General features: G+C 71.3%; 48 protein-coding genes and 2 tRNA genes (2 of these 50 cut by a window edge). 31 read left to right on the forward strand and 19 right to left on the reverse strand.

Translation table 11 applies throughout. From position 1 onward, the window contains the following. Together MMF93_RS16610 and MMF93_RS16615 are read left to right on the forward strand one after the other, a co-directional pair. Window positions 1-713: the 3' end of a glycosyltransferase family 87 protein gene (locus tag MMF93_RS16610; RefSeq protein ID WP_423835452.1), read on the forward strand. It extends 904 nt beyond the left edge of the window; the window shows 713 of its 1617 coding nt (coding positions 905-1617); the start codon falls outside the window, past its left edge; the stop codon is at window positions 711-713. A gap of 114 nt (window positions 714-827) precedes the next feature. Then, the gene (locus MMF93_RS16615) at window positions 828-2270 is read left to right on the forward strand and encodes an MFS transporter (protein ID WP_242752365.1); all 1443 of its coding nucleotides are present in this window, start codon (window positions 828-830) and stop codon (window positions 2268-2270) included. Here MMF93_RS16615 and MMF93_RS16620 read toward each other — a convergent pair. Then, a complete protein-coding gene (locus tag MMF93_RS16620) occupies window positions 2239-3735 on the reverse strand; it encodes a CCA tRNA nucleotidyltransferase (protein WP_423835453.1) in 1497 nt (498 codons plus the stop codon). The two genes, MMF93_RS16615 and MMF93_RS16620, sit on opposite strands and share 32 nt — an antisense overlap. Before the next feature lie 245 nt (window positions 3736-3980). On the opposite strand from MMF93_RS16620, the gene MMF93_RS16625 reads away from it, so the two are divergent. The 7 genes from MMF93_RS16625 (at window position 3981) to trxA (ending at window position 15278) form a co-directional block, all read left to right on the forward strand. After that, window positions 3981-6608, forward strand: a complete 2628-nt coding sequence (locus MMF93_RS16625) for a DUF6049 family protein (protein ID WP_423835614.1) — start codon at window positions 3981-3983, stop codon at window positions 6606-6608. 38 nt (window positions 6609-6646) lie between these two features. Further along, the gene (murJ, locus tag MMF93_RS16630; protein ID WP_242752371.1) at window positions 6647-8992 is read left to right on the forward strand and encodes a murein biosynthesis integral membrane protein MurJ; all 2346 of its coding nucleotides are present in this window, start codon (window positions 6647-6649) and stop codon (window positions 8990-8992) included. A 728-nt stretch (window positions 8993-9720) separates the two neighbouring features. Beyond that, entirely contained in the window at window positions 9721-11634 is a 1914-nt protein-coding gene (locus tag MMF93_RS16635; protein WP_423835615.1) for a hypothetical protein, read from the forward strand. A gap of 86 nt (window positions 11635-11720) precedes the next feature. Next, entirely contained in the window at window positions 11721-12608 is an 888-nt protein-coding gene (gene sigM / locus MMF93_RS16640; RefSeq protein ID WP_242752374.1) for an RNA polymerase sigma factor SigM, read from the forward strand. Next, window positions 12605-13774: a hypothetical protein gene (locus MMF93_RS16645; protein ID WP_242752377.1), complete on the forward strand. Its 1170-nt coding sequence runs from the start codon at window positions 12605-12607 to the stop codon at window positions 13772-13774. The genes sigM and MMF93_RS16645 overlap by 4 nt, the downstream gene beginning before the upstream one ends. 106 nt (window positions 13775-13880) lie before the next feature. Further along, a complete protein-coding gene (gene trxB / locus MMF93_RS16650) occupies window positions 13881-14867 on the forward strand; it encodes a thioredoxin-disulfide reductase (RefSeq protein ID WP_242752380.1) in 987 nt (328 codons plus the stop codon). 81 nt (window positions 14868-14948) lie between these two features. After that, window positions 14949-15278, forward strand: coding sequence for a thioredoxin (gene trxA, locus MMF93_RS16655; protein ID WP_242752383.1), 330 nt, complete (start codon window positions 14949-14951; stop codon window positions 15276-15278). Window positions 15279-15360: 82 nt separating this feature from the next. Here trxA and MMF93_RS16660 read toward each other — a convergent pair whose 3' ends face one another. The 9 genes from MMF93_RS16660 to rpmH form a co-directional block, all read right to left on the reverse strand. Next, the gene (locus tag MMF93_RS16660; RefSeq protein ID WP_242752386.1) at window positions 15361-15981 is read right to left on the reverse strand and encodes a GNAT family N-acetyltransferase; all 621 of its coding nucleotides are present in this window, start codon (window positions 15979-15981) and stop codon (window positions 15361-15363) included. Between the two features lie 104 nt (window positions 15982-16085). Continuing rightward, window positions 16086-17315, reverse strand: coding sequence for a ParB/RepB/Spo0J family partition protein (locus MMF93_RS16665; protein ID WP_242752388.1), 1230 nt, complete (start codon window positions 17313-17315; stop codon window positions 16086-16088). Continuing rightward, window positions 17312-18520, reverse strand: a complete 1209-nt coding sequence (locus tag MMF93_RS16670) for a ParA family protein (protein ID WP_274709468.1) — start codon at window positions 18518-18520, stop codon at window positions 17312-17314. The genes MMF93_RS16665 and MMF93_RS16670 overlap by 4 nt, the downstream gene beginning before the upstream one ends. Window positions 18521-19041: 521 nt before the next feature. Further along, the gene (gene rsmG, locus MMF93_RS16675) at window positions 19042-19797 is read right to left on the reverse strand and encodes a 16S rRNA (guanine(527)-N(7))-methyltransferase RsmG (RefSeq protein ID WP_242752394.1); all 756 of its coding nucleotides are present in this window, start codon (window positions 19795-19797) and stop codon (window positions 19042-19044) included. Further along, entirely contained in the window at window positions 19794-20258 is a 465-nt protein-coding gene (locus MMF93_RS16680; protein WP_242757609.1) for a Jag family protein, read from the reverse strand. The genes rsmG and MMF93_RS16680 overlap by 4 nt, the downstream gene beginning before the upstream one ends. 110 nt (window positions 20259-20368) lie before the next feature. Further along, window positions 20369-21625 carry a membrane protein insertase YidC gene (gene yidC / locus MMF93_RS16685; RefSeq protein ID WP_242752396.1) on the reverse strand — a complete coding sequence of 419 codons (1257 nt, stop codon included), beginning with the start codon at window positions 21623-21625 and terminating at the stop codon, window positions 20369-20371. Window positions 21626-21628: 3 nt separating this feature from the next. Next, window positions 21629-21919, reverse strand: a complete 291-nt coding sequence (gene yidD / locus MMF93_RS16690; protein ID WP_114016797.1) for a membrane protein insertion efficiency factor YidD — start codon at window positions 21917-21919, stop codon at window positions 21629-21631. Next, complete coding sequence (gene rnpA, locus MMF93_RS16695; RefSeq protein ID WP_242752400.1) at window positions 21916-22344, reverse strand: ribonuclease P protein component; 429 nt, start codon at window positions 22342-22344, stop codon at window positions 21916-21918. The genes yidD and rnpA overlap by 4 nt, the downstream gene beginning before the upstream one ends. Window positions 22345-22368: 24 nt before the next feature. Beyond that, entirely contained in the window at window positions 22369-22506 is a 138-nt protein-coding gene (rpmH, locus tag MMF93_RS16700; protein ID WP_016906158.1) for a 50S ribosomal protein L34, read from the reverse strand. Between the two features lie 802 nt (window positions 22507-23308). Here rpmH and dnaA point away from each other — a divergent pair. From dnaA to MMF93_RS16760, 12 genes are all read left to right on the forward strand, one after another. Beyond that, window positions 23309-25240 carry a chromosomal replication initiator protein DnaA gene (gene dnaA / locus MMF93_RS16705; RefSeq protein WP_242757610.1) on the forward strand — a complete coding sequence of 644 codons (1932 nt, stop codon included), beginning with the start codon at window positions 23309-23311 and terminating at the stop codon, window positions 25238-25240. Between the two features lie 827 nt (window positions 25241-26067). Continuing rightward, the gene (dnaN, locus tag MMF93_RS16710) at window positions 26068-27198 is read left to right on the forward strand and encodes a DNA polymerase III subunit beta (protein ID WP_114016800.1); all 1131 of its coding nucleotides are present in this window, start codon (window positions 26068-26070) and stop codon (window positions 27196-27198) included. A gap of 288 nt (window positions 27199-27486) precedes the next feature. After that, the gene (gene gnd, locus MMF93_RS16715) at window positions 27487-28425 is read left to right on the forward strand and encodes a phosphogluconate dehydrogenase (NAD(+)-dependent, decarboxylating) (RefSeq protein ID WP_242752404.1); all 939 of its coding nucleotides are present in this window, start codon (window positions 27487-27489) and stop codon (window positions 28423-28425) included. A 10-nt stretch (window positions 28426-28435) separates the two neighbouring features. Then, the gene (gene recF, locus MMF93_RS16720) at window positions 28436-29602 is read left to right on the forward strand and encodes a DNA replication/repair protein RecF (RefSeq protein WP_242752408.1); all 1167 of its coding nucleotides are present in this window, start codon (window positions 28436-28438) and stop codon (window positions 29600-29602) included. Further along, window positions 29599-30180 carry a DciA family protein gene (locus MMF93_RS16725; RefSeq protein ID WP_423835454.1) on the forward strand — a complete coding sequence of 194 codons (582 nt, stop codon included), beginning with the start codon at window positions 29599-29601 and terminating at the stop codon, window positions 30178-30180. Before recF ends, MMF93_RS16725 begins: the two co-directional genes overlap by 4 nt. A 353-nt stretch (window positions 30181-30533) precedes the next feature. Next, entirely contained in the window at window positions 30534-32639 is a 2106-nt protein-coding gene (gene gyrB / locus MMF93_RS16730; RefSeq protein WP_274709470.1) for a DNA topoisomerase (ATP-hydrolyzing) subunit B, read from the forward strand. A gap of 77 nt (window positions 32640-32716) precedes the next feature. Beyond that, window positions 32717-35332, forward strand: a complete 2616-nt coding sequence (gyrA, locus tag MMF93_RS16735) for a DNA gyrase subunit A (protein ID WP_242752411.1) — start codon at window positions 32717-32719, stop codon at window positions 35330-35332. Between the two features lie 43 nt (window positions 35333-35375). Next, complete coding sequence (locus MMF93_RS16740) at window positions 35376-35942, forward strand: DUF3566 domain-containing protein (RefSeq protein WP_242752412.1); 567 nt, start codon at window positions 35376-35378, stop codon at window positions 35940-35942. Window positions 35943-36014: 72 nt separating this feature from the next. After that, a tRNA-Ile gene (locus MMF93_RS16745) sits at window positions 36015-36088 on the forward strand. A gap of 185 nt (window positions 36089-36273) precedes the next feature. After that, entirely contained in the window at window positions 36274-36537 is a 264-nt protein-coding gene (locus MMF93_RS16750) for a hypothetical protein (RefSeq protein ID WP_242752414.1), read from the forward strand. A gap of 274 nt (window positions 36538-36811) precedes the next feature. Next, complete coding sequence (locus MMF93_RS16755; RefSeq protein ID WP_242752416.1) at window positions 36812-37861, forward strand: YihY/virulence factor BrkB family protein; 1050 nt, start codon at window positions 36812-36814, stop codon at window positions 37859-37861. 103 nt (window positions 37862-37964) lie between these two features. Continuing rightward, the gene (locus MMF93_RS16760) at window positions 37965-38099 is read left to right on the forward strand and encodes a DLW-39 family protein (protein WP_220182642.1); all 135 of its coding nucleotides are present in this window, start codon (window positions 37965-37967) and stop codon (window positions 38097-38099) included. 183 nt (window positions 38100-38282) lie between these two features. On the opposite strand, the gene MMF93_RS16765 is transcribed toward MMF93_RS16760, so the two are convergent. Continuing rightward, window positions 38283-38834 (reverse strand): helix-turn-helix domain-containing protein, encoded by a 552-nt coding sequence (locus tag MMF93_RS16765; protein ID WP_114025557.1) that lies wholly within the window; start codon window positions 38832-38834, stop codon window positions 38283-38285. A 128-nt stretch (window positions 38835-38962) separates the two neighbouring features. On the opposite strand from MMF93_RS16765, the gene MMF93_RS16770 reads away from it, so the two are divergent. Then, window positions 38963-39035: transfer RNA gene (locus tag MMF93_RS16770), tRNA-Ala, on the forward strand. A 100-nt stretch (window positions 39036-39135) separates the two neighbouring features. On the opposite strand, the gene MMF93_RS16775 is transcribed toward MMF93_RS16770, so the two are convergent. Further along, complete coding sequence (locus tag MMF93_RS16775) at window positions 39136-41214, reverse strand: ATP-binding protein (protein WP_242752418.1); 2079 nt, start codon at window positions 41212-41214, stop codon at window positions 39136-39138. 267 nt (window positions 41215-41481) lie between these two features. Between MMF93_RS16775 and MMF93_RS16780 the strand changes: the two genes are divergently transcribed. Beyond that, window positions 41482-42027 carry an anti-sigma factor antagonist gene (locus tag MMF93_RS16780; RefSeq protein WP_242752420.1) on the forward strand — a complete coding sequence of 182 codons (546 nt, stop codon included), beginning with the start codon at window positions 41482-41484 and terminating at the stop codon, window positions 42025-42027. Between the two features lie 54 nt (window positions 42028-42081). Here MMF93_RS16780 and MMF93_RS16785 read toward each other — a convergent pair whose 3' ends face one another. After that, window positions 42082-42816 (reverse strand): DUF5324 family protein, encoded by a 735-nt coding sequence (locus tag MMF93_RS16785; protein WP_242752421.1) that lies wholly within the window; start codon window positions 42814-42816, stop codon window positions 42082-42084. A gap of 201 nt (window positions 42817-43017) precedes the next feature. On the opposite strand from MMF93_RS16785, the gene MMF93_RS16790 reads away from it, so the two are divergent. Then, window positions 43018-43545 carry a peptidylprolyl isomerase gene (locus tag MMF93_RS16790; RefSeq protein ID WP_242752422.1) on the forward strand — a complete coding sequence of 176 codons (528 nt, stop codon included), beginning with the start codon at window positions 43018-43020 and terminating at the stop codon, window positions 43543-43545. 136 nt (window positions 43546-43681) lie between these two features. Continuing rightward, window positions 43682-44575 (forward strand): rhomboid family intramembrane serine protease, encoded by an 894-nt coding sequence (locus MMF93_RS16795; protein WP_242757612.1) that lies wholly within the window; start codon window positions 43682-43684, stop codon window positions 44573-44575. A 208-nt stretch (window positions 44576-44783) separates the two neighbouring features. Here MMF93_RS16795 and crgA read toward each other — a convergent pair whose 3' ends face one another. Then, window positions 44784-45044, reverse strand: a complete 261-nt coding sequence (gene crgA / locus MMF93_RS16800; RefSeq protein WP_242752424.1) for a cell division protein CrgA — start codon at window positions 45042-45044, stop codon at window positions 44784-44786. Between the two features lie 111 nt (window positions 45045-45155). Between crgA and MMF93_RS16805 the strand changes: the two genes are divergently transcribed. The 6 genes from MMF93_RS16805 (at window position 45156) to MMF93_RS16830 (ending at window position 50232) form a co-directional block, all read left to right on the forward strand. Continuing rightward, a complete protein-coding gene (locus tag MMF93_RS16805) occupies window positions 45156-45884 on the forward strand; it encodes a DUF881 domain-containing protein (protein ID WP_242752426.1) in 729 nt (242 codons plus the stop codon). Window positions 45885-45912: 28 nt separating this feature from the next. After that, window positions 45913-46710, forward strand: a complete 798-nt coding sequence (locus MMF93_RS16810; protein WP_242752428.1) for a class E sortase — start codon at window positions 45913-45915, stop codon at window positions 46708-46710. An 88-nt stretch (window positions 46711-46798) separates the two neighbouring features. After that, window positions 46799-46999, forward strand: coding sequence for a hypothetical protein (locus MMF93_RS16815; protein WP_242752430.1), 201 nt, complete (start codon window positions 46799-46801; stop codon window positions 46997-46999). Continuing rightward, on the forward strand, window positions 46996-47730 hold the full coding sequence (locus tag MMF93_RS16820; RefSeq protein WP_242752445.1) for an aminodeoxychorismate/anthranilate synthase component II: 735 nt from the start codon (window positions 46996-46998) through the stop codon (window positions 47728-47730). The genes MMF93_RS16815 and MMF93_RS16820 overlap by 4 nt, the downstream gene beginning before the upstream one ends. Continuing rightward, on the forward strand, window positions 47727-49220 hold the full coding sequence (locus MMF93_RS16825; RefSeq protein WP_242752446.1) for a class E sortase: 1494 nt from the start codon (window positions 47727-47729) through the stop codon (window positions 49218-49220). The genes MMF93_RS16820 and MMF93_RS16825 overlap by 4 nt, the downstream gene beginning before the upstream one ends. Before the next feature lie 352 nt (window positions 49221-49572). Further along, the gene (locus MMF93_RS16830) at window positions 49573-50232 is read left to right on the forward strand and encodes a class E sortase (protein WP_242757613.1); all 660 of its coding nucleotides are present in this window, start codon (window positions 49573-49575) and stop codon (window positions 50230-50232) included. A gap of 207 nt (window positions 50233-50439) precedes the next feature. Here the strand turns inward: MMF93_RS16830 and pknB are convergent, their stop codons facing one another. From pknB to MMF93_RS16855, 5 genes are all read right to left on the reverse strand, one after another. Next, the gene (gene pknB, locus MMF93_RS16835) at window positions 50440-52401 is read right to left on the reverse strand and encodes a Stk1 family PASTA domain-containing Ser/Thr kinase (RefSeq protein ID WP_242752447.1); all 1962 of its coding nucleotides are present in this window, start codon (window positions 52399-52401) and stop codon (window positions 50440-50442) included. A 179-nt stretch (window positions 52402-52580) separates the two neighbouring features. Beyond that, window positions 52581-54071, reverse strand: coding sequence for a peptidoglycan D,D-transpeptidase FtsI family protein (locus tag MMF93_RS16840; protein ID WP_242752448.1), 1491 nt, complete (start codon window positions 54069-54071; stop codon window positions 52581-52583). Further along, entirely contained in the window at window positions 54068-55495 is a 1428-nt protein-coding gene (locus MMF93_RS16845; protein WP_242752449.1) for an FtsW/RodA/SpoVE family cell cycle protein, read from the reverse strand. Before MMF93_RS16845 ends, MMF93_RS16840 begins: the two co-directional genes overlap by 4 nt. Window positions 55496-55509: 14 nt before the next feature. Next, entirely contained in the window at window positions 55510-57192 is a 1683-nt protein-coding gene (locus MMF93_RS16850; protein ID WP_423835455.1) for a Stp1/IreP family PP2C-type Ser/Thr phosphatase, read from the reverse strand. A 21-nt stretch (window positions 57193-57213) separates the two neighbouring features. After that, window positions 57214-57671 carry the 3' portion of an FHA domain-containing protein FhaB/FipA gene (locus MMF93_RS16855; RefSeq protein WP_114016820.1) on the reverse strand. 55 nt of this gene lie beyond the right edge of the window, so 458 of the gene's 513 nt are visible here — the last part of the coding sequence; its start codon lies off the right edge, out of view — the gene reads right to left on this strand; its stop codon occupies window positions 57214-57216.

A 57671-nucleotide genomic window follows, 5' to 3' on the forward strand; every position in this document is an offset into this window, starting at 1 on the left:
GTCAGGAGCGCCCCGTCGACTTCGGCTCGCTGTGGCTGATCCTCCAGCAGCGAACCGGACGGGAGTTCGAAGAGGCCAACCTCTACGCCATCGTCCTGATGGTGCTGGGCTGCGCCGCGATCGCCGCGCTGGCCCTGTGCGCCCCCAGGCGGCCCCGGTTCGCGCAGCTCTCCTTCCTGGTGATCGCCCTCTTCGTCCTCACCAACAAGGTCTACTCCCCGCAGTACGTCCTGTGGCTGATCCCGCTGGCCGCCCTCGCCCGCCCCAAGTGGCGGGACTTCCTCATCTGGCAGGGCTGCGAGGTCGTCTACTTCCTGGGCATCTGGATGTACCTCGCCTACACCTCCAGCGGCGACGAACGCCAGGGGCTCCCCGAGGACGGCTACCAACTCGTCATCCTGGCCCACCTGTTGGGGACGCTCTACCTGTGCGTGGTGATCGTCCGCGACGCCCTGCGGCCCGAGGTGGACCCCGTACGCAGGGACGACGGTTCCGACGACCCCGGCGGCGGCGTGCTGGACCGGGCACCCGACGTCTTCGCCCTCGGCCCGCTCGTGCCCGCCCCCTCCCGCCGCCACGCCGCCTTCGCCGACCCCTCCACCGCCGCCGCCGTCACGTCTGCCACTGGCACTGCCACTGCCACTGCCACTGCCACTGCCACTGCCACGCGGCAACGGCGCACCGTGCGGTGGGGGACGGCGCGGTGGGAGTGACGACGTGGGAGTGAGGACGTGGGAGTGAGGACGCGGGAGTGACGACGCCGCGTCCGTCGCCCGTGTTTCACGTGAAACCATCGCACTCCGGCGTTGCTGTGTGAGGCTGTCCCCATGTCCGTCGCCCGCGACCTGCGTACTCTGCTCCGCTTTCCCGACTTCCGACGGCTGTTGACGGTACGGCTGCTCTCCCAGCTCGCCGACGGCGTCTACCAGATCGCGCTGGCGGCGTACGTGGTCTTCTCCCCCGAGAAGGAGACCTCGCCCGCGGCGATCGCCTCCGCCATGGCGGTGCTGCTGCTGCCGTACTCGCTCCTGGGCCCCTTCGCCGGTGTCCTGCTGGACCGCTGGCGGCGCCGCCAGGTGCTCTTCTTCGGCAACATGCTGCGCACCGCTCTGGCGGCCCTCACGGCGGCGTTCGTCCTGGGAGCCGTACCGGACTGGCTGGTCTTCCTCTCCGCGCTCACCGTCACCGCCGTCAACCGCTTCGTACTGGCCGGGCTGTCCGCCGCGCTGCCCCGCGTGGTGGACGGAGAACGCCTCGTGATCGCCAACTCCCTCTCCCCGACCGCCGGCACACTCGCCGCCACCCTGGGCGGCGGGGTCGCCTTCGTGGTGCGCTCCCTCGCCCCCGGCACCGGGCGGGAGGCCGACAGCCTCGTCCTGCTGACCGGGGCCGCCCTCTATCTGCTGGGCGCCCTGGCCTCGCTGCGGATGGCCAGAGACCTGCTCGGCCCCGACCCGACCGCCGTGCAGCCCCGCGTCCTGGCCGCCGTCGCCAGTACGGCCCGCGGTCTGCTGGCCGGGCTCCGCCACCTCGGGGCGCGCCGGACGCCGGCCTACGCCCTCACCGTCGCCACGCTGATGCGATTCTGCTACGGCGCGCTGACGGTGACGGTGCTGATGTTGTGCCGGTACGCGTGGAGCGGTGACGGCTCCGCGGACGGTGGCCTGGGCCTGCTGGGGCTCGCGCTCGGCCTGTCCGGGCTCGGCTTCTTCGCCGCCGCCGTGCTCACGCCGACGGCCGTGGGCCGGTGGGGGGTCTTCGGCTGGATGGCACTGTGCGCGGGGGCCGCCGCGGTGCTGGAGCCCGCGCTGGGGCTGACCTTCACGCCGGGGCCGGTACTGGCCGCCGCCTTCCTGCTGGGCCTCGTCACCCAGGCCGCCAAGATCGCCACCGACACCGCGGTACAGACCTCGGTGGACGATGCCTTCCGCGGCCGGGTCTTCTCCCTCTACGACATGCTCTACAACGTCGCCTACGTCGGCGCTGCCGCGGTGGCCGCTGTGCTGCTGCCGCCCGACGGGCGCTCCGCCGTCGTCGTCCTCGGGGTGGCCGTGCTGTACGCCGCCCTCGCGCTGGCCGTCTCGCGGGTTTCACGTGAAACACCGGCGCCCGACCGCACGCGCCAGGGCGAGGAACGGGAACAGGGCGCGGGACAGGACGAAGGCGTGGGACGGGCCCTGGGCACCGGAGAAGGACCAGGGCGCCCGGAGACGGGGCAGGGCCCGGGGGGCCGGCAGGTCAGCCCTCCTGCCGGGCCCACCACTTCCTGAGCTCCGCCACAGCGTCGTCGTATCCCAGCGGCCCGTGCTCCAGGCGCAGCTCCAGCAGGTGCTTGTACGCCTTCCCCACCACGGGCCCCGGCTCCACGCCGAGCTCGCGCATGATCTCGTTGCCGTCGAGGTCGGGCCGGATCGCGTCCAGCTCCTCCTGCTCCTGGAGCCGCGCGATCCGCTCCTCCAGACCGTCGTACGCGCGCGAGAGCGCCTGGGCCTTGCGCTTGTTGCGGGTCGTGCAGTCCGAGCGCGTCAGCTTGTGCAGCCGGCTCAGCAGTGGCCCGGCGTCCCGTACGTAGCGGCGCACCGCCGAGTCCGTCCACTCCCCTGTGCCGTATCCGTGGAAGCGCAGATGCAGCTCCACCAGCCGTGAGACGTCCTTGACCAGCTCGCCGGAATACTTGAGCGCGGTCATCCGCTTCTTCGTCATCTTCGCGCCCACCACCTCGTGGTGGTGGAAGGAGACCCGGCCGTCCTTCTCGAACCTGCGCGTCTTCGGCTTGCCGATGTCGTGCAGCAGCGCCGCCAGCCGCAGCGTGAGGTCGGGCCCCTCCTCCTCCAGGTCGATCGCCTGGTCCAGCACGGTCAGCGAGTGCTCGTAGACGTCCTTGTGCCGGTGGTGCTCGTCCCGCTCCAGGCGCAGCGCGGGCAGTTCCGGCAGCACCCGCGCGGCCAGGCCGGTCTCCACCAGCAGCCGCAGCCCCTTGCGGGGCCAGCGGCCGAGCAGCAGCTTGTTCAGCTCGTCCCGCACCCGCTCCGCCGAGACGATCTCGATGCGGTCGGCCATCCCGGCCATGGCGTCCACGACCTCGGGCGCCACCTCGAAGTCGAGCTGGGCGGCGAAGCGCGCCGCGCGCATCATGCGCAGCGGGTCGTCGGAGAAGGAGGCCTGCGGCGTCCCAGGAGTCCGCAGCCTGCGGGCCGCCAGATCCTCCAGGCCGCCGTGCGGGTCGACGAACTCCTTCTCGGGCAGTGCGACCGCCATGGCGTTCACCGTGAAGTCCCGGCGGACCAGATCGTCCTCGATGGTGTCGCCGTAGGAGACCTCCGGCTTGCGGGAGGCACGGTCGTAGATCTCCGACCGATACGTCGTCACTTCGAGCACGAAGTCCGACTTCTTGATCCCCACCGTGCCGAAGGCGATGCCCACCTCCCACACCGCGTCCGCCCACGGCCGCACCAGCCGCAGCACGTCCTCGGGCCGGGCGTCCGTGGTGAAGTCCAGATCGTTGCCGAGCCGCCCCAGCAGCGCGTCGCGCACCGAGCCGCCGACGAGAGCGAGCCGGAAGCCGGCCTCGCGGAAGCGGCGCGCGAGCTCGTCCGCCACCGGTGAGACGCGCAGCAGCTCGCTGACGGCGCGCCGCTGCACCTCGCTCAGGTGCTCGGCTGCCGGGCCGTCCTGCGGGGCGTCCAGGGGCGTGGCGGGGGGCTGGTCGGGGCTGTCACTCATGGCGTTCGGCACAGCAGCACAGGGTACGTTGCCGCACCGGGTGCCCGCCCGGCGGCGGCGTCCCCGCGCCCTGCGGACACCCGGCGGACACCGTGGTGATCTTGTGGTGGACGGCGCGGCACTTCCGTCCGTGAGACATCGTTACCATCAGGGATCCAGAACGCACGACCCAGTACAGCTTCATCACCCAGCATCACCCAACATCACCCAGCACCAAGCGACGACGACGGACGACGGACGACGGGATGGACGAGCGCGTGGCCGAGGCGGCTGAGAGTCAGGCTCCCCCTGCCCGTAGGGGGACGAACCGCTGGCGGCGCCGGACGGCGGCGCTCCTCGCCGCCCTCCCCGTGCTGGCGGGGCCCCTCCTCCTCCCCGCGGGGACCGCCACCGCAGCACCCCAGGCGTCCCCGGCGAGCGGCACCCACGCGCCCGCCGTGGCGTCCGCCGCCGCGCGGCAGGCGGCCCGGACGGCCACCCCCGCGGCAGCCTCAGCGCCCCGGGCGCCCCAAGCGCCCCAGGGAAGCGGCTCCCGCAGCGCCCGCGTCTCCGTGAACGAGGTCACGCCCGCCGTCCCCGACGCCGACGACACCCTCACCGTCAGCGGCACCGTCACCAACACCAGCAGCGCCACGCTGAGCGGCCTGGAGGTCGTCCCCCGCATCGGCCCCAGCCTCGGCTCGCGCAGCGCCATCGAGCAGGCGTCCCGCCGCCAGGGGTACCTGTCGGGTGCGGACGGCACCGAGGTCCCCGGCGGGCACGGCGCCCGCATGTCAGGACTCGCCTCCGGCATCACCCGGTCGTTCACGCTGAAGATCCCCGTCAGCGATCTCCACCTGGGCTCCGACGGCGTCTACCAGCTCGGCGTCTCCCTCACCGGGCAGACCCGCTCCCGCCCCTACGAACAGATCCTGGGCATCGGCCGCACCTTCCTGCCCTGGCAGGAGAAGGCCGGCAGCCCGACCACCCGGGTCACCTACCTGTGGCCGCTGATCTCCACCCCGCACGTGACCGCGCGCACCGAGTCCGACGAACAGCAGACCCCGGTCTTCCGCGACGACAAACTGGCCGAGGAGCTGGCCCCCGGCGGGCGGCTCCAGCAGATGCTCGCACTCGGCAAGGACCTCGACGTCACCTGGGTCATCGACCCCGACCTGCTGGCCAGCGTCGACATGATGGCGGGCCGCTACCGGGTGCACAAGCCCGGCGGCGAACCGGACGACACCGTCGCGGGCAAGGGCCAGGAGGACGCCAAGCGCTGGCTGGACGAGTTGCAGAAGGCCGTCCGCGGTAAAGAGGTCGTCGCCCTCCCGTTCGCCGATCCCGACCTGGCGTCGCTGGCGCACCGCGGCCAGAAGGTACCCGGCGCGCTCAGCTCCCTGGGGCAGGCCACCAGGCTCGCCAAGGACACGGTCGAGACGGTGCTTCACGTGAAACCGAGCACCGACTTCGCCTGGCCCTACGAGGGCGCCGTCGACTCCTCCCTCGTGGACGTGGCCACCTCGGCCGGCGCCCACAACGTGATCGCCCGCAGCGACAGCGTCCGGGACGCCGGCCTCTCCTACAGCCCGACGGCGGCCCGCCCGATCGGCAGCGGCAACACCGCGCTGGTCGCCGACGAGCGGCTGTCCACCGCCTTCGAGGGCGACCTGTCCCGGGCCGGGGCCGCCTCGCGCGCCGTGCAGCAGTTCACCGCCCAGTCCCTCGCGCTGGCGAGCCAGGTGCCCTCCCGCACCCGCAGCGTCGTCGTCGCCCCCCAGCGGATGCCGAGCGTCTCCCAGGCGCAGGCGATGGCCGAGGGCGTCGAGGCGCTCAGCGACAGCGGCTGGGCGGCGCCCGGCAGCCTGTCCGACGCCGCGAAGGCCAAGCCGGACCAGGGCGCCCAGCGCCGGATGCCCGCGCCCTCCTCCTACCCTTCGACGCTCCGCAAGAGCGAGCTGCCCACCGCCGCCTTCGAGCAGGTCCGCAAGACGAAGGACGGTCTGGAGGACTTCAAGGAGATCCTCAGCGACCCCGAGCGCGTGATGCCGCCGTTCAGCACGGCCATAGACCGTGAGGTCTCCAACGCGTGGCGCGGCCGGGCGTCCGCAGGCGAGAGCTACCGCGACGCGGTGGAGGACTACCTGCTGGAGCTGCGCGGCGCGGTCAAGCTCATCAACAAGTCCGGCATCACGCTCTCGGGCCGCGAGGCCACCATCCCCGTGACCGTGCAGAACAACCTGGCGCAAGGCGTCGACGGGCTCGTGCTGGAGCTGCGGTCGAGCCGCGTCGGCCTGGACGTCGGGGACGCCAAGCGGGTCAAGGTCGACGGCGAACACACCCAGTCCCTCAAGTTCGACACCACCGCCAAGAACAACGGCCGCGCCTACGTGTACGCCCAGCTCTACACGGAGGACGGCGAGCGCTACGGCAAGGTCATGAAGTTCCAGGTGAACGTGACCTCCATCACGTCCACCGTGCTGCTGGTCATCGCGATCGGCGTGCTGCTGATCGTGCTGGCCGGGATCAGGATGTACACCCAGCGCAAGCGGTCGGGCCCGGCCCCGGACCCGGACGCCCCGCTGAAGGACCCGGGCGGCGGCAGCGACGGTGGTGACGGCGGCGGCGACGCGTCGGATGGCGCGGGAGACGGCGACGCGCCGGGTGGCTCGTCGGGTGACGCGTCGGGAGACGCTGCGGACGGCCCGACCGGCGGCCCGACAGGCGACTCGACGGGCGGCCCGGCAGACGACTTGTCGGGTGCCTCGACAGGCGACTCGACCGGCGACTCGACAGACGGCGGCAGGGACTCCGGCGCCCCGGACAGGGACACGGACGGGGACGGGAACGACACCGTCCGGGAAAACGACAACCCCCCGGCCACGGGTGAGAAAGTGGACCGTTGACTCATCCGGGCGAGCAGGGGCAGGGGTAGGTAGCGACGATGAACGCGCCGTATGGCGGCGACCGGGGCCGGACGCCCGGAGACGGCTCTGGCCAGCCGGAGGATCCGTACGCACAGGATGTGTACACCCGTGATCCGTACGCGCCCGCGGACCCCTCGGCGCAGGACGCGGACCCGCAGGCGTGGCAGCGCTACCAGGGGCAGCAGCCCCGGGACCCGTACGCGCCGCAGCCGTACGAAGGGCAGCCGCCGCACGGACAGCAGTCGCACGGACAGCAGCAGTCGCAGGGGCAACCGCCGCACGGGCAGCAGCAGTCGCAGGGGCAACCGCCGTACCAGCAGCCGTACGGGCAGCAGTCCCACCAGCAGTCACACGGGCAGTCACACGGGCAGCAGCCGTACGCGGCACAGGCGTACCAGGGCGAGCAGCCCCAGGCACCCCGGACCACAGGCCAGGGCGCCCCGCAGCCCGGCGACGCCTTCGCCCACCTCTACCGCGACCAGGGCCACCCTCAGCCGCAGCACGGACAGCACCCGCACCACACCCGCCAGGCGCAGCAGAGCCCCCAGGCGAACCAGGTGCGCTCCCCCCAGCAGGAGCCCGGACGGGCCCAGCCCACCCAGCCGCCGCAGCCGTATCCGCCGGAGCCCGGAGCGCCGGGAGCCGCCGAGGAACCGTCGGCGCAGACCGTCAACCTCAACGCCGTCGCCTCCGAGGAAGAAGCTCCCGCACCCTCCGGGGGCAAGGGCGGCGGCGGTGGCCTCCTCAAGTCCAGCGCCATCATGGCCGCCGGCACGATGGTCTCCCGGCTGACGGGCTTCATCCGCTCCGCGATGATCGTCGCCGCGCTCGGCGCCTCCGCCCTCGGCGACAGCTACCAGCTGGCCATCACCCTTCCGACGATGCTCTACATCCTCAGCGTCGGCGGCGGCCTGAACTCGGTCTTCGTGCCGCAGCTCGTGCGCGCGATGAAGGAGGACGACGACGGCGGCCAGGCGTACGCGAACCGGCTGCTGACGCTGGTCGCCGTGCTGCTGGGCATCCTGGCGGTCGTGGCCGTCTTCGCCGCGCCGCTGCTGGTGCGGCTGATGTCCGTCAAGCTGGCGGGGGACCCGGCGGCCAACGAGGTCACCGTCACCTTCGTACGCTACTGCCTGCCCTCGATCTTCTTCATGGGCATCCACGTGGTGATGGGCCAGGTGCTCAACGCGCGCGGCCGCTTCGGGGCGATGATGTGGACGCCGGTCCTCAACAACGTCGTCATCATCTCCACCATCAGCCTGTTCCTGTGGGTCTACGGGACCGCCTCGACCTCGAAGCTGACCGTCGCCAGCATCCCGCCAGAGGGCGTGCGGCTGCTGGGCATCGGCACCCTGCTGGGACTGGTCGTCCAGGCGCTGTCGATGATCCCCTACCTGCGCGCTGCGGGCTTCCGCATCCGGCCCCGCTTCGACTGGCGCGGCCACGGTCTGGGCAAGGCCGCCAAGCTGGCCAAGTGGACGATCCTGTTCGTGCTCGCCAACCAGGCCGGGGTGCTGGTCGTCTCCCAGCTGTCCACCTGGGCAGGTGACATCGCCGCCGAGGGCGGCGACTCCGGCACCGGCTACATCGCCTACTCCAACGCCCAGCTCATCTGGACGATGCCGCAGTCCATCATCACCGTCTCCGTGATGGCGGCGCTGCTGCCCCGGCTCTCCCGGGCGGCAGCCGACGGCGACCCCGGAGCGGTGCGGGACGACATCTCCCAGGGGCTGCGCAACTCGGCCGTCGCCATCGTGCCCATCGCCTTCGGATTCCTGGCGCTCGGCATCCCCATGTGCACCATGATCTACGGCTCGGCGGGTGTAGACGCAGCCCGTTCCATGGGCTACATGCTGATGGCGTTCGGAATCGGCCTGATCCCCTACTCGGTCCAGTACGTCGTGCTGCGTGCCTTCTACGCGTACGAGGACACCCGCACCCCCTTCTTCAACACGGTCATAGTGGCCGCCGTCAACGCCGCCGCCTCCGCGCTGTGCTTCCTGCTGCTGCCCGCCCGCTGGGCCGTCGTCGGCATGGCCGCTTCCTACGGGCTCGCCTACCTCACCGGTGTCGGCATCGCCTGGCGCCGCCTGCGCGACCGGCTGGGCGGCGACCTGGACGGGCGGCGCGTGGTGCGTACGTACACGCGGCTCGGCGGCGCCAGCATCCCCGCGACGCTCGCCGCAGGCGCCGCGGCCTGGGGCATCATGCGCGTCCTGGGCAGCGGCACCCTCGGTTCCATCGCCGCGCTGGCGGGCGGAGGGATCGTTTTGGGCGCGGTTTTCGTCCTAGCGGCGAAGCGCATGCGCATCGAGGAAATGACGGCGATGCTCGGGATGGTGCGCGCCAGACTCGGCCGATGAAATCCGGACGCGGAAACCGGCGTATACAACCATCATTCGCCCCCGCGTGTCGTGCATAGCGGCGAGGTGTAGGCACAATTGTTTTTGGCCGTTTCCAGCAAAACGGCGCTACGGATGGGGAGGCAGGAACGACGGTGGCGGAACGGAGCACAGCCGCTGTCGACGTGGCCGAGACCAGCGGCGAGAACGGCAAGCCGCTGGCCGCCCGGCAGGACGGGGCCACGAGCGACGGTGCGACGGACGCGACGAACGGACACAGCCGCGACGCCGTGGCTTCCCCTCTCACGGGCACCTCGGCCGCCGACGACCCGGCTCCCGAGCCGGAAGCCTCCGACACCACGCCACCCGAAAGACCCACACAGGGCGCGGAGTCCCCGAAGAAGGGCGCCACCCCCGACGAGGACGCCGACCGCGCACCGGAGGTTGCCTCCGTCGGCGGCGTGACGCCCGACGACGCGGCGGAGGGCCCGTCAGGGACCCGCTCCGACTCCGAGGACACGCCCCACCCCCGCGCCGAGGGCTCCGACCCCGGCGTCGGTGAACAGAGCACCACAGCGGACCCCCGCCCCGGGACGGAAACCCGCCCCGGCATGGAAGCGGGAACCGGCCCGGACGCCGGGACGGACGCCGAAGCGAGGACCGGGGCGGACACCCGCCCCGGCGCGGACACCCGAGCCGGCTCGGAGGCCGGCGCCAGGACGGAGGCCGAGGCCGCAGCCGGGACCGGGATGGGGGCGGAAGCCGGGGCGGAGGCCGAGGCGACAGCCGGCTCCGACGCCGTGACCGGCGCCGGAGCCGACGCCAGGACCGAGGCCGAGGCCGAGGCCGGGTCCGGGTCCGGGTCCGGGTCCGAGGCGACAACCGTGGCGGGAGCCAACGCCGAGACCGGGGCGGGAGCCGACGCCAGGACCGGGGCGGAAGCCGAGGCCGGGCCCCAGGCCGGAGCCGACGCCGAGGCCGGAGCCGAGGCTGACGCCGGAGCCGGGGCGGGCGCCGGAGTCGAGGCCGACGCCGGGCCCGGAGCCGGGATCGAGACGGGAGTCGGCTCCGACGCCGACGCCGAGGCGGGGGCCGAAGCCCCCGGAGGGTCCGCGGAGACGCGCGGACCCGACCTGCACAGTGGCCACAAGCTCGCCCGCCGCTACCGCCTGGAGGAGTGCGTCACCCGCCTCGACGGGTTCAGCAGCTGGCGCGCCGTCGATGAGAAGCTGCGCCGCGCCGTGGGCGTGCACGCGCTGCCCGCCGGTCACTCCCGGGCCCGCCAGGTGCTCGCCGCCGCACGCTCGGCCGCGCTGTTGGGCGACCCGCGCTTCGTGCAGGTCCTCGACGCGGTCGAGGAGGACGATCTCGTCTACGTCGTCCACGAGTGGCTGCCCGACGCCGTGCCGCTCAGCGAGCTGCTCAGCAGCGGTCCTCTGGAGGCGTACGAGGCGTACCAGCTCGTCGGCCAGCTCGCCCAGGGGCTGTCGGCCGCGCACCGCGAGGGGCTCGCGCACCTGCGGCTGAACCCGACGTGCGTGCTGCGCACCGGCATGGGCCAGTACCGCGTCCGGGGGCTGGCCGTGAACGCCGCGCTGCGCGGGGTCACCAGCGACCATCCGCAGCGCGACGACACCGAGGCCATCGGCGCGCTGCTGTACGCGGCGCTCACCCAGCGCTGGCCGTACGAGGACGATGCGCACGGGCTGCCCGGTGTCGGCTCGCTCGACCTGAGCACCCTCGTCGCGCCCGAGCAGGTCCGCGCGGGCGTGCACCGGGGGCTGTCGACGCTGGCCATGCGGGCGCTGGTCAACGACGGAGCGACCGCCTCGCGCCAGGAGCAGCCCTGCGCCACCCCCGAGGAGCTGGCCAAGGCCGTCTCGACGCTGCCCCGCATCCGCCCGCCGGAGCAGAGCTTCACCCCGCCCCCGCCGTACCAGCGCACCACCTACCAGCAGGGCGCGTACGCCGCTTCCGGTGCCGTGAGGGCAGCCGCGGCGCGGGTTCCGCCGCACGGGCCGGGCGCCGAGCCCCCGGCTCCGCCCGCGCTTCCCGGCCGTACCGGCAAGGTCCTCAAGTGGGGCGTCTCGGCGCTGCTGATCGCCGCGCTCGGGCTGGGCAGCTGGCAGGTCGCGGACGCGCTGCTGGAGGGCGAGCCGCCGCCGAAGAAGTCCACCAAGCAGGTACACGCGCACGACACCTCCGCGCAGACCGGCAAGCCCGTCAAGATCGAGGACGTCAAGGACTTCGACCCGCAGGGCGACGGCTCGGAGAACCCGGAGAAGGCACCGAACGCGATCGACGGCGACCCCGGGACCTCCTGGGTCACCAGCCATTACATCGGCCGCCCCGACTTCGGCAATCTCAAGTCCGGTGCCGGGCTCGTGCTCGACCTGGGCAAGGTGCGCCAGGTCAGCCGGCTCAAGGTCGACTTCGCCGGCAAGACCTCGGCGAGCTTCCTGGCCGCGCCGAGCAGCGTCTCGGCCATGCCGTCGTCGCTGGGCAGCTTCAGCAAGGTCTCCAGCGGCTCGGGGGAGCACCTCACCCTGAAGGCGAAGAAGCCGATCAAGACCCGCTACGTACTGGTGTGGCTCACCAAGCTCCCGCTCTCGGACGACGGCAACTACCGTGGTCGCGTCACGGAGGTCCAGGTCCTCAGCTGAAGGCCGGTCCGCCGTGGGCGAGACGGGTGCGGCCGAGGCCGCGGGTGCCGCCTTCCCGGGGAGGGCGACGGGTGAGGGGAGGGCCGATGGCGAGCGACGACGCGACGCGCCGTCCGCCGCGCACGGGCGGCGTCGGGCGGGGCGGCGCCGCCCCGCCCGACGCCGGGCAGCGGTACGAGGCAGCGGACGAGACAACGGGCAAGGCAGCCGGCAAGGCACCCGACAAGACAGCCGACAAGGCAGCCGACAAGGACCTCCTCGACCGGCACGTGGCGGGGGATCCCGACGCGTTCGGTGAGCTCGTCCGCCGGCACCGCGACCGCCTGTGGGCCGTGGCGCTGCGGACGCTCGGTGACCGGGAGGAGGCGGCCGACGCCGTGCAGGACGCGCTGATCTCCGCCTACCGCGCCGCACACACGTTCCGCGGCCGTTCCGCCGTCACGACCTGGCTGCACCGCATCACCGTCAACGCCTGCCTGGACCGCGCCCGCAAGGCGGCCTCGCGCCGCGCGGCGCCCACCGACGACACCGAGCGGCTGGAGCAGCTACTGGAGCCCGAGGAGTCGGCGGCCGGTCCCGTCGAGCGGGACGACGTGCACAGGGAGCTGGTCTCGGCCCTCTCGCAGCTGCCCGCCGAGCAGCGCGCCGCGCTCGTCCTGGTGGACATGCAGGGCTATCCCGTCGCGGAGGCCGCCGAGGTGCTCGAGGTGGCCGTCGGCACCGTCAAGAGCCGCTGCGCCCGAGGCCGCGCCCGCCTCCTCCCCCTCGTCTCGCACCTGCGCCCGAGCGCCGACGGAGCGGAGGACGGCGCACAGGCTGCGCGGAGCACGGAGGGTACGAACGGCACCAAGGGAGGGAACCCGGCGAGCGGGGCATCCGTCCCAGCACCGAGAGAAGGGCCGCGGAACCCACCGCGGACCACCACGCACGGCACCACAGGACCCGGGGCAGCGAAGGGAGGAGGACAGGCATGACATCCACTCCTTTCCCGTACGACGGGCACCCGGACGTCACCGAGATCTCCGCACTCAGCGAGGGCGTCCTGCCACTCGACCGCGAACCCGACCTCCGTGCCCATCTGCGGGAGTGCGATCTGTGCGCCGAGGTGCGGGACTCCCTGGAGGAGATCCGCGCCTCACTGGGTACGCTCCCCGGCCCCGCGCGGATGCCTGAGGACGTGGCCGCCCGCATCGACGCGGCACTGGCGGCAGAGGCGCGCACGGTGGCGGAACCCGACGGGGCCGAACCGGACGAGAGCGAAGCCGACGCGGCGCAAGAAGGTGCCGCGTCGGAAGGTGCCGCGACGGAAGACGCTGTTTCACGTGAAACGGCGCCGGGAGCACGTGAAACAGCGTCGGGTTCCCGTGAAACGGCGCCGGACGAGCCGTCCGCGCTGCCCCGTACCGGGAAGGCGCCGGTTTCACGTGAAACGTCGTCCGGTCGTCGCTCGGGAGACGGCCGTCCCCCCGGGCACGCCCCCGGAGCCGCGGGGCCCGGACGCGAGGCGGCCGCGGCCGGCACCCGGCGTGCCCGCCGCCGACGCAGGGCCGTGCTGGTGGTCGCGGCCTCCGCCGCCGTGCTGGCCCTCGGCGGGGTCACCCTCCAGGCGCTCTCCGACTCGTCCGGCACCAAGGTCACCTCGGACGGCGCCAAGTCCCTCCCCGAGGGCCGGGTGCCGAGCGTGCCCCCGAGCCCCACCGGCTCCCTCTCCTCCGAGACCGAGACCGGCGGCACCGGTGACGATCGCCAGTTGCGCAAGCGCGTCCAGCGGCTGCTGTCCGACCAGCCGACGTCCTCTCCCACCGAGAGCGCCCCGTCCCCCTCGGAGCCGAGCGACTCCCCCTCGCTCGACACGAAGAAGAGCCCCAGCACCGGTGAGAACACGCTCAGGGACGACCTGGGAGGCGGCGGCACGACTGTCCCCTCCTGCGTGCGGGAGGCCCTCGGCCGTACGGAGACTCCGCTGGCCGTCGACCCGGAGGCCACCTTCGCGAACCGCTCCGGCTACCTGGTCGTCCTCCCGCACCAGGGGGGTGACACGGAACAGGTGGACGCCTACCTGGTGGACCCCTCCTGCATCAGCGCCGATCCGCCGCAGCCCGGCGAGGTGCTGTTCAAGGGGACCTACCCGCGCGGGTGACACGGGGTCGCGAGCCCGGGAATGTCTGCCCCGTAGGATCCGTTGGACGGGGTGAAAGCCTCGGCGCAAGATCCCGGATAGCAGTCGGCAGACAAGGAAGACTCCCGTGAGCGACGTCCGTAACGTCATCATCATCGGCTCGGGCCCGGCCGGATACACGGCAGCGCTCTACACCGCCCGCGCGTCGCTGAAGCCGCTGGTGTTCGAGGGTTCCGTCACGGCGGGCGGCGCCCTGATGAACACCACCGAGGTCGAGAACTTCCCCGGCTTCCAGGAAGGCATCGTGGGCCCGGAGCTCATGGACAACATGCGGGCCCAGGCGGAGCGTTTCGGCGCCGAGCTGGTCCCGGACGATGTCACGGCCGTCGACCTGTCGGGGCCGGTCAAGACCGTCACGGACTCCACCGGCACCGTCCACCGCGCCCGTACGGTGATCGTCTCCACCGGTTCGCAGCACCGCACGCTGGGTCTCCCGCTGGAGGAGGAGCTGTCAGGCCGCGGCGTCTCCTACTGCGCCACCTGCGACGGCTTCTTCTTCCGTGAGCAGCACATCGTCGTGGTCGGCGGCGGCGACACGGCCATGGAGGAGGCGACCTTCCTCTCCCGCTTCGCGGCGTCGGTCACCATCGTCCACCGCCGGGACACCCTCCGGGCCTCGAAGGCGATGCAGGAGCGCGCCTTCGCCGACCCGAAGATCTCCTTCGCCTGGAACAGCGAGGTGGCCGAGATCCACAGCAAGGACGGCAAGCTGTCCGGGCTGACGCTGCGCGACACCGAGAACGGCGAGACCCGCGAGCTGGACGTGACGGGCCTGTTCGTCGCCATCGGGCACGACCCGCGCGTGGAGCTGTTCACGGACGTGCTCACCCTGGACGAGGACGGCTACCTCAAGGTGGACGCTCCCTCCACCCGCACCAACGTGCCCGGCGTCTTCGCGGCGGGCGACGTGGTGGACCACACCTACCGGCAGGCCATCACCGCGGCGGGCACCGGCTGCTCGGCCGCCTTGGACGCCGAGCGCTTCCTCGCGGCGCTCACCGACGTGGACGCCGAGGAGACCGCCGAGCCGGAGAAGACAGCCGCCGCCGTCTGACCGGGCCGGCCGCCGGCCGTCCCCTTCCGCCAGCTCCCATCCCACCCCACCAGCAGACCCCACACCCCGAGGAGAAGCACCATGGCCGGTGCCACCGTGACCGCGACCGACGCAGACTTCGACGACGTCGTCCTCAAGAGCGACAAGCCCGTGCTGGTCGACTTCTGGGCGGCCTGGTGCGGTCCGTGCCGTCAGATCGCCCCGTCCCTGGAGGCCATCGCCTCCGAGCACGCCGACAAGCTCACCGTCGTCAAGCTGAACATCGACGAGAACCCGGGCGTCGCCGCGAAGTACGGCATCATGTCGATCCCGACCATGAACGTCTACCAGGGCGGCGAGGTCGTCAAGACGATCGTCGGTGCCAAGCCGAAGGGCGCCATCGAGAAGGACCTCGCCGACTTCATCGGCTGAGGGCCACTCGCCTCCGGAGGAGACGCTGTAGGGGCGCGGTTTCACGTGAAACCGCGCCCCTGCTCGTTTCCCGGCTCGCTCCCTACAGTGGCCGGAGCGCCGGCTCCTTGCTGTGCACCTTGCCCAGCAGCTGGTCCAGCGCCCTTTCCATGTCCTGTCGCCAGGAGACCGTCGAGCGCAGCTCCAGCCGCAGCCGGGGAAAGCGCGGATGCGTCCGGACGGTCTTGAAGCCGACGGCCAGCAGGTGATCGGCGGGCAGCAGACAGGCCGGCTCCCTCCACTGCGTGTCCCCGAACGCCTCTATCGCCTTGAAGCCGCGCCGTAGCAGATCCTTCGCCACCGTCTGCACGATCACCCGGCCGATCCCCTGCCCCTGGAACTCGGGACGCAGATACGCCGTCATCAGCTGCACGGCGTCGGGGGAGACCGGACTCGTGGGGAAGGCGAAGGAGCGCGGCACGTAAGCGGGCGGCGCGTAGAGCACGTAGCCGACCGGCAGCTCGTCGACGTAGACGACCCGGCCGCAGGAGCCCCACTCCAGCAGCACCGCCGAGATCCAGGCCTCCTTCTCCCGGTCCGGGCGTCCAGAGCCGGCCGTCTCCTCGTCGCTGACCGGGCCCAGCTCCCAGAAGGCGCAGGCACGGCAGCGCTCCGGCAGGTCCGTGAGATTGTCCAGCGTGAGCGGAACGAGCTGTCGCCCCATGGCAGACATCGTAGCCATGGGGCGACAGCTCGTCGGCAGGTTTCTGCTGTTGTGACTGGTGCGATGGTCGGCCCGAAACCGACCGGCGCCGACCGGTGCGGTGCCTACACGGAATCCCCGTCGGCCCGCTCGCCGTCCTCCGGCTCCTCGTCGCCCTGGCCGCCGTCGCCCTCCTCGAGCTTCTGCTGGAGCACCCGGCCCTCCCCGGGAGCGAACTGCCCCAGGATGCGGTCCAGATCCTCCATGGAGGCGAACTCCACGACGATCTTGCCCTTCTTCTGACCCAGGTCGACCTTCACCCTGGTCTCGAAGCGGTCGGAGAGGCGGCCCGCCAGCTGGTTCAGCGCGGGGGATACCCGGGCACCGGCCCGGGGCCCCTTCGGCTTCGCCCGCCCCTTGGGCGCGCCACTCATCAGCGTGACGATCTCCTCGACCGCCCGCACCGACAGGCCCTCGGCCACGATGCGGTGAGCGAGCTTGTCCTGATCCTCACCGTCCTCCACCGACAGCAGGGCGCGTGCGTGCCCGGCGGACAGCACGCCCGCCGCCACCCGGCGCTGCACCGCCGGGGAGAGCCGCAGCAGCCGCAGCGTGTTGGTCACCTGCGAGCGGGAGCGGCCGATCCGCCCGGCGAGCTCGTCGTGGGTGCACTCGAAGTCCTTGAGGAGCTGGTCGTAGGCGGCCGCCTCTTCCAGCGGATTCAGCTGCGCCCTGTGCAGGTTCTCCAGCAGCGCGTCCAGGAGGAGCTTCTCGTCCTCGGTGGCCCGGACGATGGCCGGAATCTGCTCCAGCCCCGCCTCACGGCAGGCGCGCCAGCGGCGCTCACCCATGATGAGCTCGAAGCTGCCGGCCTCCAGCTCACGCACCACCACCGGCTGGAGAAGACCCACCTCCTTGATGGAGGTGACCAGTTCGGCGAGGGCGTCCTCGTCGAAGACCTCACGGGGCTGCCGCGGGTTGGGCGTGATCGCGTCGAGCGGCACTTCGGCGAAGAACGCACCGTCCACCGCTCCGGCCGCCGCCTGCGCCTCAGTGGAGGCTTCCTCCGCGGTGGCGGCGCCGTCCTCGGCGGAGTCAGCGGGTGGCGTTTCACGTGAAACCCACTCGTCGCTCTCCCGCTGGGAGAGCGCGGCGACCTTCGCGGCCGCCACCCCGCGCGAACCCTGCTCCGCTGAGAGCAACGGAACCGCGGTCGGAGAGGTGGAGCCACCCGTGACGCTCGGCGACTGCCGCTCGGAACCCGGTTCCGACGACTCGGCGGTCTCCGTGCTCGTCGGAGCCGCCGGAATCAGCGCACCGAGCCCCCGCCCCAGGCCCCTACGTCGCTCGCTCACTGCCCCTCCGCCATGCTGCCGTGCTGCTGTGCCTGGTGTGGTTGTGCTGGTGGCTGCCCGAGTGGTTGCTGCTGTGGCGCCTGGAACGGCACCGCGGGCTGCGCCGGTGGACCCTGGTAGGTCTGCTGGGCGTCCTGCGCCTGTTGCGCTTCCTGCGCCTGCTGGGCCTGCTCGACGTGCGGGTCCCGCAGCGCGATCTCCCGCGCCGCCTCCAGGTAGGAGAGCGAACCGCTGGAGCCCGGATCGTAGGTCAGCACCGTCTGGCCGTAGCTCGGGGCCTCCGAAATACGCACCGAACGCGGGATGTTGGTACGCAGCACCTCCTTACCGAAGTGCCCGCGCACCTCCTCCGCCACCTGGGACGCCAGCCGGGTGCGGCCGTCGTACATCGTCAGAATGATCGTGGAGATGTGCAGCCGCGGGTTCAGATGCCCCCTCACCAACTCCACGTTGCGCAGCAGTTGGCCCAACCCCTCCAGCGCGTAGTACTCGCACTGAATGGGGATCAGCACCTCCGCACCGGCCACGAGGGCGTTGACCGTCAGCAGACCGAGGGAGGGCGGACAGTCGATGAGGATGTAGTCGAGCGGCTGCTCGTACGCCTCGATGGCCCGCTGAAGGCGGCTCTCCCGCGCGACCAGCGACACGAGCTCGATCTCCGCACCGGCGAGATCGATGGTCGCCGGCGCGCAGAAGAGCCCCTCCACGTCCGGTACCGGCTGGACGACCTCGGAGAGCGGCTTGCTCTCCACCAAGACGTCGTAGATCGAGGGCACTTCGGCGTGGTGATCCACGCCCAGCGCTGTCGACGCGTTGCCCTGCGGGTCGAGGTCGACCACCAGAACGCGGGCTCCGTGCAGGGCCAGCGAGGCGGCGAGGTTCACGGTCGTCGTGGTCTTGCCGACCCCGCCCTTCTGGTTGGCGACCACCATGACCCGGGTCTGGGCCGGCCGCGGCAGACCCTCCCCGGCTCTGTTCATCGCCTCGACCGCCTGCTGGGCGGCGCGGCCAATGGGGGTGTCATCCATGGGCGGTGGCGTTTCACGTGCCGCGTCACCGCGGGGAGCGCCCCCGCCCGCGCTGGTATCCCCTGACTCTGTCCGGGGACCGGGGACCGGGTCGGCCATCGGTCCCGCGATGTTGGCGTCGGACCGCAACGGTTCACTCTCCTCACCATCAGGCTCGCTATGGACAGAGCCTCCCATGCTTTCGGTGTCGCGAACCAGCGAGCCCCACTCAGTTGTGGACGAATCCACGTCGGAGCGGGGCTGAGGAGTGGGTGCGGTCCGGCCGCGCGCACCGGCGGCGGCGCGGCCTCGGTTGATGATTCCGTGCAACAGAGAGCGGCGTTTCACGTGAAACACGATGCACGCGGCCCTGACGGGTGCCGCCGCGACACTCCGCGCCACGGTGTCGTAAGCGTTTTTATGGAGTAACCGCGTAACCGAATCAGCGTTTCAGCGCCGACCACGACCGCGGTGGCTCCCGTGGCCCGCAGGGCTCCCCGGGCCGCAGCGATTCCGGAGCCACAGTGATTTCTGAGGTCGCAGTGCGTGCTCAGAGCCGCAGTGCGTGCTCGGGGCCGCAGTGCGTGCTCGGGGCCGCATCGGCGTGCATACGGCTGTGGCGCCTTGGGAGCCCGCCACGACGGCCGGAGCACGAGGGGCCGGAGCGGCGGTGTGGCCGGACCGCGACGGCCGGGCCGTTGTGCGGCCCGGCCGGGGGCTCAGCGGCCGCGTCGGCCGCCGCGTGCCGCGCGGCGGGCCGCCTTCTCGGCCTTGGCCCGCCTGGCGGCGAAGCGGACACCGCCCGGACTCTCGCCGACCCGGGCCCGCACCACCGTCGAGAGGGGGTCCACCACACCGCGGCCGATCTGCTCCACCGTGGTCTCCACGACCCCCAGCTTGTGCAGCGCGTCGCGCGCCGTGCGGACCTCCTCCTCGGCGGTGTCGCCCTTGAGGGCCACCATCTCGCCGTAGGGGCGCAGCAGCGGCACGCCCCAGCCGGCCAGCCGGTCCAGCGGTGCGACCGCGCGCGCGGTCACCACGTGCACCGGCGTCAGCGTGCCCAGCATCTCCTCAGCCCGCCCACGCCGCACCGTCACGTGGTCCAGCCCCAGCAGTTCGACGACCTCCTGCAGGAAGGTCGTCCGCCGCAGCAGCGGTTCCAGCAGCGTGATCTCCAGGTCCGGGCGCACGAGCGCCAGCGGAATCCCCGGCAGCCCGGCGCCCGAGCCGACGTCGCAGACGGAGACGCCCTCGGGTACCGCCTCGGAGAGCACCACGCAGTTGAGCAGGTGCCGTTCCCACAGCCGCGGCACCTCGCGCGGACCGAGCAGGCCCCGCCGCACCCCGGCGTCCGCCAGCAGTTCGGCGTACCGCCGCACGGCGGGCAGGCTGTCCCCGAACGCCTTGTGCGCCGCCTCGGGAGCGGGCGGCAATTCCGCCGTGTGCTCCTGCGGCTCCCCCGCGTACCCGGTCACGGGAGGACGACCACGCAGCGCTGCGGCTCCTCGCCCTCGGACTCGCTGCGCAGCCCGGCGGCCTTCACCGCGTCGTGGACGACCTTGCGCTCGAACGGGGTCATCGGACGCAGCTTCACCGGCTCGCCCGAGCCCTTGGCCTCCTTGGCCGCCTGCTCGCCCAGCTCAGCCAGCTCCTCGCGCTTGCGGGCGCGGAAGCCGGCGACGTCCAGCATCAGCCTGCTGCGGTCGCCCGTCTCACGGTGCACGGCCAGGCGCGTCAGCTCCTGCAGGGCCTCCAGCACCTCACCGTCCTTGCCGACCAGCTTCTGCAGGTCGCGCGAGCTGCCCTCGCCGACGATCGAGACCACGGCGCGGTCGGCCTCGACGTCCATGTCGATGTCGCCGTCCAGGTCGGCGATGTCGAGCACGCCCTCGAGGTAGTCGGCCGCGATCTCACCCTCCTGTTCCAGACGGGTCAGGCTGTCGGTCTCGGCTTCGGTGCTCTCGAGGCCGGTCGCGTCCGTGCTCTCGGGAGCTTCCGTGCTCTCGGGGGCGGTCGTGTCCGTCACGGCGGGGACTCCTTCGGTGCTCACTTCTTGGAGGGGTGCTTGGGACGCTGGGGGCCCTTGCGCTGCTGCCCGGTCTTCTTCTGACCCGACTTGGCCTGGCCACCGCCCTGCTTTTGACCGCTCTGCTTGGCGCCGCCCTGCTGCTTACCCGACGCCTTCTGGCCCGAGCTCTTCTGGCCTGCGCTCTTCTGGCCTGCGCTCTTCTGGCCGCCCTTGCCGGTGGCCGAACCGCCGGCGGCGCCGGACTTCTGCGTGGAGTCGGCCTTCTCAGCGGAGTCGGACTCGTCCTTCTCCAGCGACGCGGTGGCCGAGGAGGCGCCGCCCTGCTTGGAACCCGCGGCGAGAGGGCCGCCCTGCCGCTGTGCCTTCGTCTGGCGCTTGGGCTGCTGACGGCGGGACCTGGCGGCCTCGGCGGCCTCGCGGGCCTCGACCTCCTTCGGGTCCTCCTTCAGCTTGCCGGCGGCCCGCAGCCGCTCCTGGCGCTCCGTGTAGGCGCGCGAGCCGGGCGTGGGGTTGCGCTTGATCACGAAGAGCTGCTGGCACATCGTCCACACGTTGGTGGTCAGCCAGTAGATGAGGACACCGACGGGGAAGTTGATACCGAAGACGGCGAACATGACGGGGAAGACGTACATCAGCATCTTCTGCTGCTGCATGAACGGCGTCTTCACCGTCAGGTCGACGTTCTTGGTCATCAGCTGGCGCTGCGTGTAGAACTGCGACGCCGACATCAGGACGATCATGATGACCGTGACGACGCGGACGTCGACGAGGGACGCGGCCAGGTCGCTGACCTGGTCGGCGCCGTCCATGAACTTCGCGGCGATCGGGGCACCGAAGATCTTCGCGCTACGGGCGCTGTCGACCTGCTCGGCGTTGAGCACGCCCACCGGCTTGTTGTCCGCGATGTGGCTGAGCACCCGGAAGAGGGCGATGAAGAACGGCGACTGCGCGAGGATCGGCAGGCAGCTGGAGAGCGGGTTGGTGCCCGTCTCCTTGTAGAGCTTCATCATCTCTTCGCTCTGGCGCTGCTTGTCGCTCTTGTAGCGCTCCTGGATCGCCTTCATCTTCGGCTGGAGCGCCTGCATGTTCCGGGTCGACTTGATCTGCTTCACGAAGAGCGGGATCAGACAGATCCGGATCAAAACCACCAGGAAGAAGATGGACAGACCCCAGGCCCAGCCGCTGTCCGGGTCGAAGACCAGGCCGAACAGCGAATGGAACTGGACAATGATCCAGGAGACAGCGGTATAGAGAGGACTCAGGATCGTGTCCACGAATCAGGCTCCTTGGGCGTTGGACTGGGTCCGGTGCTGCTGCCAGCGGGAGCGGATCCGCTGGTGCCATACCGGGTGCTTCCGGGCGGGGACATGGTCGACGCCACCGGGCGACCACGGGTTGCAGCGCAGGATGCGCCAGGCCGTCAGTGCCGTCCCCTTCACGGCGCCATGGCGGTGGATGGCCGTGTAGCCGTAGTGGGAGCACGACGGGTAGTACCGGCACACGGGGCCGAGCATCGGACTGATCGTCCACTGGTACAGCTTGATCAACCACAGCAGCGGGTACTTCACGGCGCTCTCCCTCCCGGTTCGCGGCCGGGATCGCGGGGGCTGTCCCCCGAGTCGGCAGAGCGAGGGGACCCTTTGAGCAGCTTCCGCAGCGCGGCGTCCAGATCACGGACCAGCTGAGCGTGGTCCGCCTCTCCCGCGCCGGGCAGCGCCCGTACGACAACCAGGCTACCTGCGGGCAGCTTGCACAGACGTTCGCGCATCAGAGGGCGCAGACGCCGCTTCACACGGTTACGAACGACGGCGTTGCCGACGGCCTTGCTCACGACGAAACCCGCACGCGTCGGAGGGACCTCCCCCTCCGACGCGTGCGGGTCCGTTCGACTGCGTAGATGGACGACGAGGAGCGGGCGTCCGGCCCGGCGTCCTCGGCGTACCGCGGTCGCGAAGTCCTCGCGCCGCCTCAGCCGGTTCTCGGTAGGCAGCACGTCATGGACCTGTGGTCAGGCTGCTCAGGCCGACAGGCGGGCGCGACCCTTGCTGCGGCGGTTCGCGACGATCGCGCGGCCGGCGCGGGTCCGCATGCGCAGCCGGAAGCCGTGGGTCTTCGCGCGGCGGCGGTTGTTCGGCTGGAAGGTGCGCTTGCTCACTCGGGGGCTCCAGGGATGCTTCGTGTCCCACGGACACCGCAGGACAGGGTGTGGGGAGTCGACTGGCTGTCACCGTGCGCCCACGAGTAGCTCGCAACGCCCGAGTGTGCACCGCTTCATGATCGGTCGGGCGAACCCTGCGATCTTGCCCATCGGAGGCAGGCGGCAGCAGCCGTCGACACTCGACCTGGTTACGGTACGCGCGCTTACGCCATCCGGTCAAACCCGCGCCGACGGGGCACCCGGGTCCCGCACGCGGACCCGCGGCCCGGCCGCGCCCTCTCCGTCCCGCACCGCGCCCGGCCCGCGCCCACTTACCCGCACGCGTACGGCACACGTACGGCACTCGTGCACAGCCTGTGGACAACGACTTGAACGGGGCAGGTCCGCGTGACTACCGTGGCCGAACTTCCTTTTCTTCCCGACCGTCCCCGGAACCACACATGCGAGGGACCTGGTCGGTCACCTGACGACGACCGTCACCCAGCGAGTGACCCGTCACCCAGCGAGTGAGAGAGCGTGCCCTGTGGCTGACCTACCTGCCGATCTTGCCGCAGTGTGGCCACGGGTGCTGGAACAGCTTCTGCGCGAGGGACGCGAAGGGAGCAGCGTCGAGGCGAAGGACCAGCGGTGGCTGCAGGACTGCCAGCCCCTCGTGCTGGTCTCGGGCACCGCACTGCTGGGCGTACCGAACGAGTACGCGAAGCAGGTCCTGGAGGGCCGGCTCGCTCCGGCGATCACCGAAGCGCTGAGCCGGGAGTGCCGGCAGCCGATCCGCCTGGCGATCACCGTGACGGGACCGATGCCGCAGGCCGCCTCTCCCGCGCCCCCTGCGGCGCCGGCAGCCGCCTCGATCCCGTCGCCCACGCCGGCCCCCGAGCAGCAGCCCCAGTCCGCGCAGCGGGAGCCCGCCTACGAACCGGCGTACGAGAGCTACCCACCGCGCGAGACGTACGAGGGCTACGACCAGCGCGACGAGCGCGGTCCCCAGCAAGGCGGGCCCCAGCAGGGCGGTCCCCAGCAGGGCGGTCCCCAGCAGGGCGGGCCCCAGCAGGGCGGGCCCCCACACGGCGGCCCGCAGCCAGGCCCCCCGTCCGCACCGGCCGCCCACGAGCCGCAGGCCCCGCAGGCCCCGCAGGACCGCTACGAGCCGCAGGACCGCTACGACCAGCAGGACCGGTTCGAGCAGACCGAGCGGTTCGATCAGACCGAGCGCTACGAGCAGCCGGAACGCTACGAGCAGTACGAGGGCCGCGAGCAGTACGAGAGCCGGGAGATCCCGGGGGCCCGTTCCGCGTACCCCGAGTACCCGCACGGCCCGGGGCACGCGCCCGGACCGTCCTCGTGGCAGCAGCGGCGCGACCCCTACCCCCCGCAGCGCCAGCGGCCCCAGCACTACGACCACCGGCAGCAGGGGTACGAGCCACAGGGCTACGAGCCGCAGACGTACGAGCAGCAGTCCTACGACCAGCCGAGCTACGACCAGCAGTCGTACGACGCCTACGAACCCCAGCACCAGCACCAGCACCAGCCGCCGCAACAGCCGCAGCCGCAGCACCAGCAGCGGCCCCGGCCGCAGGTGCCGCCGCAGGGGCGGCCGCCCGCCCCGCACTACGACAGCCCGTCCCAGCTGCCCGCGCCCAGCGGCGCCCCGGGTCCGCTGGCCGCGCAGCCCGCGCCCGCGACCGGGCCGGGGGAGCCGACGGCACGGCTGAACCCGAAGTACCTCTTCGACACCTTCGTGATCGGGGCCTCGAACCGCTTCGCACACGCCGCGGCCGTCGCCGTGGCGGAGGCTCCGGCCAAGGCCTACAACCCGCTGTTCATCTACGGCGAGTCAGGCCTCGGCAAGACGCACCTGCTGCACGCGATCGGGCACTACGCGCGCAGCCTGTACCCGGGCACGCGGGTGCGGTACGTCAGCTCGGAGGAGTTCACCAACGAGTTCATCAACTCCATCCGCGACGGCAAGGCGGACGCGTTCCGCAAGCGCTACCGCGACATGGACATCCTGCTCGTCGACGACGTCCAGTTCCTGGCGGACAAGGAGTCGACGCAGGAGGAGTTCTTCCACACCTTCAACACCCTGCACAACGCCAACAAGCAGATCGTGCTCTCCAGCGACCGGCCGCCCAAGGCGCTGGAGACACTGGAGGACCGGCTGCGCAACCGCTTCGAGTGGGGGCTGATCACCGACGTCCAGCCGCCCGAGCTGGAGACGCGCATCGCGATCCTCCGCAAGAAGGCGGTGCAGGAGCAGCTCAACGCACCGCCCGAGGTGCTGGAGTTCATCGCTTCCCGCATCTCGCGCAACATCCGCGAGCTGGAGGGCGCGCTGATCCGGGTGACGGCCTTCGCGAGCCTGAACCGGCAGCCGGTCGACCTCGGGCTGACGGAGATCGTGCTCAAGGACCTGATCCCCGGCGGCGAGGACGCCACTCCGGAGATCACGGCGCCGGCCATCATGGCGGCCACCGCCGACTACTTCGGGCTGACGGTGGACGACCTGTGCGGTTCCTCGCGCAGCCGCGTGCTGGTGACGGCGCGCCAGATCGCCATGTACCTGTGCAGGGAGCTGACGGATCTGTCGCTGCCGAAGATCGGGGGACAGTTCGGCGGCCGCGACCACACCACGGTGATGCACGCCGACCGGAAGATCCGCGCGCTGATGGCGGAGCGGCGCTCCATCTACAACCAGGTCACGGAGCTGACCAACCGCATCAAGAACGGCTGACGACCAGCTCACGACCAGCTCACGGACGGCTCGCGGACGGCTGACGAGCGGCGCGCAGGCACACAGGGCCCCCGGGGAGTTCTCCCCGGGGGCCCTTCGCTGTTCGATTCGCGGGGTGTTGAGGGGCTCGGTCCACAGTTGTGGCCGGTTCACCGCGTCCACACCCTGGGGACCCTCGCCGTTGTCCCAAGGGCGTCCACAACCGGCCCCGTGGGAGAGTATTCGCCGAGGTCATCCCCCTGTGTATTTGTGGGCGGCCGCTGTCCACAGCTGTGGAGGGCCGCACCGGTCGTCGGCGGCCCGGCGACTTGTCCACCGCCCGCCCACAGGATGAGGCCGCTTTTCCCCAGTGAACAGCCACTTCTCCACAGAACTGTCCACTGTTCGGCAACGCAACGCGCCCACTCACCGGTCCGAGTGAAAGCCGTCACATCGAGGCCGAGGATTGGGCTGTGGGAAAGGTGGGTAAATCTGTGGGCGCCGCTGTGGGGAAACCCCCTCTGCCTGTGGGCGGGTTGTGGGGAACTTTTCGGCGTCCACAGCGAAGGCCCCTTCATCCACGGGTCCACCCACAGGCGCGGTGGACAAAATTCCGGCTCTGAGCTGCGCAGACGGGCTTTTCCACGGTTTCCACAGCCCCTACTACTACGACGACACCTAGAGAGCCCCGGATTCGCTTCGAAGTGGGGGCTGTGCACAACTCGGCGCCTCGCGCCTCGGGCCGGTTCGGCTCGACTTGACCCGCACCCGCTCCCGCTGTCGGTCCTGTGCGTCAGACTGGTCCCCGGCAACAGCACGTAAGAAGGCAGCGCGGGAGGCGGCTGAAGGTGAAGATCCGGGTTGAACGGGATGTCCTCGCGGAGGCGGTGGCATGGACGGCCAAGAGCCTCCCCGCCCGACCGCCGGTGCCGGTGCTCGCGGGCCTGCTGCTGAAGGCGGACGACGGCGCGCTGAGCCTCTCCGGCTTCGACTACGAGGTGTCGGCGCGGGTCTCCGTCGAGGCCGAGGTCGAGGAGGAGGGCACGGTCCTGGTGTCGGGCCGGCTGCTGGCCGACATCTGCCGCGCGCTCCCCAACCGCCCGGTGGAGATCTCCACAGACGGTGTACGGGCGACCGTGGTCTGCGGCTCCTCGCGGTTCACCCTCCACACCCTGCCCGTGGAGGAGTATCCGGCGCTGCCGGAGATGCCGTCTGCCACCGGCACCGTCCCCGGTGAGGTCTTCGCCGCCGCTGCCCAGCAGGTGGCCATCGCGGCGGGGCGGGACGACACGCTGCCGGTGCTCACCGGTGTGCGCATCGAGATCGAGGGCGACACCGTCACGCTGGCCTCCACCGACCGCTACCGCTTCGCGGTCCGCGAGTTCCTGTGGAAGCCCGAGACGCCTGAGGCCTCAGCGGTGGCGCTGGTGCCGGCCAAGACGCTGCTGGACACCGCGAAGTCGCTCAGCGGTGGTGACAGCGTCACGCTGGCGCTCTCGGGGTCGGGTTCGGGCGAGGGCCTCATCGGTTTCGAGGGCGCCGGGCGGCGGACGACGACGCGGCTGCTGGAGGGCGACCTGCCCAAGTACCGCACGCTGTTCCCGACCGAGTTCAACTCGGTGGCCGTGATCGAGACGGCGCCGTTCGTGGAGGCCGTCAAGCGCGTGGCGCTGGTCGCGGAGCGCAACACTCCGGTGCGGCTGAGCTTCGAGCAGGGTGTGCTGACGCTGGAGGCCGGGTCGAGCGACGACGCACAGGCTGTGGAGCGCGTCGACGCCGATCTGGACGGTGACGACATCTCGATCGCCTTCAACCCCGGTTTCCTGCTGGAGGGCCTGAGCGCGATCGACTCGCCGGTGGCGCAGCTGTCGTTCACCACCTCGACCAAGCCGGCGCTGCTGAGCGGCCGTCCCGCCAAGGACGCGGAGGCCGACGAGGCGTACAAGTACCTGATCATGCCGGTGCGGCTGTCGGGCTGACGCCTCCGCCGCTGTCGGACCGGTGCCCCGGCCCGGTGCCTGGAACCGGGTGCCCGGCGGCGCCCGGCGCCGGTCCCGTCCGCCGCTGCCCGGCAGTGTCCGGCGGCCTCGTACGGTCCGCGGCATGGGTGCCGTTGTCGGCTCCGGTCGGCTCCGGTCGGCTTCCGCCGGATGACCGGCGGGCCGTCCCCGGCGCCGCCCTGCCCACAGCCTGTGGAGGCGTAGGGTCGAATGCGCACGAAACTGCGGTAACGCGAGATACGCGGGAAACACAGCTAAGGGGCAGTGATGGAGCTCGGTCTGGTCGGTCTCGGGAAGATGGGCGGGAACATGCGTGAGCGCATCCGCCGTGGGGGCCACACGGTCATCGGGTACGACCGGAATCCGGACATCGCGGACGTCGGCAGCCTCGAGGAGCTGGTGGGGTCGCTCAGCGGGCCGCGCGTGGTGTGGGTGATGGTGCCGTCGGGCGCGGCCACCCAGTCGACCGTCGACGAGCTGGCCGAGCTGCTCTCCCCCGGTGATCTGGTGGTCGACGGCGGGAACTCGCGCTGGACCGACGACGAGAAGCACGCCGAGGAGCTGAGGGCCAAGGGCATCGGCTTCGTCGACTGCGGCGTCTCGGGCGGCGTGTGGGGCCTGGAGAACGGCTACGCGCTGATGTACGGCGGCTCTGCCGAGGACGTGGCGAAGGTGCAGCCGGTCTTCGACGCGCTCAAGCCCGAGGGGGAGTTCGGCTCCGTCCACGCGGGCAAGGTCGGCGCTGGCCACTTCGCGAAGATGGTCCACAACGGCATCGAGTACGCGATGATGCAGTCCTTCGCCGAGGGCTGGGAGCTGCTGGAGGCGGCCGACTCGGTGACCGACGTGCGTGAGGTCTTCCGGTCCTGGCAGGAGGGCACGGTCATCCGCTCCTGGCTGCTGGACCTGGCGGTCAAGGCGCTGGACAGCGACGAGCACCTGGAGGCGCTGCGCGGCTACGCGGCCGACTCGGGCGAGGGCCGCTGGACGGTGGAGGCGGCGATCGACAACGCGGTGCCGCTGCCGGCGATCACCGCGTCGCTGTTCGCCCGTTTCTCCTCCCGCCAGGACGACTCCCCGCAGATGAAGATGATCGCCGCGCTGCGCAACCAGTTCGGCGGGCACGCGGTGACCGCGGCCGAGAAGGTGGGGGAGATGGGCGCCGACTCCCCGGGTGCCGACGTCACCCCGCCCACGGGGGGCTGACGGCGCACCGATGCACGTCAGGCATCTCTCGCTGGCCGATTTCCGGTCGTACGCCCGGGCCGAGGTCTCTCTCGGGCCGGGCGTGACCGCGTTTCTCGGGCCGAACGGCCAGGGGAAGACGAATCTCGTGGAGGCCGTGGGCTATCTGGCCACGCTGGGCAGTCACCGGGTCTCCTCGGACGCGCCGCTGGTGAGGCAGGGGGCCGAGCGTGCGGTCGTGCGGGCCCAGGTGCGGCAGGGCGAGCGGGAACAGCTGGTCGAGCTGGAGCTGAATCCGGGCCGGGCGAACCGGGCGCGGATCAACCGCTCCTCGCAGGTGCGGCCCCGCGATGTGCTGGGGGTTTTGCGGACGGTGCTGTTCGCGCCGGAGGATCTGGCGCTGGTCAAGGGCGATCCGGGTGAGCGGCGCCGGTTCGTGGACGAGCTGGTGGTGGCGCGGGCGCCGCGGATGGCGGGGGTGCGTGCGGACTACGAGCGGGTGCTCAAGCAGCGCAACAGTCTGCTGAAGTCGGCGGCGATGGCGCGGCGGCACGGGGGCCGCGGGGTGGATCTGTCGACGCTGGACGTGTGGGATCAGCATTTGGCGCGGGCGGGGGCGCAGTTGCTGGCGCAGCGGCTGGATCTGCTGGCGGTGCTGGGTCCGCTGGCGGACAAGGCGTACGAGGCGCTGGCTCCCGGGGGCGGTCCGGTGGCGTTCGCGTACCGGGGTCCGGTGGCGGAGGGGGCGTCGGGGGCTGAGGCGCTTTCCGACGGTGGCGGTGCGGCGTCCGGTGGGCGGGCCGAGGAGCTGTACGGGGCGCTGCTGGGGGCGCTGGGTGAGGCGCGCAAGCAGGAGATCGAGCGCGGGGTGACGCTGGTGGGTCCGCACCGGGATGAGGTGCTGTTGCGGCTGGGTGAGCTGCCGGCGAAGGGGTACGCGAGCCATGGCGAGTCGTGGTCGTACGCGTTGGCGCTGCGGCTGGCCGCCTATGAGCTGCTCAAGAGCGAGGGGCACGAGCCGGTGCTGGTCTTGGACGACGTCTTCGCCGAGCTGGACGCGCGGCGCCGTGAGCGGCTGGCCCAGCTGGTGGCCCCGGCGGAGCAGGTGCTGGTGACGGCCGCGGTGCCCGAGGACGTTCCGGAGGTTTTGCGGGGGGCGCGGTTCGCGGTGGCGGACGGGGAGGTGAACGCGCTGTGAGCTCTGGTGCGACGGCGGGGGGCGGGCCCGGTCCGTCCGGCGGGCCGGAGGGGCCTGCCGAGGGGAGGGAGCCGCAGCCGAGCAGTGGTGTGGATCTGGCGCGGGTGGCGTTGCGGGCCGCCAAGGAGCAGGCGCGGGCGCGGGGGGCGGAGGCGCAGCAGCGCCGGCAGGCGAGGCGGGGTGGCGGTCTGCGGTCGGGGGCGCGTCGGGACGGGCGTGATCCGTTGCCGTTGGGTGCGGCTGTCAGCAGGCTGATCGCGGAGCGGGGGTGGGAGACTCCGGCGGCGGTCGGCGGGGTGATGGGGCGCTGGCCGCAGTTGGTGGGGCCGCAGGTGGCGCAGCACTGTGAGCCGCAGCGGTACGACGAGGAGGAGCGGACCTTGTCGGTGCGGTGCGATTCGACGGCGTGGGCGACGCAGCTGCGGCTGCTGGCGCCGCGGCTGGTGGCGCGGCTGAACGAGGATCTGGGGCAGGGCACCGTAAGGATGATCAAGGTGCGGGGTCCGGAGGCGCCGCGCAGGGGGTACGGGCCGCTGCGGGCTCCGGGCAGCAGGGGGCCGGGAGACACCTACGGGTGAGGTCGGCCGGTGGCGCCTGCGGGTGGGGCCCGGGTGACGGCTGCGGGGTTTTCGGACCCCTGACCGAGGGGGTTTCGGGTGGGTTCGTGGGGGTTTTCCGCGGGGTCGTCGCGGTGTGTGCGCGCTTCGGGACAGCCGGAGACCGGCCGAAGCGCTCAGCGCCACTGTGAAGCTCTTCGCCCCCCTCTCCAGATATGGGGAGTCGACGGACGCCAGTTCAGGGCGGCACATGCCAACTCAGGCACCGGCAAACCCCCACTCACATCTGAGTCACCGGTACACTGGGGGACTACCGCACCGTTGCGGAACATGTCGAACGACGCAGCCGCTCCGCATTGCCCTGGAGACGGCCTGTGCTGTGCCAGAAAGGGCGCTTCGTGGCCGATTCCGGCGATCTCAACGAGAACGAGCAGACGACTCCGCCGCAGCCCGCGGAGGTATCCCCCGAGCACGGCGGTGACCCCGCACCGGACCCCGCGGGCGGCGCCGCGGCGCCGCCGGTCGGCACGGCTGACCCGGCGGCGTACGACGCGAGCGCGATCACCGTCCTGGAGGGCCTGGACGCGGTCCGCAAGCGCCCCGGTATGTACATCGGGTCGACGGGTGAGCGTGGTCTTCATCACCTCGTGCAGGAGGTGGTCGACAACTCCGTGGACGAGGCGCTGGCCGGCCACGCGGACACCATCGACGTGGTGCTGCTGGCCGACGGCGGGGTCCGGGTGACCGACAACGGGCGCGGTATCCCGGTGGGCATCGTCCCCTCGGAGGGCAAGCCGGCCGTCGAGGTCGTGATGACGGTGCTGCACGCGGGCGGCAAGTTCGGCGGCGGCGGGTACGCGGTCTCCGGCGGTCTGCACGGCGTGGGCGTCTCCGTCGTCAACGCGCTGTCGACGAAGGTCGCCGTCGAGGTGCGGACCGAGGGGTTCCGCTGGACCCAGGACTACAAGCTGGGCACGCCCACGGCGCCGCTGTCGAAGAACGAGGCCACGGACGAGACCGGCACGGTCGTCACGTTCTGGGCGGACGGTGACATCTTCGACACCACCGAGTACTCGTTCGAGACGCTGGCCCGCCGCTTCCAGGAGATGGCCTTCCTCAACAAGGGTCTGACCATCACCCTGACCGACGAGCGCGAGGGCCACGTCGACGAGGAGGGCAGCCCGAACGCGGTCCGCTACCACTACGAGGGCGGCATCGCGGACTTCGTGCGCTACCTCAACTCCCGCAAGGGGGAGCTGGTCCACGACACGGTGATCGACTTCGAGGCCGAGGACAGCGAGCGGATGCTGTCGGTCGAGGTCGCCATGCAGTGGAACAACCAGTACAGCGAAGGGGTCTACTCCTTCGCCAACACGATCCACACGCACGAGGGCGGCACCCACGAGGAGGGCTTCCGCGCCGCGCTGACGGGCCTGATCAACCGGTACGCGCGCGACCGCAAGCTGCTGCGCGAGAAGGACGACAACCTCACGGGTGAGGACATCCGCGAGGGTCTGACCGCGATCATCTCCGTCAAGCTGGGCGAGCCCCAGTTCGAGGGCCAGACGAAGACGAAGCTGGGCAACACGGAGGCCAAGACCTTCGTCCAGCGGATCGTCCACGAGTACCTGACGGACTGGCTGGACCGTAACCCGAACGAGGCCGCGGACATCATCCGCAAGGGCATCCAGGCGGCCACCGCGCGGGTCGCGGCCCGCAAGGCGCGCGACCTGACGCGGCGCAAGGGGCTGCTGGAGACGGCGTCGCTGCCGGGCAAGCTCTCGGACTGCCAGTCCAACGACCCGGCCAAGTGCGAGATCTTCATCGTCGAGGGCGACTCGGCGGGCGGCTCGGCCAAGTCGGGCCGCGACCCGGAGTACCAGGCGATCCTGCCGATCCGCGGCAAGATCCTGAACGTGGAGAAGGCCAGGATCGACAAGGTCCTGCAGAACGCCGAGGTGCAGGCGCTGATCTCGGCGTTCGGCACGGGGGTGCACGAGGACTTCGACATCGAGAAGCTCCGCTACCACAAGATCATTCTGATGGCGGACGCCGACGTCGACGGCCAGCACATCAACACCCTGCTGCTGACCCTGCTCTTCCGCTTCATGCGGCCGCTGGTGGAGTCCGGGCACGTGTTCTTGTCCCAGCCCCCGCTCTACAAGATCAAGTGGAGCCGGGACGAGTACCAGTACGCCTACTCCGACCCCGAGCGCGACAGCCTCATCCAGCTCGGCCGCGAGCAGGGCAAGCGCATCAAGGACGACTCGGTGCAGCGCTTCAAGGGTCTGGGCGAGATGAACGCGGACGAGCTGCGCGTCACGACCATGGACATCGAGCACCGCGTCCTGCGCCAGGTCACGCTGGACGACGCGGCCGCCGCCGACGACCTGTTCTCCATCCTCATGGGCGAGGACGTCGAGGCCCGCCGTTCGTTCATCCAGCGAAACGCCAAGGACGTCCGCTTCCTGGACATCTGACGTCGGCCCACCCCGGCCCCACGCGCGCCGGGGTGCCCGAAGCGCGCCGCACACAGAGAAGGACTTGATCTTCAGACATGGCCGACGAGACCCCCACCACCCCTGACGAGCCCACGCCCGAGAACGCGCCCGCGCCCGACAGCGCGCTCGTGGACACCGAGGCGGGCGCCCGCGTCGAGCCCGTCGCCCTCGAGACGGAGATGCAGCGCTCCTACCTCGACTACGCGATGAGCGTGATCGTGAGCCGTGCGCTGCCCGACATCCGCGACGGCCTCAAGCCGGTGCACCGCCGGGTGCTGTACGCGATGTACGACGGCGGGTACCGCCCCGAGAAGGGCTTCTACAAGTGCGCCCGCGTCGTCGGCGACGTCATGGGCACCTACCACCCGCACGGCGACACCTCGATCTACGACGCGCTGGTGCGCCTCGCGCAGCCGTGGTCGATGCGGATGCCGCTGGTGGACTCCAACGGCAACTTCGGCTCGCCGGGCAACGACCCGGCCGCGGCCATGCGGTACACCGAGTGCAAGATGGCGCCGCTGGCCATGGAGATGCTCCGGGACATCGACGAGGAGACCGTCGACTTCCAGGACAACTACGACGGCCGCAACCAGGAGCCGACGGTCCTGCCGGCGCGCTTCCCCAACCTGCTGGTCAACGGCTCCGCCGGGATCGCGGTCGGCATGGCGACCAACATCCCGCCGCACAACCTGCGCGAGGTCGCCGCCGGTGCCCAGTGGTATCTGGACCACCCGGAAGCCTCCAACGAGGAGCTGCTGGAAGCGCTCATCGAGCGGATCAAGGGCCCCGACTTCCCCAGCGGGGCGCTCGTGGTCGGCCGCAAGGGCATCGAGGAGGCGTACCGCACCGGGCGCGGCTCGATCACCATGCGGGCCGTGGTGGAGGTCGAGGAGATCCAGGGCCGCCAGTGCCTGGTCGTGACCGAGCTGCCCTACCAGGTCAACCCGGACAACCTGGCGCTGAAGATCGCCGACCTGGTCAAGGAGGGCCGGATCGGCGGTATCGCCGACGTGCGCGACGAGACCTCCTCGCGCACCGGGCAGCGCCTCGTCATCGTCCTCAAGCGGGACGCGGTCGCCAAGGTCGTCCTCAACAACCTCTACAAGCACACCGATCTGCAGACCAACTTCGGCGCCAACATGCTGGCCCTGGTCGAGGGCGTGCCGCGCACGCTGTCGCTGGACGCCTTCATCCGGCACTGGGTCGCCCACCAGATCGACGTCATCGTGCGCCGCACCCGCTTCCGGCTGCGCAAGGCCGAGGAGCGGGCCCACATCCTGCGCGGTCTGCTCAAGGCGCTGGACGCCATCGACGAGGTCATCGCGCTGATCCGGCGCAGCCAGACCGTCGAGGACGCGCGCGGCGGCCTGATGGACCTGCTGACGATCGACGAGATCCAGGCCAACGCGATCCTGGAGATGCAGCTGCGCCGGCTCGCGGCCCTGGAGCGGCAGAAGATCACGGCCGAGCACGACGAGCTCCAGGCGAAGATCAACGAGTACAACGCGATCCTGGCCTCGCCCGAGCGGCAGCGGCAGATCATCGGCGAGGAGCTGCGCCAGATCGTCGACAAGTTCGGCGACGACCGGCGCAGCCAGCTGATCCCCTTCGAGGGCGACATGTCCATCGAGGACCTGATCGCCGAGGAGGACATCGTCGTCACGATCACCCGTGGCGGCTACGTCAAGCGCACCAAGACCGACGACTACCGCGCCCAGAAGCGCGGCGGCAAGGGCGTGCGGGGCACGAAGCTGAAGGAAGACGACATCGTCGACCACTTCTTCGTCTCCACCACCCACCACTGGCTGCTGTTCTTCACCAACAAGGGCCGCGTCTACCGGGCCAAGGCCTACGAGCTGCCGGACGCGGGACGCGAGGCACGCGGCCAGCACGTGGCCAACCTGCTGGCCTTCCAGCCCGACGAGCAGATCGCCGAGATCCTGGCCATCCGCGACTACGAGGCCGTCCCCTACCTGGTGCTGGCCACCAAGTCGGGGCTGGTGAAGAAGACCCCGCTCAAGGACTACGACTCGCCCCGCTCCGGCGGCGTCATCGCCATCAACCTCCGGCAGATGGACGACGGCAGGGACGACGAGCTGATCGGCGCCGAACTGGTCTCGGCCGACGACGACCTGCTGCTGGTCAGCAAGAAGGCGCAGTCCATCCGCTTCACCGCGACCGACGAGTCGCTGCGCCCGATGGGCCGCGCCACCTCCGGCGTGAAGGGGATGAGTTTCCGCGAGGAGGACGAACTGCTCTCGATGAATGTCGTGCGGGCGGGTACGTTCGTCTTCACGGCCACCGATGGGGGGTACGCGAAGCGGACGAACGTGGACGACTACCGGGTCCAGGGCCGCGGCGGTCTCGGCATCAAGGCCGCGAAGATCGTGGAGGACCGCGGCGAGCTCGTGGGGGCGCTGGTGGTCGAGGAGAGCGACGAGATCCTCGCCATCACCCTCGGCGGCGGTGTGATCCGCACGCGGGTCAGCGAGGTGCGGGAGACGGGCCGTGACACCATGGGCGTCCAACTGATCAACCTGGGCAAGAAGGACGCGGTCGTCGGCGTCGCACGCAACGCCGAAGCCGGTCGTGAGGCCGAGGAAGTGGAGGCCGCGGTGGGCGACCCCGAGGAGGGGGAGCCGCAGGACGCGCCCGGCTCCGAGGAAGACTAGTACCGACTAGGACGACCAGGACCACGAGGACGAGGAGCAGGGCGTGAGTGGTGCTCAGCCTCAGCCGAAGGCGCAACCGCAACCGCAGCCTCAGCCGCAGGCCAAGCCACCGTCCCCGACGCAGCCCGAGCAGCAGCCGCACCGGCCGCCCCAGGCCTACCCCTCCCCGCAGGAGGACAAGGCGACCGGGCAGTCCGGCACCGTGCGCAAGCCCCGTACCGGGGCCCGCACGGTGCCGCGGACGCGCAAGGCGCGGCTGCGGGTGGCCAAGGCCGACCCGTGGTCGGTGATGAAGGTCAGCTTCCTGCTGGCCGTGGCGCTGGGGCTGTGCACCGTGGTGGCGGTGGCCGTGCTGTGGATGGTGATGGACGCGATGGGCGTCTTCTCCACCCTCGGCGGCACTGTCAGCGAGGCCACCAGCGCCGACGGCAGCGGCGGCTTCGATCTGGAGACCTTCCTCTCGCTGCCCCGCGTCCTGGTCTTCACCTCGCTCATCGCGCTGATCAACGTGGTGCTGGCCACGGCCCTGGCCACCCTCGGTTCCTTCATCTACAACCTCTCCGCGGGGTTCGTCGGCGGTGTCGAGCTGACCCTCGCGGAGGACGAGTAGTCCCCCGTCGGGGCGGTAGGGAAACCGATTTGGGACCACGGCCCCGAGTGCGCTAATCTTTCGGTGCAGCGAGCGGCTATAGCTCAGACGGTTAGAGCGCTTCCCTGATAAGGAAGAGGCCCCAGGTTCAAGTCCTGGTAGCCGCACCGACGCAGCCGAAGGCCCGGTCCCCTCCACGGGGGCCGGGCCTTCGGCGTGTGTGCGTCTCCCCCGTCGCGTGGGCGCCCCCTGCCGTGCGCTCATCGGGTGGAAGGCGCGGGCAGCGGAGTATTCGGCGCCCGCTTCGGTCAGCCTTCCTCCACATGACCGTCCCGCCCGACCAGGAGAAGCCATGCGCATGCCGACCGCTGTGAGCGCCGCGGGAGCGGCCGCCGCCCTTGCTCTCGCCCTCGGGACGGCAGGCGCCGCCGTCGCCGCCGTGCCGGGCGCACACCCGGGCGGAGCCCCGGGCGGGAGCGTGTCCGACAACGACACCACGTCCGTGACCGAAGGCTCCTTCGGCGGACCCCTGGGTGCCCTCGCGGCCGACGCGGCCTCCCGCTACAGCGGGCCCTGGACGGGCTCCTCGCCGGACGGGCAGCGCTCCGCGCGGTGACGTTTGCCCCGCCGCCAGGCCTGGTACCGGTAGCCCGTCCTGGACGTCGGGGCACCGGCGTCTCCTCGGCGAGCGGAGTGCTGTGATGACCAGTCCCGAGCCCGAGCCGGAGCGGGAACCTGAGAACCCACCCAACAGCGGGCCGGCGAACGGGCCGGTGAACGGCTCGAAAGGCGCGCGGGGGGCCGGCCCGGCGAGCGGCGGTGGCCCTGCCGCCGGCGGCGGTGGCCCTGAGCGCGCGCCGGAGCGCGGGCGTGGGCCCGTGGACGAGCCCGTGTCCGGACCCGAGCCTGGGTCCGGGGCCGAGCCCGTGTCCGGGGCCGAGGCCGGGGCCCGGCCCGGGGAGGAGGCGCGGCGGGAGAAGACCTCGGGGCGGCGGCCCGAGGGCCCCGCCCACCAGCGGCGCGGCGGGCTGGGACAGACGCTGAAGCGGACGCTGACCGAGTTCAAGGAGGACAACCTCTCCGACTCGGCCGCCGCCCTCACCTACTACGCGGTCCTGTCGATCTTCCCCGCGCTGATCGCGCTGATCTCACTGGTCAGCCTCGTGATGAGCCCGAAGAAGATCGTCAGCACGCTGACCGACCTGGTCAGCTCGATCGGACCCGCCTCGGCCGTGGACACCTTCAAGAAGCCGATCGAGTCCATGGCGTCCGGCTCGGGAACCCCGACCATCCTGCTGATCGTCGGCGCCCTGGGCGCACTGTGGACGGCCTCCGGATACGTGGGGGCCTTCATCCGCGCCTCGAACGTGATCTACGAGGTCGAGGAGGGCCGCTCCTTCTTCACGCTGCGCCCCGTACAACTGGTGGTGACGCTGATCGCGGTGCTGCTCCAGGCGGCCGTACTGGTCGCCCTGGTGGTCAGCGGGCCGCTGGCCAAGAAGGCCGGAGACGCGCTGGGGGCCGGGGACGCGGCGGTCACGGCGTGGAACTGGGCCAAATGGCCGGTGATGGTGCTGGTCGTCATCCTGATCATCGCCGTGCTGTACTACGCCTCGCCCAACGCCAAGCTGCGCGGCTTCACCTCGGTGCTCCCCGGCGCCGTGCTGGCGCTGATCATCTGGCTGGTCGCGTCCGTGGGCTTCGCGTTCTACGTGGCCAACTTCGGGTCCTACAACAAGACCTACGGGGCGCTCGGCGGGATCGTCGTCTTCCTGGTGTGGCTGTGGCTGACCAACCTGGCCATCCTGCTGGGCGCGGAGTTCAACGCGGAGCGGGAACGCGGCAGGCAGCTCGCCGAGGGCGTGCCGGGCGCCGAGCGGGAGCTCCAGCTCCAGGAGCGTTCCCGCACCAAACGGAAGAAGCGTTCGCGCACGGCCTGACGGCGCGCCGGGATCCGGCCGGGCCGACCCCTTTGTCCGTCGGGGCCGTTGGGTATCATCGGCCGCCAGGAAGTCGAATGTCTATGAAGGACGAGGTAGCGCGGTGAAGAAGCTGATCCTGGTCGCACTGGCCGCAGTCGGCGGTCTCCTCGTGTACCGCCAGATCCAGGCGGACCGCGCCGAGCAGGACCTGTGGACGGAGGCGACCGACTCCGTGCCCGCGGGTTCGGGTGTGTGAGCCCGGCCGACAGCGAACGCCAGACGAGTTTCAGCAGGCCCTGACCGCCCCGAGCGGTCAGGGCCTTCGTCGTGCCCGGACGGACAGGCCCGGCCGCCCGGCGCGCCGGACGGACAGGCGGGGCGGGCCGCCCCGGAAGGCGGCCCAGGGGGTTGCGGGGCGCGGGGAGGCGCGCGGATCCGCTCAGTTCTGGTGCGCCTCGTAGTGCTTGACGGCGTCCGAGGTGCGGCCCGCGCCGTAGACCCGCAGGAACTCGGCCAGTTCCGGATGCGAGGGTGCCAGCGCGTTCGAGGCGTCGATGATGTCGGCGGCGTCCGAGACCGAGCGCAGCAGGGCCTGGATCTCCCGTACGACGCGCTTGACGGGGGTCTGCGAGCCGCCGGAGGGGGCCGCCTGCGAGGCGTTGTGCAGCACGCTGCCGCCCGCCGTACGCCGGATCTCGTCCATCCGCCCCGTCGCGTCGGCGGCGCTCACGTCGCCGCGCGCGACCTCGGCGGCCAGCTCCTGGAGGGCTTGCACGCGCTGGACGACGGCCGGGTTGCCGATCTTTGCGCGCTGCCCGCTCATGAGCTGCGAAAGCATAGGCGCGGACAGTCCGAGCACCGTCGCGAGGCGTGCCTGGTTGAGGCCGAGGTCGTCGATCAGCCGGCGGAAGAGAGTCCCCAACGGCTCGCCGTACCACTGACTCTGGAGCTCGCGCGCCTTGGCCGTCGCGTCTTGTGCTGCTGCGTCCATGAGGTCTCCCCTGGGCTCCCCTGTGTCACTTCGCTCGCGCGAACTTGCCGTGCATCCTACGGACGGCGACGGGTGCGGGCGATACCCGGTCGGAAGGAGTGCGCGGGAGCGCGTATCCTGGTGCGGACGGGGCCATAGCTCAGTTGGTAGAGCGCTGTCTTTGCATGGCAGATGTCAGGGGTTCGACTCCCCTTGGCTCCACGTCGACAAGCTCCCCCGACCTGCGGCAACGCGGTCGGGGGAGCTTTTTTCGGGGTTGCGCCCGGTGCCTTCCGCTGGGGGTTCCGGCGGTGCGGCCCGTTCACAGGTGCGGTGCGGGCTCCGGCGTGGTCGCCCAGGTCACCACGTGGTCGCGGTCGGCCAGCAGTGCGCGCTCGAACAGCGCGGCGTACTCCGTCGGGCCCAGGCGTGTGCGGGCCGCCGCCTGCCCCCGCTCCCGCAGTGGCGCGACCTCGGGGGTGCCGCGCTGGTGGTGGCCGACGATCTCCCAGTGCTGTGCGCTGGCGCCGTAGGCGAGGGCCGCGTGCCGCGGGGCGCCGCGTTCCGCCCAGGAGGCGGCCAGCAGTTCCAGGCCGAGCGCGATGCCGAAGCGGTCGCCGAGACGGCGCTTGGCGTCCAGCATGTCCCGTGCGTGCGTCGTCGCCTCGTCCGCCCTGCCCTCGAACAGGGCGACCAGTGCCAGTTGGTAGTCGGTGTAGGAGCGGGTCCAGAACTCCCCCGTGCGCACGCACGCGCGGCGCAGCGTCTCGGCCGTCTCGCGCGCTTCCTTCAGCCGTCCCGCGCCGGTGAACGCGAAGACCCGCACCAGGCGGCAGAGGGTGGTGCCGAAACCGGACGCCTCGCCTGCCGTGGCGCCGCGCAGCGCCTCGTCGGCCCCCGCGAGGGCGGCCAGGGGGTGTCCGGTCAGCAGGGCGGCGAGTCCGTCCAGGTAGGCGGCCTGGCGTACGCCCTCGGCGTCGTCGCCCGCGCGGGCCGACTCCCTGCTGAGGGCGGCGTACTTGCGTCCCGTCGCGTGATCGCCCTGGAGGACGTGCGCCAGTCCGAGCGACCACAGGCCCCGGGTCCGCCGCGGCCCCGGGCGGCCGGTGGCGGCGAGCGCGAGCTGCAGGAAGTGGTCGGTCTCGTACAGGTGGCCGCAGCACACCCAGAAGAACGCCACGTTCCCGGCCAGCTCCAGTGCCGCGTCCGGGTCGGCGCCCAGCAGGTACCGCAGGGCCTCGCGGATGTCGTGGTAGAGGCCCTCCAGCCGCGCGTACCAGCTCTGCTGGCGGGAACTGAGCCACTCGTCGCGGGCCAGCCGGGACAGCTCCAGGACCACCCGGGCGTGCCGGGCGGCGAGGTGTTCCTCCTCGCCCAGTTCCCGCAGCCACATCCGGCCGTACTCGCGGATGGTGTCCAGCAGCCGGTGGCGGCCGTCACCGCCCCGGGTGACGACGGACTTGTTGACCAGCCCCGCCAGGCAGGAGCGCAGCTCCTCGGGGTGCAGCGGGCCGCCGGCGCACACCTGCTCGGCGAAGGCCGCGTCGAAGCCGCCGGGGAAGGCGGCCAGCCGGGCCCACAGCAGGCGTTCGGTGGGGCGGCACAGCTCGTGGCTCCAGCCGACCGCGGTGCGCACCGCGCCGTGCCGCGCGGGTCGGCCCGGCGCGGGGACGTCGGGAGGGGGCGGGGTGGGGGCTCCGGCGGCGGTGCGCGGGGCGTGGGGGAGGTCGAGGCCGGAGCGGACCCGGGTGGTGATCTCGGCGAGGCCGTGGTGGCGCAGTTGGGCCGCGGCCAGCTCCAGGGCCAGCGGAACGCCCTCCAGGCGGGCGCACAGGCCTGCCGCGAGGCGCTGCTGGGCGTCGTCCCGTACGGGGGCGCCGACCGCCTCGGCGCGCTGGGCGAACAGCGTCACCGCGTCGGTCGCGGTCTCCAGCGGCGGCACGGTGAGGACCGTCTCCGCGGCCACACCCAGGGCTTCCCTGCTGGTGGTCAGCACCCGCATCCGGGGGCAGTCCGCCAGTAACCGCTCGATCAGGTGACGGCACTGGGGGACGAGGTGTTCACACGAGTCGAGGATCAGCAGCACGGGCCGCTCCGCCACCCAGGCGCACAGCGCGTCCAGCGGCATCCGCGAGGTGTGGTCGGAGAGGCCGAGCGCGTCGGCGACGGTGGCGGCGAGCAGTTCGTCCCCGGGCAGCGGCCACAGGTCGGCCCAGTAGATGCCGCCGTCCGCCTCGGGGGTGCGGGCCGAGGCCGCCCGCAGGGCCAGCCGGGATTTGCCGACCCCGGCGCCGCCCACCAGGGTCACCAGCCGCCGCCGCCCGAGTGCGTCGCGCACCCGCGCCAGTTCGCCCACCCTGCCGACGAACGACGTTGTCTCCTCAGGGATGTTCTTCCGCACGGCTTCAAGTGTTCCCCCGATGCGCGGTCCTGGCGGCCACTTCGCGGTTTTCCGGGGGTGAACCACCGCGCCGCACGGGACTTGCCGAAGTGCTCTGCGGTCAACTCGCAAGCGGTTTACGCTTATTCCACTCGATCGGGTGATGGTGTGGGGGTGGCGCAGCGCCACCCCCAGGGACGCTGCCTATGCTTACGGGCCGATTTCCCGGACTCCTACGGTCAGATTTCCCGGACTCCTACGGTCACAAGGTCATACGCGAGGGCACCGATGGCACCGCACAGGGACGAGAGCGCCCGCACGCTGACATCCGCGGCGGGGGAAGAGCCCCCCGGCGGCACCGTGCGCTCCCGTGCCGGTGCGGACCGGACCGTGGTGGAGCTGAGCGGGGAGATCGACCTGGCCGTCGTCCTGGCCACCACGCCGCAGCTCTACGCCCTCACCGCGGCGCCCGCCCGCCGCCTCGTCGCCGACCTGCGGCCCGTGACGTTCATCGACTGCAGCGGGCTCGCCCTCCTGGTGGACATCCGCTCCCGGGTACTCGCGGGCGGCGGCACCTTCACCCTCGTGTGCGCGGACGCACGCGTGCTGCGGCTGCTGCGCATCACCGGGCTGGCCGACGTCCTGGCACCGGTGCCCACGCTCCCCGGCGAGACGGCCGAAGGCGTCCCCGGGGCCGAGGGGGCCGAGGGGGCCGACGGCGTACCCCCACAGGCAGGGGCCGACCGCGCCCGGTCCCCGCAACAGGAGGCGGGCGGCGTCCTGGCCGGCGAGGGCGCGGACGGCGCCTCACACGCCCAGGGGCGGGAGACCTGACCAGGTCTCCCGCCCCTTCCGCTGGGCAGCCACCCTCGCGGGCCGGCACCGCGGCTACTTCTCCTTGCGCTCCTCGGCCTCGGCGTCGTCCTGCTTGGCCCGCACCTCGGGGTCGAGATCGGCGTCACCGCCGGCGGCCCCCGAGCCGTTCACACTGGTGAGCGGCGCCCGGTCGCTGACCTCGGTGGCGGCCGGCGGCTCGACCAGCCAGTCCGGGTTCGCCTGCCGGTCCCACCAGCGCCAGGCCGCGTACGCGCCGCCCGCCACCAGGCCGACCAGCCCCGCACGCCAGACGAAGCGGCCGGTGCGGGACCTGCGACGGCGCCGGCGCGAGAGCTTCTCGATCTCCTCGGCCGTCACCTGGCCGCGCAGCGCGGCCACCGCGGCGGCGCCGCGCGCCGCCGCCTCCTCACGGGCCGGCGCGGTGGCGGTGCGCACGTCCGCCACCGCGTTCTCGATGCGCGGGCCCGCGTAGTCGGCCGCCTGGCGAGCCGCCTTCCTGGTGCGCTTGGCGGCCCGGCCCGCGGCCTTGTCGACGTCGGCGGGGAGGGCGTCCCACGCCTGCGCGACCCGGGGTCCCACGTAGCTCTCGTAGCCTTCGCGTGCGGTGTGGCGTGCCTGTTCGGCGGCCTTGGCGACCTTGGGCCCCAGCCGCGCGCTCGCCTCCTGTGCGTAACGTGCGGCGGTGTCCTTGGCCTGGCCGGCGTGGGGCTTCACCACCTCCGCTGCGTGGCGCACGTTCTCCTTGGCGGTGCCGGTCGCGGCGCGCACGCTTTCCTTGGCGGTCACGGTTCCTCCTCTTCGGTGGCTCATGACGTGGGGCAGTCTCTCCGAAAACGGAGGACAGGAAGTCGTTTTTCCACCCCTTTCGAAGATCATGCCTGGCAGACCGCTACCGGGTACCCCCGAGTGGGCATCCGGGTCAGCCGACCTTCTCAAGCGTCCGTGGGAGGATCGGGGGAGTCAACGCAGACAGATGGAAGGTAGATCGTGGCCGAGCAGCTCCACGCCACCCTGAAGACCAACCAAGGCGACATCCGGATCCAGCTCTTCCCGGACCACGCCCCCAAGACGGTCAAGAACTTCGTCGAGCTCGCCGAGGGCTCGCGCGAGTGGACGCACCCCGCGACGGGTGCCAAGAGCACCGACCGGCTGTACGACGGCACGGTCTTCCACCGTGTCATCAGCGGCTTCATGATCCAGGGCGGTGACCCGCTGGGCAACGGCACCGGAGGCCCTGGCTACGAGTTCGGGGACGAGATCCACCCCGACCTCGCCTTCACCAAGCCCTACCTGCTGGCGATGGCCAACGCGGGCCCCGGCACCAACGGCTCGCAGTTCTTCGTCACTCTCGCGCCCACCACGTGGCTGACGGGCAAGCACACCATCTTCGGTGAGGTCACCGACGAGGCGAGCAAGAAGGTCGTCGACGCCATCGGCGGCGCCCAGACCAACCCGCGTACCGACCGCCCCGTCAACGACATGGTGATCGAGTCCGTCGTGATCGAGCGCCAGTAGGCGCGCGAGCGGACGCGAGCAGACGCGAGCGCAGGAACCGTACGCCCCACCCGTCCGTACTCAGGGCGGGTGGGGTCGTGCGTGGGGGAGACTTGGAGGGGTGAGCGTGGCGCAGGAAGGACAGCCCGGGGGCGGGATGGGGCCGGGCGGCGGTTTCGGCGGCCAGGGCGGGCAGCAGGGCCCCAAGCACTGTTACCGGCACACCGATCGGGAGACCGGTATCTCGTGCACGCGCTGCGAGCGGCCGATCTGCCCCGAGTGCATGGTGCCGGCCTCCGTGGGGTTCCAGTGCCCCGAGTGCGTCAGATCGGGTGCGGGCACCGGGCACGCGCCGGGCGCGAACCGGCCGCGGACGGTGGCGGGCGGCCGGGTGACGGCGGATCCCCGGCTGGTCACCAAGGTGCTCCTCGGCCTCAATGTGGCGGTCTTCATCGCCGTGCAGGCGGTCGGCAACCGGCTGCTGGACCGGCTGCTGCTGTTCGGGCAGGCGGTCACGGAGCCGTACGGGCCGCTGGAGGGCGTGGCCGAGGGCCAGTGGTGGCGGCTGCTGACCTCGATGTTCCTGCACCAGGAGATCTGGCACATCCTCATGAACATGCTGGGCCTGTGGTTCCTGGGCCCGCCGCTGGAGGCGGCGCTGGGCCGGGTGCGGTTCGTGGGCCTGTACCTGCTCTCCGGGCTCGGCGGCGGCGCGGTCACCTTCCTGCTCGCGTCACCGCAGCAGGCCTCGCTGGGCGCCTCCGGTGCGATCTTCGGCCTGTTCGGGGCGACGGCCGTGCTGATGCGGCGGCTGCGCTACGACATGCGGCCCATCCTGATCCTGCTGGCGATCAACCTGGTCTTCACCTTCACCTGGCAGAACATCGCCTGGGAGGCCCACGTCGGCGGCCTGGTGACGGGCCTGGTACTGGCCTACGCGATGGTGCACGCACCCCGCGAGAAGCGGGCGCTGGTGCAGTACGGGACGGCGGCGCTGCTGCTCGCGGCGATCGTGGTGCTGCTCGTGGTGCGTACCCTCCAGCTCAGCTGAGCCCCGGGTTTTCCACAGCGTGTACGGGATCTTGTGCACGGTGTGGTGCGCCCGCCCGAGATTCGCTCAGGCGTACGTTTCCCTTGGGGTTACTGGCCGAACGGGCCTTCGTACGCCATGCGTCCGGTCACATCGGCGTCAACGCCCTGAAAGTTATCCACAGATCTTGTGAGTTATCCAAGGCTGTGGATCAGCTTGTGGATAACTTTCATTTCCACTGGGTGGAGACGACGAAGCCCGTCGCGATGAAGCCGAAGCCGACCACGATGTTCCAGTTCCCGAGCGCCTCGATGGGCAGCGAACTGCTCGTGACGTAGAACACGACGATCCAGGCGAGTCCGATCCCGAACATCGCCAGCATCAGCGGAGCCACCCAACGGCGCCCACCACCGCGCAGATCGATGTTGGTGGCCTTCTTCTCCGGCGGGGGCGTGAAGTCCGCTTTCTTTCGGATACGTGACTTCGGCACGAGAGACTCTCCTGTCGATGCGCTGCTGACCGCCGCACGGCCCACGGGGACGGTGGTCCGTTAGCGTAGTGCTTTCCCAGGGCGGAGGGAGACAAGGGTACGGTGACCAGAATGCATCTCCGACCTGCCCGGCTGGCCGCCATAGGCGTCTTCGCCCTCGCAGGCCTCATCTTCTGGGTCAGTTTCAACACCGCGCAAGGCACCAACCTGCGCAGCGACTCCTCGATGCTACGGCTCAGCGACCTCATCCAGGAACGCAGCAGACAGAACACCGAACTCGACAGCCAGGCCGCCTCCCTGCGCCGTCAGGTCGACAACCTCGCCCGCCGTGACGACGGCAGCACCGAGGGTCAGGATCGCGAGCTGTCGGACCTGGAGAAGGGCGCGGGCCTGACGAAGCAGAAGGGCGAAGGGCTGACCGTCACCCTCGACGACGCCCCCACCAACGCCACCGCCAAGGTCCCCGGGCTTCCCGACCCCGAGCCCAACGACCTGGTCATCCACCAGCAGGACCTCCAGGCCGTCGTCAACGCCCTGTGGAAGGGCGGCGCCAAGGGCATCAAGGTGATGGACCAGCGGCTGATCTCCACCAGCGCCGTGCGCTGCGTCGGCAACACCCTCATCCTCCAGGGGCGCGTCTACTCCCCGCCCTACACCGTCAGCGCCGTCGGGGACCGCGACGAGCTGCAGCAGGCCCTCCACTCCGCGCCCGCCATCCAGAACTACCTCGAATACGTCGACGCCTACGGCCTCGGCTGGAAAGTCGACGAGCACAAGGCGATGACTCTTCCGGGCTACTCCGGCACAGTGGATCTCCAGCAGGCCCGGCCAGTGGACTGACCACGCCGAGGGTGGGGAGTGAGGCGGGATGGCGTTACGCGCCCTCGTACGGACCCTGAGTGAGACATGCATCACCATCGGCCTCGTGATCGTGCTCTTCGTCGTCTACCTCCTCTACTGGACGGGGCTGCGCGCCGAGCACGCCTCGGACGACGAGATCGCCCGGCTCCACAAGCAGTGGGCCCAGGGCCCCACCGGCAGCGCCCCGGCGCACGAGGGCACCGCGGGCGGCACCCGGGAGGGCGGCCACGACGGCGGCGCCCCGGGCGGCGCCGACGAGCTGGCGGGCGACGGCGGCGCCGGCGAGGCCGACTCCGCGGCCCCGGGCCACCGCGCCGGCGCGTCCTTCGCCGTCATGTACATCCCCCGGTTCGGCGGCGACTGGTCCAAGCCCGTGCTGGAGAACACCGCAACGGCCACCCTGCGCAGGGGCCTCGGCCACTACACCGGCACCGCGGACCCCGGAGACAAGGGCAACTTCGCCGTCGCCGGACACCGCCGCACCTACGGCGACCCCTTCAAGGACTTCCCCCGGCTGCGCCCCGGCGATCCCGTCGTCGTCAACGACGGCGACACCTGGTACACGTACACGATCACCGCGCGGCCCTACCGCACGCTGCCCGGCGACACCGGCGTCCTGAAGGCCGTGCCGGAACCCGTCGACGAGGCCGCCACCCCCTTCCGGCGGTCCGGCCGCTACCTCACCCTCACCACCTGCGACCCGGAATGGGGCTCAAGCCACCGGCTGATCGCCTGGGGACGGCTGGACGCCACCCGGCCCACCGCCGAGGGAAAGCCGGACGCGCTCACCCGCGAAGCCCGCTGAAGCCGTACCCTGGCGCCGTTACTCTGGGGTGGGCCGGAAGGCACGCGTGCCCGAGGCGGCGCGGGAGGAGAGAGGACGGCATCGCGGGATGTACGGCTGGATCTGGCGGCATCTGCCCGGCAACGTGTACGTGCGCATACTCATTTCGACCGTGCTGGTGGTCGGCGTCGTCTTCCTGCTCTTCCAGTACGTCTTCCCGTGGGCGGAGCCCATGCTGCCGTTCAACGACGTGACCGTCGACGGCGCCGCCGAGCCGCTGGGAACCCCGCTCGCCGGAGGTGCCGCGTGAGCGCCCGCATCCTCGTCGTCGACAACTACGACAGCTTCGTCTACAACCTCGTGCAGTACCTCTACCAACTCGGAGCCACCTGCGAGGTCGTCCGCAACGACGAGATCGAGCCCCGGCACGCCGTGGGCCCCTCCGCCGCCCGGGGCGGCGAGGAGGGCGGCTTCGACGGTGTCCTCCTCTCCCCCGGCCCCGGCGCCCCCGAGGACGCCGGCGTCTGCATCGGCATGGTGCGGCACTGCGCCGAACGCGGCCTTCCCGTCTTCGGCGTCTGCCTGGGCATGCAGGCCATGGCCGTCGCCTACGGCGGCGTCGTCGAGAGGGCCCCCGAACTCCTGCACGGCAAGACCTCGGCGGTCTCCCACGCGGACACGGGCGTCTTCACCGGCCTCCCCTCCCCCTTCACCGCCACCCGTTACCACTCGCTGGCCGTACGCCCCGGCACGGTGCCCGACGCGCTGGAGGTCACCGCGTGGACGGCCCCCGGCGGCGAAGCCGTCGACGGAGCCGGACTGGTGATGGGGCTGCGCCACCGCGAACTGCCCGTCGAGGGGGTCCAGTTCCACCCCGAGTCGGTCCTCACCGAAGGGGGCCACCGCATGCTCGCCAACTGGCTGGTGCGGTGCGGCGACACCGGCGCCGTGGAGCGCTCGGCACAGCTGGGGGCACCTCCCGGACGAAGTCTGGGGGAAGGGGTGCCCAGGGCCGTCGGTCTGGGGACGGTCACCGGGTGACGACCGGCCACGGCGAGGGTGCGCGGGGCGCGGGGAGCGCCGAGGGCACCCAGGACGCCGGGGGAGGGCACGGTACGGCGTACGACCCGTACCGTGCGGCCATCGACGCCCTCGACGACCCGCTCAACGACCCGCTGCCGGCCCCGAGACCCCCGGCGGGGGGTCACGCGCCCGAGCCCGCCCCGGAGCCTGTGGCGGAACAGCCCGAGCCCGAGCCCGCAACGGGGGCCGAGGCGGGGCTGTACGGCGCGGTCAGCGGCCGGGACGAGGCGTCGTGGTGGTTCGCCCCGGGACCGGGCGAGCCCGGCGCTGACCCGCATCTCGGCGGCGGACAGCCGCCGTCGCGGCCGCGGCCGCGGCCGCAACCGCCCTCCCAGCCCGGGCCGCCTTCCCAGCCCGGGCCGCCCTCCCAGCCCGGGTCTGGGCGGCAGCCGCTGTCGGGGCCGCCGCAGCCGGATGCCTACGGCCCCGCGGCGCACGGCGGGCCGCCCGCGCCGCCGCCCGGCACGTACGCCCACGCGCCCCACGGCGGCGCCCTCCGCGGCGGGCCCGCGCCGGACGCGGCTTCCGCCCCGCCTCCCGCCCCTGCGGCGCCGGTTGCGCCTGCGGGGCGCGGGCGACCCGCGCCGCGCAGGCCGGACGTGCCGGAGGAGAGACGGGAGGAGGCGCGGGAGGAGGGGCCCAGCACGCTCGGGCTGCGGGCGCCCCGGCGCGAGGGCGGCGGTCCGCCGCGTACCGAACGTCCGCCCGGGCCCTCGCGGTTGGAGGCCCGCAGGGCGGCGCGGGCGCTGAAGCCGGGGCCCGGGATCATCGCCAGCCGCGCCATCGGCGAGGCCTTCATCACCTGCGGCGTGCTGATGATGCTCTTCGTGGTGTACCAGGTGTGGTGGAGCAACGTCCGCGCCAACCAGCAGGCGGGCGGCGCGACCGACAAGCTGCACGAGCAGTGGGACAAGCACCAGCCGGGCAAGGGCGTCGATCCCGAGCGGAAGCCGGGCGCCTTCGAACCCGGTGAGGGCTTCGCCGTCATCCACATCCCGCGGATCGACGTCACCGCCCCCATCGCGCAGGGCGTCTCCAAGACGAAGGTGCTCGACAAGGGCATGGTCGGCCACTACGCCACCGAGCCGTTGAAGACGGCCATGCCGTGGGACCGCAAGGGCAACTTCGCGCTCGCCGGGCACCGCAACACCCATGGCGAGCCGTTCCGTTACATCAACCGGCTGGAGCCCGGCGACGTGGTCGTGGTCGAGACGCAGTCGAAGTACTACACGTACAAGGTCACGCGGCAACTCCCCTCCACGTCCCCGTCCGACACGGGCGTGATCGACCCGGTTCCGCCCAAGTCGGGCTTCCAGGAGCCCGGTCGGTACGTCACCCTGACCACCTGCACCCCGGAGTTCACCTCGAAGTACCGTCTGATCGTCTGGGGCAAAATGGTGGACGAGCGTCCGCGCAGCAAGGGCAAGCCGGACGCGCTCGTCGACTGACACCGGCGGGTGGGGCCCGGCGGAACGACCGGCAACGAGGCGGCGGAGCGGTGGAGGCGGCACAGTGAGCGAGCGCGAGCGGGAGTCCGCGGAGAAGGCCGCGGACCGGGGGGAGCCCGCACAGGCGCCTCAGGAGGACCCCGAGACGCCGGATGAGCTGGAGACTCCCGAGGGGCCGGGCGAGCAGAAGGATGCCGAGGGGCCGGGTGAGCAGGTAAGCCCCGAGGCGTCGGGTGAGCCCGAGGATTCCGGGGTGTCGGACGAGCTCGGGAATTCCGCGGCGTCGGATGAGCGGGAGGGTTCCGGGGCGTCGGGTGAGGGGGCGGCCGGTGGGCCGGTCCGGCGGGGGCGGGTGGCCGTCGCCGTCGGTGTCTTCGGCGAGCTGCTCATCACCGCGGGGCTCGTGCTCGCCCTGTTCGTCGTCTACTCGCTGTGGTGGACCAACGTCCTCGCCGACCGGCAGGCCAAGAAGGAGAGCGACCGGGTGCGGGAGCACTGGGCCGCCGACCGCGGGCCCGGCGACCTCGACACCAGGGACGGCATCGGTTTCCTGCACGTACCGTCGATGTCGGAGAAGGACATCCTGGTCAAGAAGGGCACCGACCCCAAGGAGCTCAACCAGGGCATCGCGGGCTACTACACCAAGCCCGTCACGTCGGCCCTCCCCCAGGACCAGTCGGGCAACTTCTCCCTCGCCGCGCACCGCGACGGGCACGGGGCGAAGTTCCACGACATCGACAAGATAGACAAGGGCGACGCGATCGTCTTCGAGACGAAGAACACCTGGTACGTCTACAAGGTGTTCGAGACGCTGCCGCAGACCTCGAAGTACAACGTCGACGTGCTCGACGCCGTTCCGAAGGGCTCGGGCAAGAAGGAGCGCGGCCGCTACATCACCCTGACGACCTGCACGCCCGTCTACACCTCGAAGTACCGCTACATCGTCTGGGGCGAGCTCGTGCGCACCCAGGACGTCGACGAGGACCGCACGGCCCCCGCGGAGCTTCGCTGACCGCGGGTGGGGGGCTGGTGCCGCCCGCCCTTCCGCCGGATCCTCGCCGCGGTGGGGTGGCAGTCGCGGGGGTGTGCGGGCGTCAGCCCCCACACCCTTGACCGCCGCGACGGCGGGTAACCACCGCGGTGAGGGTCGGGCGGATCAGCCGACGGCCGGCACCGACGCGTTCGGCACCAGCCCAGGGCGCCAGCCCAGGGCACCGGGTCAGTGGTGGCGGCGGCCGAAGTCGCCGAAGATGCCGCCGCCGCCGTCGTCACCCTCGTCGGGCCCTCCCGGGCGCGTCATGATGGTGATCTTGTCGCCCTTCTTGCCCTGCGTGTTGGCCGGCGGGTTGGTGCCCATCACGATCGCGTTGTCGTCCTGGGGTCCCGCCACCTTGTCGACGGAGAAACCGGCGTCCTGGAGGGCGGACTTCGCGTCACCGAGCTTCTGGTTGGTGACGTCGGGCACCGTGGCGGGCTGGTCGTCGGGGGCCTTGGCGACGGTCAGGGTGATCGTCGTGCCCTCGGGCTGCTTGCCCTGGCCGGGGTCCTGGCGGATGACGGTGCCGGCGGACTTGGTCTCGTTCTCCTCCTCGGACTTGGAGACCTTGAAGCCGAGCGACTCGAGCTGCTGCTTGGCCTTGTCGAAGGGCTGGTCGACGACGTTGGGCACGGTCGGCCGGGACTCGGTGGCGACGGTCAGGGTCACCTTGGTGCCCTTCTTGCGCTGTTCACCCCCGGACGGGTCCTGGGAGAGGACGGTGCCGGCCTGCTGCTCGGACTCCTGCTGCTTCTTGCCGACCTTGAAGCCGGCTTCGTTGAGCTTCTGCTTGGCGTCGGCGAAGACCTCGCCCTTGACGTCGGGCACCTCGCGGGGCGCCTGGTCGCGGGGGCCCTTGGACATGATGAGGCTGACGGTGGAGTCGGCGTCGACGCTCTCGCCCATGCCGGGGTCCGTCTTGCAGACGGTGCCCTTCTTCTCGTCGCAGAACTCGCTCTGGCCCTTGGTGGCCTTCAGACCGGTGTTCTCCAGCTGCTGGGTGGCCTCGGACTGGGAGAGGCCGGCGACGTTGGGTACCTCGGCCTGGTTGTCGGGGGAGGCGAACAGCGCCCGTCCGATGAAGATGGCTCCGACGAGGACCAGGATGACGGCGAGCGCCAGCAGGATCGTCGAGAGCGGGTTCTTGCCCTTGCGGCGGCCGCGCTGCTCGTCGTAGTAGCCGCCGTCGTCCGCGCGCATCGGCGGCAGCATGGAGGTCTGCGGCTCCTGGGCGTGGAGCGCCGTGGTCGGCTGGTCCTCCGGGTAGCCGGGGTAGCCGGCGCCCATGGCGGTGGCGGCGACGGGCTGCCCGTCGAGGCAGGCCTCGATGTCGGCGCGCATCTCATCGGCGCTCTGATAGCGGTAGTCCGGGTCCTTGACCAGGGCCTTCATGACGATCGCGTCCGTGGCGGGCGAGATCTCGGGGTCGAAGGCGCTGGGCGGCTGCGGCTCTTCCCGTACGTGCTGGTAGGCGACGGCGACGGGCGAGTCGCCGACGAACGGGGGCCGCACGGTCAGCAGCTCGTAGAGCAGGCAGCCGGTGGAGTACAGGTCGGAGCGCGCGTCGACGGACTCGCCCTTGGCCTGCTCGGGGGAGAGGTACTGGGCCGTGCCGATGACGGCGGCCGTCTGCGTCATCGTCATGCCGGAGTCGCCCATGGCCCGGGCGATGCCGAAGTCCATGACCTTCACCTGCCCCGTGCGGGTCAGCATGACGTTGGCGGGCTTGATGTCGCGGTGGACGATGCCGTTGCGGTGGCTGTACTCCAGCGCCTGGAGGATGCCGGTGGTCATCTCCATGGAGCGTTCGGGCAGCAGCTTGCGCCCGGAGTGCAGGAGCTCCCGCAGGGTGGAGCCGTCGACGTACTCCATGACGATGTAGGGGATGGAGACCCCGTCGACGTAGTCCTCGCCGGTGTCGTAGACGGCGACGATCGCCGGGTGGTTGAGCGAGGCGGCCGACTGGGCCTCACGGCGGAAGCGGGCCTGGAACGACGGATCGCGGGCGAGGTCGACGCGGAGCGTCTTGACCGCGACCGTGCGGCCCAGCCGGGTGTCCTGGGCGAGGTAGACCTCGGCCATGCCTCCGCGGCCGAGCACCGAGCCCAGCTCGTACCGGCCGCCTAGGCGACGCGGCTCTTCCATAGTCTCCAGCCCTCTCCGGTCTTCCGTGCCGCTGCGCGTGGGACTCCCCCGGCTTCCGGCCGGGTGATACCCCCAGGCTTGCGACACGGCGGTGTGCTGCTCGGCATACGGTACCCGCCACTGGTTGCGTGCCTGGTGTGGTCGTGGTGACCGGGCTCACCCGAGGCCGCCGGTCGATGTCACCGCTTCTCGTCGAGGACGGCCTCCATCACGTCCTTCGCGATCGGCGCCGCCAGCTTGCCACCCGCGATGTCGTCGCGGAGTGTGTCGGAACTCTCCACCACTACAGCGACGGCCACAGGAGATCCGTCACTCGTCTTCGCGTACGAAATGAACCAGGCGTACGGGTTGTCCTTGTTGTTCTCACCGTGCTGCGCGGTACCGGTCTTGCCGCCGACAGTGACGTTCGGGATCTTGCCCGCGGTTCCCGTGCCCTTCTCCACGACCGTCTCCATGGCCGACTGGAGCTTCTGGGCGTTCTCCGCCGAGACCGGCTGGCTCAGCTCCTCCGGCTTGGTCTGCTCGACGGTGTTGAGGTTGGGCGCGACGAGCTTGTCCACCATGTACGGCTTCATCAGCTTGCCGTCGTTGGCGACCGCAGAGGCGACCATGGCCATCTGGAGCGGGGTGGCGCGGTTGGAGGCCTGGCCGATACCCGCCTGGGCGTTCTGCGGGCGGGTGTCCTTGGGGTAGATGCTCTTGGCGGGCCGCACCGGGGTGTCCAGGTCCGGGTCGAGCGTGCCGCCCTCGACGTCCTTCTCGAAGCCGAACTTCTCCGCCGTCTTGATCATCTCGTCGTTGCCGAGCTCGTCGGACATCTTGGCGAAGACGGTGTTGCAGGACCACTGCAGCGCCACGCGGATGCTGGCGTCCTCGCACTGCGGGATGTTGCCCTCGTTGCCCAGGTCCTTGCTGGTGTTCGGCAGCCTGTAGGGGTCGGGCGAGTCCGTCTTGGAGTCGATGTCGTAGTCGCCGCTCTCCAGCCCCGCCGCCGCGGTGACGACCTTGAAGGTCGAGCCCGGCGGGTAGGTCTGGCGCAGCGCCCGGTTCAGCATCGGGTCGTCGGGGTTGTTCTTCTTCTGCAGGGCGGTCCACGCCTTGCTGTCCTTGTCGCCGTTGCCGGCGAACGCGGACGCGTCGTAGGAGGGCTTGTTGGCCAGCGCCAGGATGGCACCCGTCGACGGGTCGATCGCGGCGACCGCGCCCTTCTTGTCACCGAGCCCGTCGTAGGCGGCCTTCTGCGCCTTGGCGCTCAGCGTCGTGACGACGTTGCCGCCCTTCTGCGGCTTGCCGGTGACCATGTCGATCGTGCGGTTGAAGAACAGCCGGTCGTCGTCGCCGGTGAGGATGGGGTCGTACAGCTTCTCCAGCTGGTTGGCACCGAACGCCTGCGAGGCGTAACCGGTGACCGGCGCCCACATCTTGCCGTCCTTGTAGGTGCGCTTGTACTTGAAGTCGGTGCCGTCGGTGGCCGCTGACCCGGTGACCGACTTGCCGTCCACGATGATGTTGCCGCGCGGCTGCGCGTACCGGGCGATGGAGACGCGTCTGTTGTCCGGGTCGGTCTTCAACTCGTCGGCCTGGACGAACTGCAGCCAGTTCGTCCGCACGAGCAGGGCCATCACGAGCAGACCGCAGAAGATCGCGATCCGGCGCAGGGGCTTGTTCACGGGCGGACCACCTGAGTCATTTCGGCGTCGGGTGAGGGCGCCGGGGCCGGCGCGGGGCGGCGGGCTGTGTCGCTGACGCGCAGCAGAATGCCGATCAGCGCCCAGTTGGCGATCACGGAGGAGCCGCCGGAGGCCAGGAACGGCATCGTCATACCGGTCAGCGGGATCAGGCCCATGACGCCGCCGGCGACGACGAAGACCTGGAGCCCGAAGGCGCCGGAGAGGCCGACGGCCAGCAGCTTGCCGAACGGGTCGCGGGCGGCGAGCGCCGTACGGACGCCGCGCTCGACGATCAGCCCGTACAGCAGCAGGACGGCCATCATGCCGGTGAGGCCGAGTTCCTCGCCGACCGTGGCGAGGATGAAGTCGGAGTTGGCGGCGAAGCCGATCAGGTCGGAGTTGCCCTGGCCCCAGCCGGTGCCGAGCACCCCGCCCGAGCCGAACGCCCACAGCGCCTGGGCGATCTGGTCGCTGCCGGTGGCCTGGATGACCTCCTGCGAGAAGGGGTGCAGCCAGGCCTGGACGCGGTCTTGCACGTGCGGTTCGAACGTGGCCACGAGGGAGGCGCCGCCGGCCGACAGGAGCAGGCCGAAGACGATCCAGCTGGTCCGCTCGGTGGCGACGTACAGCATGATCACGAAGAGGCCGAAGAACAGCAGCGAGGTGCCCAGGTCGGTCTCGAAGACCAGGATCATCAGGCTGAGGCCCCAGATCACCAGGATCGGCCCCAGGTCGCGCCCGCGCGGCAGGTACAGGCCCATGAAGCGGCGGGAGGCCAGCGCCAGGGCGTCCCGTTTCACCATCAGATAACCCGCGAAGAAGATCGCGATGATGATCTTGACGAACTCACCCGGCTGGAGGTTGATCGGGCCGATACTGACCCAGATCCGCGCGCCGTTGACCGGCTTGAAGAAGACCGGCAGCACCAGCAGCACCAGGCCGACGGCCATGGAGATGTACGTGTAGCGCTGCAGCACCCGGTGATCCTTGAGGAACAGCAGGATCGCCACGAACAGCGCCAGCCCGATAGCCGAGTACAGCAGCTGCTTGGGGGCGTCGGGGGTGAACGAGCCGAAGAGGTTCTCGGCGCGCTGGTGCAGCCGCTCGGACTGGTCGAGACGCCAGATCAGCACCAGACCCAGGCCGTTGAGCAGCGTGGCCAGCGGCAGCAGCAGCGGATCGGCGTAGGGCGCGTAGCGGCGCACCACCAGGTGCCCCACACCGGCCAGCAGCACCATCCCGAAGCCGTAGCCGAGCATGCCCGAGGGCAGCTTGTCGTTGATCGCCAGACCCACGTTGGCGTACGCGAAGACCGGGATCAGCACGGCGAAGACGAGCATCGCCAGCTCCGTGTTGCGGCGGCTCGGCAGGCCGCCGGAGGACACGGTGGTGTTGCTGCCCGTGGTGGTGGTGAGGTTGCTCATGCCTGTGCCGCCCCCTACGGCGCGGTGCACTGCTTGGCCAGATCCTGCTGCTCCTTCGTGAGCTTGGGGCTCGGCGACGGAGCGTCGGAGGCGGCGCCAGTGGTGTCGTGGGTGGAGCCGGAGGTGAAGGCGGTGTGGGTGGCCGCGCCGACGCCGGCGTTCCCCTTGTCCGCGCCGGCGTTGCCGGTCCCGGTGCCGACCCCGCCGCCTGTGGTGGCGTCACCGGGCCGGTTCTGCTCGTCCTTGCGCTGCTTCTCGGACTTGTCGGAACCCTTGCCGCCCTTGTCCTCCTTGTCCCCCTTGTCGGAGTTCTTGGGCTGCTTCTTCTGCTCGGCGACGATCCGGCAGACCTCGGCCTGCTCGCCCAGTTCGGTGAGCTTGTCCTTGGCCTCGCCCCGGTCGTTCAGCGCGATGGTCTCCTCGACCTGGCTGCGCTGGAAGACCGGCAGGTACTTGAGTTCGACGTCGGGGCGGTCCTCGTCGACCTTGTGCAGCGAGACACCGGCCAGCTCCTGGCTGATGCCGCGGTAGAGCGCGACGTGATCACCGTTGGCGCCCACGTAGTACTGCGTCTGCGTCCAGCGGTAGCCGCCGTACAGACCGCCGCCCACCACGGCCAGCGCCAGGACGATCCACAGCGAACGCTTGATCCACCTGCCCTTGCCGCCCTTGCCCGGCTTGGTGAAGTCCTCGTCGGCGAACGGACCGAACGCGCCCGCGGGCGCCGCCGGATCGCCGCTCGGCGGTCCGAACCCCTCCGGGGCGCCCGGCTGCCCCTGCGGGGGCACACCCTGGCCGCGGCCCAGCTCGGCGGCGCGGGCCGCCGGAGTGCTGCCCAGCGCGCCGCCCGCCAACTGCTGCTGCGTCTCGGCGACCGCGCCGACGATGACCGGGGTGTCGTTGAGCTGGGTGTGCAGCGTGTCCTCGTGGTCGACATCCAGGACGTCGGCGACGATGCAGGTGATGTTGTCGGGGCCACCGCCGCGCAGCGCGAGCTGGATCAGCTCCTGCACGGTGTCCTGCGGGCCGTGGTAGCCGGCCAGCGTCTCCTCGATCGTCTGGTGCGAGACGACGGCCGACAGCCCGTCGGAGCACAGCAGGTAGCGGTCCCCCGCGCGCACCTCGCGGATCGACAGATCGGGCTCGACGTGGTCACCACTGCCCAGCGCGCGCATCAGCAGCGAGCGCTGCGGGTGCGTGGTGGCCTCCTCCTCGGTGATGCGGCCCTCGTCCACCAGCCGCTGCACCCAGGTGTGGTCCTGCGTGATCTGGGTGAGCTGCCCCTCGCGCAGCAGATAGGCCCGCGAGTCGCCGACGTGGACCAGCCCGAGGCGCTGCCCCGTCCACAGCAGGGCCGTGAGCGTCGTGCCCATGCCCTCCAGCTGCGGGTCCTCCTCGACCATCAGCCGCAGCTGATCGTTGGCGCGCTGCACCGTGGTGCCGAGCGAGGTGAGGATGTCCGAGCCGGGAATGTCCTCGTCGAGCTGGACCATGGCGGAGATCACCTCCGAGGAGGCGACCTCGCCGGCGGCCTGGCCGCCCATGCCGTCGGCGACCGCGAGCAGCCGGGGACCGGCATAGCCGGAGTCCTCGTTGTGCTCGCGGATCATGCCGTCGTGTGATCCGGCGGCAAAGCGCAGTGACAGGCTCATGCGCACCTCGCCCGTCGGCTCCGGGTACATCCGCACGGTGCCCACCCTCCGGTCGTCATGTCGGTACTACTTCCGCAGCTCGATGACCGTCTTGCCGATGCGGATCGGCGCTTCGAGCGGGATCGGCGTCGGTGTGGTGAGCCGGGTGCGGTCGAGATACGTGCCGTTGGTCGACCCGAGATCCTCGACGATCCACCTGCCGTCACGGTCCGGGTAGATCCTGGCATGCCGCGAGGACGCGTAGTCGTCGTCCAGCACGATCGTGGAGTCGTGCGCGCGGCCCAGGGTGATCGTCTGCCCCTGGAGCGCCACCGTCGTTCCCGTGAGCGACCCCTCGGACACCACGAGCTTGGTGGGGGCGTTGCGGCCCGCGCCGCGCCCGCGCCGGCCGCCACCCTGCTGCGGTGGCTGCTGCGGCTGTGCCCGCTGAGCGGGACGCTGGTCGGCGCGACGGGTGGTGCGCTGCGTCACCCTGGTGCCGAACAGGTCACTCCTGATGACCTGGATGGACACGATGACGAACA

The organism is Streptomyces tubbatahanensis, assembly GCF_022699385.1.
Taxonomy (GTDB): Bacteria; Actinomycetota; Actinomycetes; order Streptomycetales; family Streptomycetaceae; genus Streptomyces; species Streptomyces diacarni.

Coding starts and splice junctions, on each gene's coding strand:
- MMF93_RS16615 (WP_242752365.1), top strand. CDS start 828: ATGTCCGTCGCCCGCGACCTGCGTACTCTGCTCCGCTTTCCCGACTTC.
- murJ (WP_242752371.1), top strand. CDS start 6,647: ATGAACGCGCCGTATGGCGGCGACCGGGGCCGGACGCCCGGAGACGGC.
- MMF93_RS16635 (WP_423835615.1), top strand. CDS start 9,721: ATGGGGGCGGAAGCCGGGGCGGAGGCCGAGGCGACAGCCGGCTCCGAC.
- sigM (WP_242752374.1), top strand. CDS start 11,721: ATGGCGAGCGACGACGCGACGCGCCGTCCGCCGCGCACGGGCGGCGTC.
- MMF93_RS16645 (WP_242752377.1), top strand. CDS start 12,605: ATGACATCCACTCCTTTCCCGTACGACGGGCACCCGGACGTCACCGAG.
- trxA (WP_242752383.1), top strand. CDS start 14,949: ATGGCCGGTGCCACCGTGACCGCGACCGACGCAGACTTCGACGACGTC.
- MMF93_RS16660 (WP_242752386.1), bottom strand. CDS start 15,981: ATGGGGCGACAGCTCGTTCCGCTCACGCTGGACAATCTCACGGACCTG.
- MMF93_RS16670 (WP_274709468.1), bottom strand. CDS start 18,520: ATGGGAGGCTCTGTCCATAGCGAGCCTGATGGTGAGGAGAGTGAACCG.
- dnaA (WP_242757610.1), top strand. CDS start 23,309: ATGCCGCAGGCCGCCTCTCCCGCGCCCCCTGCGGCGCCGGCAGCCGCC.
- gnd (WP_242752404.1), top strand. CDS start 27,487: ATGGAGCTCGGTCTGGTCGGTCTCGGGAAGATGGGCGGGAACATGCGT.
- recF (WP_242752408.1), top strand. CDS start 28,436: ATGCACGTCAGGCATCTCTCGCTGGCCGATTTCCGGTCGTACGCCCGG.
- gyrA (WP_242752411.1), top strand. CDS start 32,717: ATGGCCGACGAGACCCCCACCACCCCTGACGAGCCCACGCCCGAGAAC.
- MMF93_RS16750 (WP_242752414.1), top strand. CDS start 36,274: ATGCGCATGCCGACCGCTGTGAGCGCCGCGGGAGCGGCCGCCGCCCTT.
- MMF93_RS16765 (WP_114025557.1), bottom strand. CDS start 38,834: ATGGACGCAGCAGCACAAGACGCGACGGCCAAGGCGCGCGAGCTCCAG.
- MMF93_RS16780 (WP_242752420.1), top strand. CDS start 41,482: ATGGCACCGCACAGGGACGAGAGCGCCCGCACGCTGACATCCGCGGCG.
- MMF93_RS16795 (WP_242757612.1), top strand. CDS start 43,682: ATGGGGCCGGGCGGCGGTTTCGGCGGCCAGGGCGGGCAGCAGGGCCCC.
- MMF93_RS16805 (WP_242752426.1), top strand. CDS start 45,156: ATGCATCTCCGACCTGCCCGGCTGGCCGCCATAGGCGTCTTCGCCCTC.
- MMF93_RS16810 (WP_242752428.1), top strand. CDS start 45,913: ATGGCGTTACGCGCCCTCGTACGGACCCTGAGTGAGACATGCATCACC.
- MMF93_RS16815 (WP_242752430.1), top strand. CDS start 46,799: ATGTACGGCTGGATCTGGCGGCATCTGCCCGGCAACGTGTACGTGCGC.
- pknB (WP_242752447.1), bottom strand. CDS start 52,401: ATGGAAGAGCCGCGTCGCCTAGGCGGCCGGTACGAGCTGGGCTCGGTG.
- MMF93_RS16845 (WP_242752449.1), bottom strand. CDS start 55,495: ATGAGCAACCTCACCACCACCACGGGCAGCAACACCACCGTGTCCTCC.